This is a genomic window from Cupriavidus sp. FW306-1B-F12B (assembly GCF_058781795.1).
Window position 1 is genome coordinate 337,624 of the sequence record NZ_JBYSXC010000004.1, and the last position, 57,671, is coordinate 395,294.

The window sequence follows — 57,671 nt, forward strand, 5'->3', positions numbered from 1 at the left end:
CTGTCGAAGCCCAGGTCGCCTTCGAGCGTGCTGTCCAGCGCGGCCGTCACTTCGGACTCTGCCGGCGGGCGCATGGCCGAAGACATCTCCCGCACGATGCCGAGCAGGGCATCTTCGTAGTTCTGCCTCGGGGGAGAATCCGCTTTCATGCGCGTACGGCCTCTGTCCACGCGACACCGCGGCCGCCGCCGAGTGCTGGCTGGCACGGCGGCCCTTGCCGATGACGCCTGGACTGACACCCTAAAGATAGGCTGCGTGGGGAAATTGTCGAGGCAGGTGCCGAACCGGGCACAGGCGGGCAGGCCCCCGACTGCACGCCGATCCGGCAGCATCGTGCACATGACAATGAAATCCGCGCCCGCGTGCGGGCTGCCTTTCTATGCTGGAAGGTAGAGCGCGGACGCGCATTCCCGAGGATGGCAAAGCCATGAACGATGATGCAGCCCTGGCCGGCCGGATCCTGGAGGTTGCCCTGATGCTGGGCGAGCGCAGCGGCTGGGATGCCCTGCACCTGCATGACGTCGCCGACGACATGGGCATTGGCCTGGACCAGATCCATCGGCATTACCGGCAGAAAGACGACCTGGCCGAGGCCTGGTTCGAACGGGCCGACCTTGCGCTCGTGCGTGCTTCCACGCGTGAAGGCTGGGCCGCCCTGTCCCACCGCGAGCGCCTGGAGCAGGCCATCCTCGCCTGGCTCGAGGCGCTGGCCCCGCACCGGCAGCTCACCGCCCAGATGCTGCGCTACAAGCTGCAGCCGGAGCACGTGCATCTGCAGGTGCAGGGCCTGCAGCATATCAGCCGCACCGTGCAATGGCTGCGGGAATCGGCGCGCCTGCCCGAATCCGGCTGGCGCCGCGAATTGGGCGAGGTCGTGCTGACCGGAATCTTCCTTTCCACCTTTGGCTGTTGGCTGCGCGACCGTTCGCCGGATTCCGGCCGCACGCAGGCGTGGCTCGAACGCCAACTGCGCTGCGCCGAGCGCCTGGCCTGGCGCCGCCCTGTCGACAAGGAAGCCCGGTCCGGATGGACACGATCACCCATGCCTTGATGGGGGCGCAGGCAGCGTTTGCCATCCCCATGGCCGAGGTCCCCGGCCGGCGACTCAGCACGCGCGAACGCCTGCTGCTTGGCGCTGCCGCCGGTGCCTTTCCGGATATCGATTTCCTGGGCTTTTTGGTCCATCCGCTGCGTTTCCTGGCGCAGTGGCACCAGGGGCCGACCCATTCGCTGCTGCTGCTCCCTGCCTGGGGCGCGCTGCTTGCCGGCCTGTTCTGCCTGGCGGCGCGCCGGCGCGAGGCCTGGAGGGAAGCGTTCGCCGTCAGTTGCCTTGGCGTGGCCAGCCACATCGCGCTGGACCTGATCACCGTTTATGGCACCCGCATCTTCTATCCCGGCTCCGAACGGCGCTTCAGCCTTGGTACCAGCTTCCTGATCGATCCGCTGCTGAGCGGCATTGTCGTGTCCGGACTGGTCCTGACACTATTGCTAGCGCTGCAGTGGCGCGGTCGGGCGGCACTGGCGGGCATGGCGCTGCTGTGCGCCTATGTCGGCGTCCAGGCTGTGCTCAGGCAACGGGCGCTGGAACTGGGCAACGAATCCTTGCGTGCCGCCGGCATCCACGCGCAGCGCGTGGATGCGCTGCCCCAGCCGTTCTCTCCGTTCAACTGGAAACTGATTGCCCGCGCGGAGACGGACTACCGCGTCGCCCACGTCAACCTGGCCGGGCATCCGGCCTGGGTGCCGCAATGGCAGGTGCTGGGCCGCCTGCCGGCCATGGCCAGGGCCTACGAGCCGCCCGGGCGCATGGCCTGGACCCAGCGGCCGCGGCTGCCGGAGGCGCCGGCTGAGCAGGCGCTGGCATGGCAGCTCTGGGTGCGGCCGGACTTTGCCGATTTCAGGCAGTTCGCGGTCTATCCGGCCTTGTCCGCCATCACGTCGATGCGGGCATCACCATCCGTGCCGCCGGGCGCAGCGGTCGCCTGCGTCTGGTTCACCGACCTGCGCTACGACCTGCCCGCGCTGGAAGACACTTTCCGCTATGGCTTTTGCCGCGACAGTGCGCAGGCACCGTGGCGGCTGTACCGGCTTGCCTATTTCAGCCAGGACCAGCGCCAGCGCCTGGACTAGGGCAGCGCGGCGCTTGGCCACGCATCGATTTGCCTGTTCCGCGATAGACCTTTAAGGTGTCGGCTTTGGCCGGCGCATACCGGGATTCCGGGGCCCGGCCGGCCCGGAGCCCGCCACATGACCACACCCCAGCCCGACGACCGCACCCGCCGCATCATGCTGTGGGTGGTGGCGGTCGGCTTCTTCATGCAGACGCTGGACTCGACCATCGTCAACACCGCGCTGCCATCAATGGCGCACAGCCTGGGCGAGAGTCCGCTGCGGATGCAGTCGGTGGTGATTGCCTACTCGTTGACCATGGCGGTGGTCATCCCGGCCTCGGGCTGGCTGGCTGACCGCTTCGGCACCCGCACCATCTTCCAGACCGCCATCGGGCTGTTCGTGGTGGGTTCGCTGCTGTGCGCCTACGCGCCGACGCTGAACTTCCTGATCGGCGCGCGCGTGGTGCAGGGCGTGGGCGGGGCCATGCTGCTGCCGGTGGGGCGGCTCTCGGTGCTGCGCACCTTCCCGCGCGAGCAGTACCTGCAGGCGCTGAGCTTCGTCGCCATCCCCGGCATGATCGGCCCGCTGATCGGGCCGACGCTGGGCGGCTGGCTGACGCAGGTGCTGTCGTGGCACTGGATCTTCCTGATCAACGTGCCGGTCGGGCTGCTGGGCGCACTGGCCACGGTGCGCTATATGCCCAACGCGCGGCTGACCGGCATCGGGCCCTTCGACATCGCCGGCTACCTGCTGCTGGCCATCGCCATGCTGTCGCTGTCGTTCTCGCTCGACGGGCTGGCCGGGCTGGGCTTCCAGCACGCCACCGTGCTGATGCTGCTGATCGCCAGCATGGCCGCGCTGACCGCCTACGGGCTGCACGCCAACCGGCGCAAGCAGCCGCTGTTCCCGCTGCGGCTGTTCCGCATCCACAGCTTCAGCGTGGGGCTGCTGGGCAACCTGTTCGCACGGATCGGCAACGGCTCGATGCCGTTCCTGATCCCGCTGACGCTGCAGATCAGCCTGGGCTATTCGCCGTTCGATGCCGGCCTGATGATGTTGCCCGTCACCGCCGCAGGCATGGCCTCCAAGCGCCTGGCCACGCGCCTGATCCAGCGCCACGGCTACCGCCGCGTGCTGGTGGCCAATACCTTCGTGGTGGGGCTGGTGATGGCCGCCTTTGCGCTGATCACGCCGCAGTTGCCGCTGTGGCTGCTGGTCCCGCTGCTGGCGCTGTTCGGCATGGTCAATTCGATCCAGTTCACGGCCATGAACACGGTCACGCTGAAGGACCTGAGCGGGGCCGGCGCCAGCAGCGGCAACAGCATGTTGTCGATGGTGCAGATGCTGTCGATGAGCCTGGCGGTGACCGCGGCGGGCGCCTTGCTGGCGACCTTCCAGCACCGCTTCGGCGGCGATACCGCGGCGGTGCTGCCGGCGTTTCATGCCACCTTTGTCTGCATGGGGCTGATCACGTGCGCGTCGGCCTGGATCTTCATGCAGCTGGGGGTGCGCGAAGCTGCGCCGGCGATACCGGTGCAGCATGGCGAGAAGGAGGTGTGAACGCCTGCGCCCTGGCGCCTGCGTGACACATGGGCCGCTTTGCGGGGGGCGGCCGCGAACTTACCCGGCACTTCGCGGCTCCTATCCAAATGAGCCGGCAGCGCCCGGTGCAAGGAGGCGCCCATGCAGCCGACAGGCAAGCCCGAGACCGAACCCGCCATTCCTCCGTCGTCAGGTGCCACTGCCGGCGGCAGCACGGTGCCGCGCACGGCCCCGGCCACCCCTGACGGCGCCGGCGCGGTGCCGGGGCCATCGGCGGCGCCCGGCAAGGTCCATGCGGCGGCGCAGCCGGCGCTGGTCACGGACCGGGACTGCCCGCCGCCGCACACGCTGCCCGGCTGCGCCTGCGCCGATATGCTGTCGCCCGCGGCGCGCTACTGCGAGCTGTTCGTCGACGTCCAGCACAGCGGCCTGTTTGCCGACAGCAAGACCTTCCCTGACTGCATTCCCAACTGCGACCCGGACCTGATCGTGGCGCGCTACCGCGAAACGCGCGACACGCCGGGATTCTGTCTGGCTGATTTCGTGCAGGCGCATTTCACCCGCGCCACCGTGCCGGAGAGCCACTACGTGTCAGACCCGGCCAGCACCCTGCGCGAACATATCGATGGCCTGTGGCCGGTGCTGACGCGCGAGCCCGTGGCCCATCCGCCGCTGTCGTCGCTGTTGCCGCTGCCGCACCGCTATGTGGTGCCGGGTGGGCGCTTCGGCGAGCTGTATTACTGGGACTCCTACTTCACCATGGAGGGGCTGGCCGGCAGCGGGCGCGGCGACCTGATGGTGGAGATGGCGCGGAACTTCGCCTACCTGATCGACACCTATGGCCTGGTGCCGAACGGCACGCGCAACTACTACCTGAGCCGCTCGCAGCCGCCGGTGTTTGCGCTGATGGTGGACCTGCTCGAGCGCGAGCAGTTGGCCAGCGCCATCGACTTCCTGCCGCAGCTGCGCCGGGAATACGCCTTCTGGATGGACGGTGCCGACTGCGTGCGGCCGGGCCATGCGCACCGGCGGGTGGTGTGCCTGCCCGACGGCGCGGTGCTGAACCGCTACTGGGACGACCGCCCGTGGCCGCGCGAGGAAGCCTTCCTGGAAGACATGGAGACCGCGATGCGCAGCGGCCGGCCGCATCACCTGGTGTTCCGCGACCTGCGCGCCGCGGCGGAATCGGGATGGGACTTCAGCTCGCGCTGGCTCGATTCGCCATCCACGCCCACCGGCCAGCCCGCGGACCTTGCCACCATCCGGACCACGGCGATGCTGCCGGTCGACCTCAACGCACTGCTCTGGCACCTGGAAACGCGCCTCGCCGCGCTGTGCGAGCAGGCGGGCGATGCCGCGGCAGAGGCTTATCGCGTGGCGGCGCGGCGGCGCGAGGCAGCCATCCTGCAATACATGTGGAACGACCACGCCGGCGCCTTTGTCGACTACGACTGGTGCCGCGGCGCGCCGCGGCTGTGCCTGACCGCTGCAACGGTGATGCCGCTCTATCTCGGTCTTGCGCTGCCGCCGCAGGCGCAAGCCGTGGCACAGGCGGTGAAGGACCGGCTGCTGGTTGACGGCGGGCTGGCCACCACGGAATGTGCTTCGGGCCAGCAATGGGACCATCCCAATGGCTGGGCGCCGTTGCAATGGCTGGCCGTGCGCGGGCTGGTGCGCTATGGCCACGACGACCTGGCGCGCGAGATCGCGCAGCGCTGGCTGGCGACCGTGGCCAGTCTCTACACCCATGAATGCAAGCTGGTGGAGAAATATCGCATCCGGCATATCGAAGGGGCGGCCCGGGGCGGGGGTGGGGGCGAGTATCCGTTGCAGGATGGCTTTGGCTGGACCAATGCGGTTGCGGGGGCGTTGATGGCTCTCTATGGGGAAGTGCCGGCAACGTGCCGGGGGGATGATGTGGTGACCTGAGGTGGGCACACTGCGGTCGGATCGCGTTGGGGGATTTGGCATTGCTGCTCAATGCGGTCGGTTTTCGCTCTTGACTAGCGTGGGCTGTTTCGCCGGCGTAGCCGGCGAGTCACTTCTTGTCCGAGCGACAAGAAGTAACCAAGAAACGCGTCGCCTATGCGGCTGGCAATCAATTCCACGGCGTTGGTGGTTCGCACGGTGGTGCTTGCCGTTCGGCGTGGTTGGCCGTTCGACCCTGCTACGCCATGTGAGTCAGGGATAGTGCCTGCGTTAACCCGCTATTGAACGATCCCCATGCAGGGCGTAGGCCGCCTGCTGCCAGCCGCATCGCGGGGACGCCTACGGCTGCTGCGCAGGCTCAAATGCGTTGACGGTCATTGAGGGCTTGCGCGGAGCGCAGCCGAAGGCGTTGATGCAGCCACCATTCAAAACTTCACCGCCACACTCATCCAGTACCGCCGGCCATCCTCTACATGCCCATAGTCGGTGTAGTTCACCTGCTTGTCGAAGAGGTTGTAGATCCCGGCAAACACCGACACGTTCTTGGTAACCGCATAGGTCGCCCCCAGGTCGACAAAGGTGTACGACGGCGCCACCACGGTGCTGGAAGACGGCCCCGTGATCGGCTGGCTTTCCTTGCCGCGGTAGTTGACGCGCGCCCAGGCATTGACCTTCTCGCTCGGCCGCCAGTTCAGCGTGGCCACCAGCAGGTGCATCGGCAACTGGTTCAGCGGCTGACCCTGGTACTGGCCGCTCTTCTGTTCCGACTTGGTATAGGTATAGCTGCCGGTCAGCGACCACGCTTGCGCGATCGGCCAGCGCAGGCTGGCTTCCACCCCGCGCGAGTAGGCGCGGTCCACGTTCATGTAGGTGGTCGGGTTGGCGCCGAACCGGTTGGGTCCGTCGGTGCACTGCGTGGCCGGGCAGGCGACGCGCGTGATCTTGTCCTTGAAGTCGTTGTTGAACAGCGTCACGCCCGCCTGCAGGCCGTTGCCCTTGTCATAGAGCAGGCCCAGTTCCTGCGACAACATCGTCTCGGGCTTCAGGTCCGGGTTGCCGTACATATTGCCGCCGCGGCTGGTCTGGCCCCAGCCGGCCACGGTCTGGCGCAGGTCCGGCGCACGGAAGCCGGTCGACACCCCGCCCTTGACCGTCCAGCGCTCGGCCGCATGCCACACGCCGTACAAGCGCGGGCTGTAGTGCTGGCCGAAGTTCTGGTCATGGTCCATGCGCACGCCGCCGGTCAGGGCAAAGCTCTGCGCCAGGCGCCACTCGTCCTCGGCAAACAGCGCCCACTGGTAGCGCTCGACCTGGTTCGGGCCGCCGGCGATCTGGTTGCCGGTCTGGTCGTTCAGGCGCTGGTTCAGGTATTCGCCGCCGACCGACAGCATATGGTTGCCCAGCGGCATGGCCCAGCTGGTGCGCAGGTCCAGGTTCTTGATCTTCATCCGGCGGCTGCGGTTGTCGAATTCCTCCTGCTGGATATAGCTGTCGGAGACGCCAAAGCCCCAGCGGCCGGTATGCGACAGCGCGTATTTCTCGCTGCGGTAGTCGGTCTCGGAGGAGGTGGGGCAGCCGCTGCGCGGGCAGGCGGTGCCGGGCGGCAGCGGCGGCACGGTCTTGCCCACGGTCTCGCTGCGCAGCTGGCGCATGCCGGTGGCCTCGAACACGATGTCATGGTTGCGCGTGGGCGTTAGCGCCAGCTTGGCGGTCAGGCTCTCGGCGCGGCGGCCGCGGAAGCCGTAGTCGATATCGTCCTCGATGCGGTGCGTGCTCTGGCCGTACAGCTGCAGGCCCAGCAGGTCGCTCTTGAGCGGGCCGGCCAGGTAGAAGTTGCCCTGGTAGAGATTGCCGGAGTCGCTGTTCTCCTGCAGCGTGGCGTCGCCGCGCAGCTCGCCCGTCCATGTCCTCGGCACCTTGCGCGTGATGATGTTGACCACGCCGCCCATGGCATCGGAGCCGTACAGCGACGACATCGGGCCGCGCACCACCTCGATGCGCTCGATCGCGGACAGCGGTGGCGTCCAGCTGCTTTCCACGCCGGACGAGTCGGAGTTGGTGCGGGTCTCGCGCGAGCTCTGGCGCTTGCCGTCGATCAGGATCTGGGTGTATTTGGCGCCCATGCCGCGCAGGCTGATGTCGGTCCGGTCGCCGCCGCCGCTGACGATCACGCCCGGCACTTCCACCAGCGCATCGTTGATGTCGCGATAGGCCTTGTTCTCCAGGTCTTTGCGCGTGACCACGCTGATCGACGCGGGCGCGTCGCGGATGTCCTGCTCACTGCCGGCCGCCGTCACCACCACGGTGGCGAGGGTAGCTTCCGTCTTCGGCGCCTGCGCCTGCGCCTGGGCCCAGGCTCCCGTCATGCCGGAGGCGGCGCATACTGCCGCCAGCATCCGCATCCATTGACCCTGTTGTACGCCCGCCGGTGCTGCCAATCCTGCCGCCGCCGTTGTTGCCGACCCGATCCCGGCGACCTGCCTGAACTTCATCATTTTCCCTGTCTTCTGTAAATAACAATCATTCTCATATTAAAATTCGAAATGAAGGTGCCTACCAGTCACTTTGGATAGCTTTTGTTTTCTTGACGTTTCTTGACGGAACCGGGGACCGGCGGCCACGTCCACGCCCGCAAGGCTCCCGGCAAGCTGCATGCTGATGTACTTCCACACGCCGCTCGCGCGCGTGCTGCTGATCGACGACGACCTGGAACTGGCGCAGATGCTGCGCGAGTACCTGGAGCCCGATCACTGCACCGTCACGCTGGCGCACACCCGCCAGCAGGGCGAGACCCTGCTGGCCCGCAACGACTACGACGTCGCCCTGCTGGACCTGATGCTCCCTGACGGCAACGGCCTGGACCTGCTCCGGCTGCATCGCGCGCGCTCGCAGCGCCCGGTGATCATGTTCACCGCGCACGGCGATGAAACCGACCGCGTGCTGGGGCTGGAACTGGGCGCCGACGACTACCTGAGCAAGCCGTTCAGCCCGCGCGAGCTCAAGGCGCGCATGCATGCGGTGCTGCGCCGTTTCCACGGCGCCGCGCCTGCCGCGCCTGCACAGGCCTCGTGGCTGGAGGCTGGCGCGCTGCGCCTGAACCTGGCATCCGGCCTGGCCATCCACGGCAACGCCGAGGCGCCGCTGACCGGGGCCGAGCAGCGCGTGCTGGAAATCCTGATGCGGGCGCCGGGCCGGGTGGTCGCGCGCGCCGAGATCGGCCGGTTCGCGCTGGGCCGCGTGCCGGAACGCTACGACCGCAGCCTCGACACGCATATCAGCGCGCTGCGCCGCAAGCTGGCGCTGGACGGCATCACTTCGCCGCTGCTGATCCGCAACCTGCGCGGGCAGGGTTATATGCTGGTGCAGGCGCCGTGAACTGGCGCCGCCGCGTGCGCGCGCTGTTTCCGCTGCCGCTGTTCTGGCGCAACTTCCTGACCTTCTGGCTGGGCATGGCCGCGATCGTTGGCATCGGCATGGCGCTGACGGCCGCGGTGGCCTGGTACCGCTTCGACACGCTCGATGGCCTGAGCCCCGCGGCGCTGACCGAGGATGCGCTCGAGGTCGCCCAGACCCAGGGGCGCCCCGGACTCGAGCGCTGGCTGCGGGCGATGGATTCGCACGCCTCGGCGCTGGACATCTACATTGTCGACGACACGCTGCAGGAACTGCTGGGCCGCCCGTTGCCGGCGCGGCTGCGCAACCGCCTGGCCGACCGGCTGGTGCCGATGTGGCGCGCGGGGTTGATCGGCCATGCTGTCGCGCATGAGCCCAGGCCCGGCGCGCGCGTGTCATGGTGGGACCCGCAACCCATCGCGCTGCCGGAAGGCGGCGAGCTCCTGATGCTGTTCCTGCCGTTCGATTCGTCGCGCTGGGAGGTGCTGCACCTGTCGCCCGTGGTGCTCGCGCTCGGCCTGTGCGCGCTGGGCCTGTCGGCGCCCCTGTGCTGGGCGCTGACGCGGCATGTAACCGGCCCCGTGCGGCGCCTGCGCGAAGCCACGCATGCGCTTGCCGACGGCGAGCTGGCCACGCGCACGCCGCCCGTGCTGGCCCGCCGCGCCGACGAGCTGGGTCTGCTCGCGCGCGATTTCGATGCCATGGCCGATCGCCTGCAGCGCCTGATGGACTGGCGCGAGCAGCTATTGCGCAATATTGCGCATGAACTGCGGTCGCCGCTGGGGCGGCTGCGCCTGTCGCTGGAGCTGGCGCGGCGGCGCGACGCCACGCTCGACCTGCAGTTCGCGCGCATCGAGCGCGAGGCGGAGCGGCTCGATGCGCTGGTCGAACGCACGCTGCAGCTGGCGCGGCTGCATGCGAAGGCACCAGTGCGCGGCCCGATCGATCTGGCGGAACTGGTCGACGTCATCGTCACCGATGCCCGCTTCGAAGCCGCGGCCCGGGGCGTGGCGATCCGCTGGACTCCCCCGGATGCACTGATCGTCGAGGCCGATGCCGCGGGGCTGGGCAGCGCCATCGAGAACATCCTGCGCAATGCGATCCGGTACACCGATCCCGCTGCGCCCGTGACCGTGACGCTGCAGGCTGATGAGACGGCGATCCGGCTCGATATCGTCGACGGCGGGCCCGGCGTGCCGCAAGACGCGCTGGCGAGCCTGTTCGAGCCCTTCTACCGCGTGCGCAGCGGTCCGGGGCATCCGACCGGGGCGGGACTGGGGCTCAGCATTGCGCAAGCGGGCATTGCCGCGCATGGCGGCACGGTGTCGGCGCGCAATGTGGCGCCGCGCGGGCTGGCGCTGCAGGTCTGCCTGCCGCGCAGGACGTGTGGCGGCGCTGTTGGCGTGGCCGAGACCCAGACAAATTAGGGGCGACGGATGCTGCGGAGATGGCCTTTGCGCCATGCAGCCGCTGCAAGTGGCGTGTACCCTTTGGCCAGATGCTGCGCTTCAAGGCGGCTGCCATGATGCAGATCGATCCGGCGCCTGTCCCTTCACCGTCCAAGCTTTTCGCAGGCACATTTGCCCTGCGCCGGCAAGCCGGACATATGCGCCATGACGCATAAGAACCACGGCGACGCCTCTTCGCAGCAAGGGAAAAAATTCCGAGCACGATCTAAGGCTTGCCTGATTGGTGGCATTAAGTGCCATACATATAGTTCAGCTGTCCCCGGGGCAACCGGCAACTGCAGCGCAAATCTGGCGGTTCAATGGCGGCACGGGGCAGGGCGGGATCCGTTGGATCCGAAAGCCATCTACCTATCAACATATTTGAATCACCCCAACATGACCCATACCAAGCTCCTCGCTGCTCTGATCATCGCCGGTACCGCCATGGGCGCGCAGTTTGCACACGCTGCCGACGGCCAGATCACCTTCAACGGCCAGATCACCGCACAGACCTGCACGATCAACGGCAACGGCACGGGCAGCAAGAACTTTACCGTGACACTGCCGACCGTTTCGGCCTCCACCCTGGCCCAGGCTGGTGACACCGCTGGCCAGACGCCGTTCTATATCGCCCTGACCAACTGCACGCCAGACACAGGCAATGTGCATACCTTCTTCGAGGCAGGCCCGACCACCGACACCACCACCGGCAACCTGATCGTGGCCGCCGGCGGCGCCACCAACGTGCAGATCCGCCTGCTGAACGGCGGCACCAATAACAGCCCGATCAAGGCCGGCTTTACCGATGCGTCGCAGAATTCCGGCGTCGTCGCCATCAACAGCGGCTCGGCCACGCTGCCGTACTACGCACAGTACTACGCAACTGGCGCAGCAACGGCCGGTGCCGCCAACTCGACCGTGATGTACTCGATCGCTTACCAGTAAGCCCTGGCACCACGGGGCGCGGAGCGTGTTACCGGCGCGCTCCGCGCCTTCGGAACATGGAAGTGTGTGCCGCTTCACCCGGTCAAGTCCGCCGCAACCATCATGAAAACGTCCATCAAGTCCCTGATTTCCGCCGGCGTGATCGCGCTGGGGCTCATGAGCGCGCTGCACGCGCAAGCTTCCGTGGTCATAGCGGGGACGCGGGTCATCTACAACGCAAAAGACACCGAGACCACGATCAAGCTGACCAATGAAGGCCAGTCGCCGGCGTTGACGCAGGCGTGGATCGACAAGGGCGACCCGAGGGCTGCCCCATCATCCATCGAAGTCCCGTTCACCGTGACGCCGCCGGTTTCGCGCATCGACCCGAAGAAGGGCCAGACGCTGCGCATCCTCTACACCGGCGAGCCACTGCCGCAGGACCGCGAATCCGTGTTCTGGCTCAATGTGCTGGAGATCCCGCCAAAGCCCACCGCCGAAGAAGCTGATGTCAACAAGCTGCAGCTGGCTTTCCGCTCGCGCATCAAGCTGTTCTTCCGCCCCGCGGGCCTGAAGGGCAACGCCGACGACGCCCCTGGCAGCATCCGCTGGCGCGTTACCCAGGCAGGCGGCAAGCCGGCGCTTGAAGCGAGCAACCCCAGCAAGTATCACGTTTCTTTCGCCAAGCTCGAATTGGCTGGCGGCGGCAAGACCGCGAAGTTTGAAGAAGGCGGCATGATCGGCCCGGGCGAAACCAGGACGTTCCCGCTGACCGGCGATGTTGCGCAAGGCACCGAGGCCAAGGTTCGCTACAACGCCATCAATGACTACGGCGGCGCCGTAAGCGGCGAAGCCGCACTGGGCAGCAGCGCCGCCCAGGCCGCTTCGCGCTGACCACACGCCGGGCCGCGCCCGGCGTATTTCCAAGCTGATGTCTCCGATTGACGATGCCGCAACAAGCGGCAGGGGCAAGTCTTGCCCGCGCATGGCCAGAACTCCGGCATAAACCCATGAAAACCCAGAAGACCTCTTCCTTCCCGTCCCGGCTGCGTCCGGCCAGTGCGGTGGTGTTGTCCTTGTTCGCTGGCGTAGGCGCGTGGGCGGCGCCCACCGGCGCGCCGACGCTGGTGGCGGAAGTGGAATTCAACGACACCTTTCTGCAGCAGCCCGGCGGTGCCCGCATCGACGTGAGCCGCTTCAACAAGGGCAACGTGGCCTTGCCGGGCAACTATCGCGCAGAGCTGTACGTCAACGAAGTCTGGCTGGGCCGTGCCGAAGTGACGATGCGCCAGGTGGGCGAAGACAGCCGCAATGTGCAGCCGTGCTTTGACCGTGCCGCGATCCAGCGCGTGGGGGTGGACCTGACCAGGTTGGCACCGGAGACGTCGGCGCGGCTGGACACGGGCTGCGTATCGCTGCCCGACCTGATCCCCGATGCCACGGCCAGCTTCGACAACGGCGAGCAGCGCCTGGACGTCTCGGTGCCGCAGATTGCCATGTCGCGCTCGGCGCGCGGCTATGTCGATCCCAAGTACTGGGACGAAGGCGTGACCGCGGCGCGCCTGCAGTACAACGCCAACGTCTACCACTCCGATTCGAGCGGGATATCGACCACGCAGGGCTATGTCGGGGTGAACGCCGGACTCAACTTCGGTGGCTGGCGCTTCCGCCATCTGGGCAACCTGACGCACGGCGACGTCGAGGGCACGCGCTACCAGAGCGTGCAGACCAGCCTGCAGCGCTCGATTGCGCCGATCAGGAGCCAGCTGATCATCGGTGATGCCTTCACCGATGGCACCATGTTCGACAGTTTCGGCTTCCGTGGCGTGCAGATTGCCAGCGACGACCGGATGTACCCGGAATCTCAGCGCGGCTATGCGCCGGTGGTCCATGGCATTGCCAACAGCAACGCCCGCGTGCAGATCCGCCAGGGCGGCAACATCATCTACGAAACCACGGTGGCCCCCGGCGCATTCGAGATCAATGACCTGTATCCGACCGGCTACGGCGGCGATCTCGAGGTGGTGGTCACCGAGGCCGATGGCAGCGTGCATACCTCGCGCGTGCCCTACGCCGCAGCCGTCAATGCGCTGCGCCCGGGCGTCACGCGCTACAGCGTGACCGTCGGCCAGTACCGCAATACGTCGATCCAGAGCAAGCCGATGCTGATGCAGGCAACCGTGCAGCACGGCATCAGCAATATGGTGACCGGCTACGGCGGCGTCATCGCGGCGCAGGACTACACCGCGGTGATGGGCGGCGGGGCGCTGAACACGGACTTCGGTGCCTTCGGCGCCGACGTGACCCAGGCCTGGACCAACCTGCAGAATGCACCCAACCGGAGCGGCCAGAGCATGCGGCTGTCGTACAGCAAGCGGGTGGCACCGACCAATACGAACCTGACGGTGGCCGCCTACCGCTATTCCAGCAGCGGCTACCTGAGCATGACCGATGCCATGGCGCTGCGCGACCTGGACCAGCGCGGCCTGAGCCCTGGCATGTTCCTGGGCGGCATCCAGCGCGGACGCCTGCAGATGACCATCAACCAGATGCTGCCGCAAGGCTATGGTTCGTTCTACCTGTCCGGTTCCACCCAGAACTACTGGAACCGCGGCGGTTCCGATACCCAGTTCCAGGCGGGCTATAACAACAGCTACAAGCGCATCAACTATGGCGTCTCAGCGTCGCGCCAGTTCAACGTCGGCTCAGGCAAGTGGGACACCCGGGTGATGCTCAACGTGGGTATCCCGCTGGGCAAGGGCCAGCACGCGCCGTACTCGATGACCAGCCTGAGCCACGATTCCACCGGCGGCACGTCGCTGCAGGAAACAGTGACGGGCACCCTGGGCCAGGACAACGCCTTCACCTATGGCGTGAACGCCGGCTACACCGGTGGCCGCAACACCAGGGATGCTGCTTCTGTCGGCGCCAACGTCGGCTATGTGTCGCCGATGGCTACCATGACGGCCAGCGCCAGCACGGGCCGCAACTTCTCGCAGGCAGGCCTGGGCATCAGCGGCGGCATCGTGGCCTATGCGGGCGGCGTGGCGTTCACCCCGACGATGGGCGACACCATGGCCATCATCGAGGCCAAGGATGCCGCGGGCGCGCGCCTGGCCAACGGCAGCGGCCTGCGCGTGGACCCCTGGGGCCACGCCTTGGTGCCGACCCTGACGCCGTTCGCCACCAACCAGATCGAGATCGACCCGAAAGGGCTGCCGATGAGCGTGGAGCTGAAGACCACGCAGCAGAACGTGGCGCCGACCGCGGGTGCGATCGTGAAGATGAAGTTCGAGACGGACAACCCAGGGCGGGCGGCGATTCTGCGTGCCAATGGGCCGGATGGGAAGCCGCTGCCGTTTGGCGCGGAGGTGACGGGCGCGCAAGGGCAGAGCATTGGTACCGTCGCTCAGGGTGGTCGTGTCATTGCGCGCGGTCTCAAGGCAGATTCCGGCCAGTTGATGGTGAGCTGGGGCAAGGGCGCTGCACAGCGCTGCACTTTGGACTATGTCTTGCCGAAGGCTGGCAGCGAAGCGGGCACGACTTACCAGATCGTGGACGCGGGGTGCCGTTGATCGAGCCTGAAACAATCTTGTCCGACCGCCGGCTGCGTACCGACATTGCTCCCAATGACGTATTGACTCCCGGGCATGACAGCTTCGCATCAAATGGCGGGGACAGCGGCGATGACGTCCACCATGACCGGTCTGTGAAGCGGGGCGCCCGGAAAGACTCCGTCCGATCTTTTGCCGTGCGCAAGCACGCGCGGCAAGAAGCCTGGTGCTGCCGCCAGGCAGCACCAGCGTCACTCGCCATGTCCTGATTTGACATGCCCCGCTTATGCCGGGGCATATGCCCCCTGGCCAGCTTCGGCTCTGCCTCCCCGGCGCACGCCGGCCACCTGCATCCTGGGCATGGCGGCCCCGACGATCCGCAATGTTGATGCATAATCCGGAGGCATTGCCATATCCATCGTGGGCACTTGCTGATGCCCGGTGCCCGGACCGGCCTCAGGCAGGTTGCCGAGAAGGAGGGTCGCCAATGGTCAACTGGCTGTCTCGCGCGAACACGCAGGTGCACGGACGCCTGCTCACCGTTGTCGTTGCCCTGCTGATCGTCGTGATCAGCAGCTTCCTTGCCCTGTTCCTCGATAGCCTGTTTGAGCGCATCCTCTGGGAACAGGCGTCGGCCAACCGCCTGCATTTCGGCGCGGTTCTGGAGGTAAAGTCTACGCACGAGTATTTCATCCGGCGCATGGCAGAAATCTCCGGGCCGGAGTATCGGCTGGCGCGCAGCGACCGCCTGGCTGGCCAGCTCGAAGCCATGCTGACGGGCGTGCCTCCAGGCAGTGCCCGTACCGTCGAAGTGCCTGGCCTGACCAATCAGGCCACCATGCTGACGGGCGCGCCCGCGCCAGCGGCGGGGCGTCCCGACACGATTTCGCACATCGTTCGATTCGCCATCTTCGAGCGCGCATACTGGGGTAAGGCGCCGCAGGGGATGCGCTCGGTTTTCCTGTCTGCTGACGGGAGCCAGGCATTCGTGACACCGGCGCTTCCGGGTGCGCTGGCGTTGAGCGGGCCGCTGGTCGCTGATGTTGTCAGCAACTGGGCCAAAGCGCTGGCGAACCGGTCGCGCGAAGCGCAACCTGAGACGCCGGTCGCCTCACCGCTGTGGACCGGGCCATACCAGGGCACCATCGAGCGGGGCCCGATCCTGAGCTGCTTCCTGCCAGTCCGCGACGCCAGCGGAAATCTCGTGGCGTATGGCGCGACGGCCATTCCTGCACGCGCGCTGATGGACGACGTCAGCATCCCGGATGCCACGCACCCCGCGTCAGGCAGGCGGGCAATGTTCTTCGATGAGCAAGGGCGACTGCTGTACCAGGGCAGCGACGCCGGCTGGCTGCGCCCGCAAGCTCTGGGTGAGCGGGTGGCGCGTGAGTTGGGCAGCAGCCGGCAAAACGTCGCCTACTGGTTCGAGCAGGGCAGCCTGATGATTGGCCTCATGGCACGCGACCGTGGCTGGCGCGCGGCCTACGCTTATCCGCTGTCTCAGGCGCTGGCGGATCATGGCCCGGCGCTGGCGGCTGCGCTTCTGCTCTACGGCTTTGGTGTGCTCGCGGTGCTGACCGGTGCCGGCACGCTGCGGCGCCGGGTGTTGGTGCCGATGCAGCAAAACGCTGAACGGATCGAGGATAGCGAACGCTTCAACCGTACCGTGATGCAGGCCGCGCCGGTCGGCCTGCGGGTGGTGCGCACAGCCGATGCGCATGTACGGGTCGAGAACGCGCTGGCCGCGCAATGGCTGCCGCTCGACACGCGCACGGCGGGCCGGCCATGGCTGGACGAGATGCTGGCGCGGCGGGGTGACCAGCCCGCGCGGCTGGAGCTGCAGGTGCCATCCGACCACGGGGGGGCACGCGACTTGCTGGTTGTCGGCCGCCACACCCGCTTCGAGGGTGAAGACGTACTGCTGTGTGCGATCCATGATGTCACCGACGAACGCGAAGCGCACCGCGCGCTCTCGCGCGCACGCCAGCTGGCGGATGAGGCAAGCGCCGCCAAATCGCAGTTCCTGGCCGCCATGAGTCACGAAATCCGGACGCCGCTGTACGGGATGCTGGGCACGCTGGAGCTGCTGTCCCTGACAAAGCTGGCACACAGCCAGCGCGAGATGCTGTCGACCATCCAGTCCTCGTCGCAAGTCTTGCTGCAGATACTGGATGACCTGCTTGACTACTCCCGCGCGGAAGCCGGCCAGATCGAACTGGACGCCGTGCCGTTCGATCCGGTCGACCTGCTGGAATCGACGGTTCGCGCGCAGGCGCCGATCGCGCTGCAAAAAGGCATTGCGCTGCCGTTCTATCCACAGCCCGGCTTGCCTTGCCTGATCGGGGATCCGGTGCGGGTGCGCCAGATTATCGGCAACCTGCTCGCCAACGCGCTGAAATTCACGGCAGAGGGCCATGTCATCGTGCGCCTGCAGCGCGCGCCCCAGAGCGAAGCGCCCGATGCGGACGGCAGGATCGGCATCCGGCTTGAGGTGGCGGATACCGGGCCAGGCATTGCGCCAGAGGTCCAGGCGCGGCTGTTTGAGCCTTTCGTGCAGGCAGATGCTTCGACCGCAAGGCGCTTTGGCGGGTCGGGCCTGGGCTTGTCGATCTGCAGACGCCTGGCCGCCCTGATGGGCGGCAGTATTTCCGTGCAGAGCGAACCGGGCAAGGGCAGCGTCTTCCGAGTATTGCTGAGGTTGCCGGAAGCCGGGCCGCGCGAACAGGTGGAGCCGGTGTTGCCGCCGGTGGCCGTGCTGTCGGAAAATGACGAGATTCGCAACCATGCCATCGACAATCTGCGCGCCATGGGCTGCAGGGCGGTCGCTTGCCGTGGGCCGGCGCCGGAACCGGGGATGGTGTTGCTTGTTGCCACCCGCCACATCGAGGCCATTCCCGAAGGCTATGCCGGCTTGGTCTTTTTGCGCGCCGATGGCCCGGCGGAACCACAGCTGATCGCCGGCAGCTGGCTGGTCAATGCCTATCATCAGGCGGGCATCCTGCGGGCGTTTTGCAAGGCGGCCGGCATGACGCCGGTCAGTGCGCCGCCGCTGGCTGCGCCTGTCGACCCCACGCCGCAGCTTGGGCTGGAGATACTGGTGGTCGACGACCATCCCTACAACCGGCTGCTGATGCAGCAGCAGCTTGAGCGCCTTGGCTGCCGGCCGACGCTTGCGGCCAGTGGCGAAGAAGGGCTTGCCGTGTTGCGCCAGCACAAGTTTGACGTGATGCTGACGGATGTCCACATGCCCGGCATGGACGGCTACGAACTGAGCCGCAGGCTGCGCGCGCAGGGGGCAACGCTGCCCATCGTCGGGCTTACCGCGAGCATCGCGCAGGGTGAGGCCGAGCGCTGCCTGGAGGCCGGCATGAATCGCTACCTGTCCAAGCCGATCCTGCTGGGCGACCTGGCCGAGTGTCTGCGCGACGTGCTGCCGGCGCATGTGCCTGGCCTGGCACAAGGGGCCGCGGGCACGGCTGGCTCCGCCCGCGTGGAGGATAACGTTGCCAGCATGGCGTTGCTGGAGCGCACCATGCGCGAGGATTTCAAGCAACTATCCGCCGCGGCAGCCAGCGGGGAACTGAAGGCAATCCGCCATCATGCCCATCGTATGAGGGGGGCCATGGCGCATGCCGAAGATGGCGAGGAGATCGTCGAACTGTGCCGGGAACTGGAGCTGGATGCCGCCCAGGCGCTGGCAGCCGTGCAAGCCCATGTCGACAACCTGGCGTTGTATCTTGCCGCATACTTCGACGATCCTGAAAACCATGAGGGCAGCCAGCATGCGGCCCGACGCGATTGGCCGGATACTATTTAAGGAATGCCTTAATTTGGGTTTTTCGGAAGACTCCTAATATTCAGATCAGCGAAAATGACCGGCATTGAATGCCGGCACGGTTCGGCGGCGCACCGGTAGGCGGCCGCAGAGCCGATTAAAACAAGGGGGATCCTAAATGATCAAGGTAATCATCGCAGACGACCACCCCGTCGTGCTTGACGGGATGAGCCGGGTGCTGGCGAACGAAGTGGGCACGCAAATCGTCGGAAGTGCCGCAAATTCCACCCAATTGGTGGAGTTGCTTGAAAGCACGGATTGCGACGTTATCGTGACCGATTACTCCATGCCGGGCGGCCAGTTTGGCGACGGCCTGCCGATGCTGCAGATGCTGCGCCGCCGTTATCCCACCACCCGGATCGTGGTGATGACCATGCTGGATAATCCGGCGCTGATTCGCAATATCCAGAAGGTCGGCATTTCCGTGATCCTGAACAAGACCGATCCGGTCCAGGAGCTGGTGCCGGCGGTACGTGCCGCGTTCAGCGGGCTGAGCTACCAGCCGGCATCGGTGCGTGCGATCCTGGCCTCGGGTGGCCTGGATGAGCCGTCGCAGCGGCCGGTCCTGACGCGCCGCGAACTGGAAGTGATACGGCAGTGTGCAGCTGGTGTCCCGGTCATCGAGATTGCGCGCCAGGCCAACCGCAGCAGCAAGACCATCAGCGCGCAGAAGAGCATCGCCATGAAGAAGCTGGGCCTGACCAACGACTACGAACTCTACGAGTACGCCAGGACAAACGGCCTGCTGGGCGGCCCCTGATCCTGGCATCGTCCCCTCCCTTGCGGGCCGGTCCCCGGGCCGCGTCGCATTTCCCCTCCCTCCGCTGAACAGCACTCCTGACTGTGCCGATGCCGGCCGGCTCCTGCCGTGCGACGGCGAGTGCGCTATTCCTCCCCTCGGAAATATCCCCGCTTTTTTCAGGCTTGGCTGATTTCGAAAGCCAGGCGCATGGTTCATCCTGAACGCAGGAATGACAACGCTGGAGCCTAAGGCGCCATGGAAAAAATCCGGGTGATCATCGCGGACTCGCAACCTGTCATGCGTCGCTTGCTGGGCCGGCGGCTCGCGGCCAGCGCCTGCATCGAACTGGCCGGCGTGGTGGGCGACGAACCGAGCCTGGTGCAAGCGCTGCGGCAAGGCTCGTGTGATGTCGTGACACTGCGTTACCCGCTGTGGGACACCGAAGACCGCGAGCCTTCCGGCTATGCGCGAATTGGCACGCGGCTCGCCGAACTGGGCGGGCAGCGCGTGGTCGCGATCGCCAACGTCGCCGACCGCGCCACCGTACTGCAGTTGCTCAAGGACGGCTGCCGCAATGTCGTGACCGCCAGGGACGGCGTCGACGAGATCATGAAGGCGGTCTGGATGGCATACCTGGGGCTGGCTTCCGTATCGGAAATCGCTTGCACGCTGATCTGGGGCAGGTCCTGCAGCGGTCCGCCGGACGGCGATTGGGCGGAGTTGCTGACCAGGCGTGAAAGCGAAGTGCTGCGCCTCTACCTGTCGGGCATGTCCGTTACCGGGATCGCCTTGCGCACCGGCCGGACCGTCAAGACGATCAGTACGCAAAAGCAGAGCGTCATGCGCAAGATCGGCGCCGAGAACGACGTGGAGCTTGCCGCCTTTGCCATCCGGCGCGGCATGTTGTGAGGCCCGGCACGCCGCTTGCCGCAGCGTGCACTACGACCCATGCACTGGCCGGACGCTGCGGACAGTCTCGATGTTAAGACGAGGTATTCAATGAAACGGCTGATGTCGATCGACAGCAGCTCCGCGTTGCCGTTGAGCATTCGCCAGATCCGTTATCTGGTCTACCTGTTCTCGGCCTGCGTGCTGGGACTGACCGTACTGTCCTGGGGGGTGCTGCTGCGCTATCGCCTGCACGAGGCGGTCGAGCGTCAGGAGATGGTGCTGCAGTCGCAGTCCGAGCAATTGCAGGCAAAGCTGCATTGGGCCGAGGCGCTGACGGTGCGCGCGCAGGGATCGCTGACGCGGCTTTCCGATATCGGCCTGGCCGATGAACTGGCTGCCGTCAGCGATGAGCAATGGACCGACCGCCTGCGGCGCCGGGGCGACCGCCAGTACAGCCCGCTGCTGGTCCCGCCTGCCCCCGCCAGGGCGCCGGCCGCCAGGCTGAAAAGCCTGGCCGACATGATGACGTTCACTTTCCGCGTCAACAACCAGCAATACCGCGAGGTGCAGAACGCCTACCTGGTAGACCTGCAGGCCGACCAGCTCTATGTCATCCCGCGCCGGCTGGACCCGGCACGCGCGCTCATGCAGCGCGATGGCGTGCCCCGGACCTTCCTGCGCGAGACGCTCGCGCGCCTGCGCAATGACGCGCTGGTCGCACGCCTGCGCGCCCACCCGGGCCAGGCGGTGGTGCTGCCGCCGGCGCAGGACTGGGTCAGCGGCATGCGCACCGTGACCTTCGCCACCCTGGTGCAAGCCGGCGGCGAGCCGGCCGCGATCCTGGCCATGGAGTTCCCGCTGTCGCCGATGCTGCCGGACGGGCAGACCATCGATGGCGATTTCATGCTGGTGACCGATGGCGGCATGGTGCTGAGCGCGGACGGCATGCCGGCCGGCGCCCTCGGCCAGCCGGTCGCGGCATCGCTGGCAGCGCAGGGTGCGCACCCGGGCAGGGTGCGATCGGCGCTGGTATGGCAAGGGCTGCTGGATCATGTCGTCGTGCTGGAATACCAGCTTGACGCGTGGGGCTGGCGCACGGTCGGCGTGGTCGAACTGGGCCATGTATGGCACCAGTTCCGGAGGAACGCCTTGTGGATGCTGGGCCTGAGCGGCTCGCTGTCGATGCTGATCCTGGCGTGGATCTGGCTGATCGACCGCCGCATCATGCGCCCGGCGCAGCGCCAGTCCTTGCGCCTGCAGGAAAGCGATGCGCTCGGGCGCTTCGTGATTGAAGTGGCCGGGGTGGGCCTGATGATCGTCGAGCGCAGCACGCGGCAAGTGCTGCTGGCCAATACCGCCGCCAAGGCCATCATCGAGCAGGCCACTGCCGCCGGGCTGACGCAGCTGCAAGATGCCTGCGACGCGCGCCTGAGCGGCGGCCATGCCAATGCTGAAGGCCCGCCGCAGGTACTGCCCCGTTTCGAGGTGGACATGGCCGGACGCAACGGCGAGATGCGGTCCCTGGAGGTGCGGCTGGTAGAAATTACCTACGAAGGTCGTGCCGCCGTGCTGTACGCACTCAACGACGTCACCGAGGCGCGGCGCAGCGAAGCGCGCTTGCGCGAGGCGATCCGCGCGGCGGATACCGCCAACCATGCCAAATCGTCGTTCCTGGCCACCATGAGCCACGAAATCCGCACGCCGCTCAATGGCATGCTGGGCAGCATCGAGCTGCTCGGCATGACCCGGCTCGATTTGCGCCAGCGTGATCAGCTGGCGGTGATGCAGCACGCGTCGCAGTCGCTGATCTACATCATCAATGACGTGCTGGACTTCAGCAAGATCGAGGCCGGGCAGATGTCATTGCAGCTGCGACCGTGCCGCGTCGAGGAAGTCGTCGAGGAGGTGACCCGGCGCTTTGCCGCGGAAGCGGCGCGCAAGCAGCTGCGCCTGCTCTGCATCAATGATCCTTCGCTGGTAGAGCCGGTGATGGCTGACGTGGTCAAGCTCGAACAGATCCTGACCAACCTGGTCAGCAATGCGGTGAAATTCACCGAGCAAGGCAAGGTGATCGTCACGGCCATGCGCAAGGCGGGCGGCAGCGTGGAAATCCGCGTCATCGACACAGGCATCGGCATCGCCGGGCGAGACCAGATCCGGCTGTTCGAGCCTTTCGTCCAGGCCGAGCAGCCGGACACGCGCCACTACGGCGGCACTGGCCTTGGTTTGTCGATCTGCCGCCGGCTGGTCGAACTGATGTCTGGCGAGATACGGGTGGTCAGCGAGCCCGGCCTGGGCAGCTGCTTTACCGTCAGCCTGCCGCTGGCCAGCGCCGGTGCCGCGGCGTCGGCCGACGCCTGGCCGCGGACCGCGCTGCGTGGACTGACGGTCGGCCTCAATGTCACCTTGCGCGAGCTCTACCAGGGCGTGGAGCAGTTGCTGCAGTTCTATGGCGCACGGGCGGTCAAGTATGACCCCGCCGCGCCGCCGGCCACGCCGGTCGATGTCCTGGTGTGCGACGAGCAGGCCATGCCGCGCTGCAATGACGCCGATGTGGTGGTGTCGGCCATGGCGCCGGCAGTGCCGGACCTGACGCAGACGCCGGTGGTGGCATCGCCCTATGCATGGCGCGGCTTGCTCGCGGCGATCGCGGCAGCGGCAGGCGTGGAGGTGACGGAAACGCAGGCGCCGCTGTCGGCGCGCGAGCATGCGCCTGCCGCGCAGCTGGCGCTGCTGCTGGTGGAAGACCATCCGATCAACCAGGTGGTGATGCGGGAGCAGCTTGAAAATCTGGGGCATAAGGTCGATCTGGCCAGTGACGGGCCCGAGGCCCTGTTGATGGCATCGGGCCGGCACTACGACCTGGTCCTGACCGATCTGCAGATGCCTGGCATGGACGGCTTCACGCTGGCGCGGCGCCTGCGCGATGCCGGCCTGGCCACGCCGATCGTTGCCGTCACCGCCAGCGTGGGGCCCGATGTGGCCGAGCGATGCCAGCAGGCCGGCATCGACCGATGCCTGACCAAGCCGGTGGGGCTGGGCACGCTGCGCTTACTGCTGGAAGACCTGTCCGGCGCCCATATGGCCGCGCGGGCAACGCCGGGCCAGCATGCAGGCGGCGACACACTGCTGCATGCCGACGCGCTGCGGCGCGACCAGCGCGCACTGGCCGAGGCGCTGCTGGCGGGCGACGCCGAAGCGTTTGCCCAACGGTTGCACGGCTTGGCCGGGGCGCTGTCGGTAATGGGCCATGCGCTGCAGAGCCAGGCGTGCCGCTGGCTGGAGCAGGCGGTCCGGCGCTCGGGGCTGGTTGCCATTGGTCCGGACTGGCAGGTTTTCCATGCTGAACTGGAACAGCTGGCAGACGGGCTGGAGTCGCAAGGCGGCACGCAGGGTGCCAACTACACGGCCGATTTAAGGCATGCCTGATGGAGCGGTCACGCGCCGGGCGCGATACTGCATCCGTGGAGCGTCTTCCCGATCGCTCCGCATTCTCCCGGGTGCGTCCCGTCGCGAGAAACTTCCCTGCCGCCTGCTTGCCCAGCAGGCGTTTTTTTGCGCAGGGCAAACTGATCGAGGTGGCGAACCATGGCTAGCAAACTGCTGAAGACACTTCACGAGACGGCTCAGGATTTCGCGGAAGGCGGCCTCATCGATGCACATCACGCGCAGCGCATCATCGCCCATGCCTTCAGGGGCATGGGCGGAGACTCTGAATCTCCGCCCATTTGCTTTCTCAGGCCGTCACGGGCCGGGTCCCGGCGGATGCGCGCCCTGGGGTATGATCGGAGGTCAAGATCACACCCACATCCGATCCGTTGCCATCGCCGGCAATGATTCGCGTTCCCATGCATCGGCGTTGCGGCACTGCCCGGATACGTCTGCCAGGCTATGACGAAGTCACCGGCTCAGGACCCATCCAACGCAGCGCCGCTGCATGAGCAGATCTACGCTCGGATTCGTGCCTCGATCCAGCAAGGGCAACTGAAACCCGGGCAGCGGGTGCCATCCTTGCGTGCGTTTGCGGGCGAGCTCGGCGTGGCGCGCGGGACCGTTCAGGTCGCCTATGAGCGGCTCCTGGGTGAAGGTTACCTCATCGCCAGAGGCCCTGCGGGAACGTTCGTTTCCGAGCAAATTGCGCCATCGCTCCCCCACCGCGTGGCCGCCGCGGCTGGATCCAGCCGCACGCCACCGGACCAGGAACTTGCCGAGGTTTCACTCGAAACGGATGGTGGAATCCCCGCGCCGTTGCAACTGGGGCTTCCCGCGCTGGATGAGTTCCCGCGAAAACTATGGACGAGGTTGATGGCGCGGCAAATACGCAGCGCCGGCTCGCTGACCAGGCCGGCGTCAGCCGGATTTGGCCCGCTGCGAGAAGCGCTGGCCGCTTACCTGCAGCGCTCACGGGGCATCGACGCCCAGCCGCACCAGGTGTTCGTCGTGCCGGCTTATACGGCCAGCCTTGCGCTGATTGCGGATGCGCTCAGGCTGGCGGGCGAAAGCGCCTGGGTTGAGGATCCCAGCTACCCTCCGACTGCCCAGTCACTCAGGCGCCTGAACCTGCAGGTCCGGAATGTGCCAGTGGATGATCATGGCCTCGACGTCGAATTTGGGCGTCAGCATTTTCCAGAGGCGCGCCTGGCCGTAGTGACGCCATCGCACCAGAGCCCGACTGGCGTGGCACTGACACTGCAACGTCGCGTCGACCTGCTCGACTGGGCCGGTGAGCGGGGCGCATGGATCATCGAGGACGACTACGACGGCGAGTTTCGTTACCGCGGCCACCCGTTGCCGGCCTTGAAGAGCCTGGACACATGCGACCGGGTGATCTATTGCGGCACGCTTAGCAAGGTGCTGTACCCGGGGCTACGGCTCGCTTACGTGGTCGTGCCACAAAGTCTGGTGCCGACCATGGATCTGGCCTGCAGGCGCACGGTGCATGGCGGCTGCCCCGAACTCTTGCAAGCCGTGGTGGCGGAGTTTATTGCGCAGGGGCACTTCGCCCGGCATATCAAACGCATGCGCACGCTTTACGCGCGACGACGCGCAATGCTGGCCGAGGCGCTGGCGCCATACAAGACGGACGGCTTCACTGTTTGCCTGCAGGATGGCGGCATGCACCTTCTGATCGACGTCAGGGACGATCTTGACGATCTGGCGATGGCCCGTCGTGCGCGCAAGGCAGGATTCGCCGTCCATTCGCTGACCGCCTGGCGGTACGGTGCGCCAGGGCGGCGTGGCTTGATGATGGGGTTTACCAATCTGCGCACTCAGACTGAAGCCGATCGCCTGGTTGCCGAGCTGATGCGCGCGCTGAAAGCATAGACGATCGCCATCGGGCGCTTGACAAATAGTCAACCAGTCGTCTATTGTCCTTCCCATCTGCTCACTAACTATTGCGACGTGCCAAGACCCCCCAACCCCGAAATCCGTAGCCGGCTGCTTATCGACGGTGGTCGTGTGATTCACAGCGCCGGTTTCAACGGGTCCGGCGTGCAGGACATCGTCGCTGCCGCCGATGTTCCCAAGGGTTCCTTCTACAGCTATTTCGACAGCAAGGAAGCCTTTGCCGCCGAAGTGCTCGAAGCCTATTGGGATGCCATTGAGCAACGCCATGGCAAAGTGATGTATGACGCGCGCATCACGCCGTTGGCCAGGATCGAAAAGTTGTTCGAGTTGCTGGTGGCGGACCACGCGGCACAAGATTTCAGGCTCGGGTGCCTGGTGGGCAACCTTTCTCTCGAATTGTCCAATACCAGCGGTGAAGTCCGAACGGCTCTGGAGCGCATTCTGGCGCGCTGGGAAGGTATCATCACAGCCTGCCTTGATGAGGCCAGGCTGCGCCAGGAACTGCCAGCGGACGTTGATTCCGCGCAGCTCGCGTCCATCATTATCGAAGCCTGGGAAGGGGCGGTCCTGCGCAGCAAGGTCGAGCGCAATGGCGACGCCTGCCGACGATTTCTGCAAGTCACCCTCAAGCGCTTGTTGTACTGAGATTTTTTTGCGATTTTAAATAGACGACTGGTCATATATATTCAGGGCATGGCCTAGTTGAAAACGATAAACATGTGTCTATTGACTGTGTCATCGCCCAACTACATTGAAGCCTGCTCAAACCAGCACGCATCGGCACCATGACCAGGCACCTGACGCTCAGACCTATTCAAGGCAACGCGCGCACGCGCCAATAAAGGAGTCTCACCATGTCTTCAGATCGCAGCCTCGACCAAGGCCTATCGCGACGTAACCTGCTGTTGGGCAGCGCGGCCGCAGCCGGCGCGCTGGTGGCTTCCGGCTTGCCCGGACCTGCGGCGGCAGCACCGTCGGCAGAAAAGGCGAACACCGCAAAGGCAAGCGGCAAGGCTTCAGGCAGCTACATCACGGCAAAGGACGGCACCCAGCTCTATTTCAAGGACTGGGGCGCCGGTCGCCCCGTTGTATTCAGTCATGGCTGGCCACTGAGCTCGGACAGTTGGGAATCCCAGATGATCCTTGTTGCTTCGGAAGGGCACCGTGCCGTTGCACATGACCGTCGTGGCCACGGCCGTTCAAGTCAGCCATGGAATGGCAATGAGATGAACACCTATGCCGACGATCTGGCCACGGTGTTCGAGACGCTCGACCTGCGGGACGCTATCCTGGTGGGCTTCTCCACGGGTGGTGGCGAGGTGGCCCGATACATCGGCCGGCACGGTACGCGACGCGTTTCAAAGGTGGTGCTGGTTTCAGCCGTGCCGCCTTTGATGGTGAAGACCGCCGCCAATCCGCGCGGACTGCCAATCGAAGTATTCGACGGCCTGCGTGCCGCACAACTTGCCAATCGGTCCCAGTTCTACAAGGACGTGCCGGCGGGGCCGTTCTATGGCTTCAACCGACCCGGTGCAAAGCCGTCGCAGGGGTTGATCGACGCATGGTGGGCGCAGGGCATGCAGGGTGGACACAAGAGTACGTACGACTCGATCAAGGCATTCTCCGAGACCGATTTCACCGAGGATCTCAGGAAGATCGATGTGCCGACCCTGATCATCCACGGCGACGACGATCAGATCGTGCCGATCGACGCCGCTGGACGCGCATCGGCAAAGCTCGTCAGGAACGCGAAGCTGATCGTCTACCCCGGTGCGCCGCATGGGCTCACCGACACCCACAAAGATAGATTCAACGCCGACCTGTTGGCATTCATCCGTAGTTGAAACGACGCCGCATCTGCCGGACCCCACGAAGGCGCCGGCAGACCGGCTCACCATAAGAGGTACTTCCCATGTGCAACCACCACACCCTCTATGCAGATCCCGTTGATCCGGCTCTGCCGAAGTCCGGCATTACGCTGGACCTGCCACGCACCGCGCTCGTCGTGATTGACCCGCAGATCGACTTCATGAGCCCCGAAGGCCGCAGCTGGGGCGTGGTCGGAGAAAGCGTGACGGAGCAGAACCTCGTGGCCAACCTAGTCCGTCTGTTCGAGGCCGCAAAACAGGCGGGCATCACGGTCGCCATCTCTCCCCACTATTACTTTCCCCATGACCACACATGGAAAGTGCAGGGCCCCGCCGAAATGTTCCAGCATGCCATCGGCATGTTCGACCGTCCGGGCGCGCTGAACCTGGACGGATTCCGTGACTCGGGCGCGGACTTCATGCCGGAACTCAAGCCGTATATCGAGGATGGCAAGACCATCATCTGCTCCACGCACAAGCTGTACGGCCCGCAGGCCAACGACCTTGTCCTGCAATTGCGCAAGCAGCGCGTCGACCAGGTCATCCTTGCTGGCATGGCCGCCAATCTGTGCGTCGAATCCCATCTGCGGGATCTGCTGGAGCAAGGTTTCGAAGTTGCTGTCGTGCGCGACGCCGTTGCAGGGCCGAAGCTACCCGAAGGGGACGGATATCACGCGGCACTGGTCAACTTCCGCTTCATCGCAAACGCGCTGTGGGATACCAACGAAACCGTGCAGCGGTTGGCAGGAAAGGTTGGAGCAGCCGCGTAGCGCCTGTCGTGCGCCAGGGCGCCAGCCCCTGGCGCGGCAATGGCAGGGTGCATGACTGTCTAGTTCAAAGAATGCATAGAGGCGACTCACATGCCTAAGATTCCTTCGCGCTACAGCTATTTCGCCTATGGTGTTATCCAGGCCGGATTGACCTGCTCCATCGCTGCTGCCATCGCAAGCCTTCCATTTGCAGAAGAAGGCCTGTTCTTTCAGCACTGGCTAAGGTCCTGGAGCGTTTCCTGGCTGACCATGCTGCCGGTTGTCGTGTCGGCCACGCCCATCATTCGCTGCCTGGTCGATCGCATGACAAACCACTCTTAGGTCATACCGTCATATGTCGATGGTCGATGGCCTAGTTGAAATCGATAAACATGTGCCTGTTGACTGTGTCATCGCTCAACTACATTGAAGGCTGCACAAACCAGCACGCATCGGCACCATGACCAAGAACCTGACGCTCGGACATGCGGAAACGGAGGCCCAGATCCGCGCCTGCTTCCCTGTCATGCGGCAACTGCGCCCCAAGCTGCAAATGCCGGAAGACTTTCTCGACACCGTCATGGTGCAAAGTGGACAAGGGTACCGGCTGCTCGCGCTCTGGGACGACGGCAAACCTGTTGCGCTGGCCGGATATCGGCGTCTTGAAAACCTGATCCACGGGCGCTTTCTGTACGTCGACGACCTGATTACCGATGCCGAGGGCCGGGGGCAGGGTCACGGCGAGCGTCTGCTGCAAGCGCTTTGCGAGCTTGGACGCACAGAAGGCTGCCAGCGACTTGTCCTGGATACCGCACTCGCGAACGCGCTGGCCCAGCGCTTCTATTTCCGTTCCGGCCTGCTCGCCAAGGGCCTCCACTTCTGCATGGAGCTGCAATGAAGCTCCTCAACCTGCTGCTGCTCGATTGCTGCCCGCGCTGTGACTATTCCACGAGCCGGCGCTCCGAGTCGATCTGGCGCGGGGATGCCGCGCTCCCTAACATGGAATCGTTCCACCTTCCTCAGCACGGAGAAGCATCATGAAGATTGTCATCATTGGCGGGACTGGCCTGATCGGCTCGAAGACCGTCGCCATTCTGCGCCAGGGCGGCCACGAGGTCATGGCCGCCTCGCCCAGGAGCGGTGTCAACAGCATCACTGGCGAGGGGCTCCAGGAGGCCCTGACCGGCGCCCAGGTGGTGATCGACCTTGCCAATTCCCCATCGTTTGAAGACAAGGCGGTGCTGGCATTCTTCGAGACTTCCGGCCGCAACCTTCACGCGGCGGAGACCGCAGCGGGCGTTCAGCACCATGTCGCGCTGTCCATCGTCGGCACCGACCGGACGCCCGAAAACGGCTATTTCCGCGCCAAGGTCGCGCAAGAAAAACTGATAGAGGCCTCGGGCATCCCCTACACCATCATCCGCTCGACCCAGTTCATGGAATTCATCGGCGGCATCGCCGATTCCAGTGCGCAAGGAAATGTCGTCCGCCTTTCGCCTGGGCTGTTCCAGCCGATTGCTGCGGACGACGTCGCCGGACTCGCTGCCGATGTAGCGCTCGCACCACCGCGAAACGGCATCGTCGAGATCGCCGGCCCGGAACGAGCCCCGTTCAACGAGATCGTCGCCCGCTATCTCAAGGCGGTGGGCGACCCGCGTGAAGTCGTGCGCGACCCCGAGGCCCGCTACTTCGGCGGCCGGGTCGAGGAACATTCGCTGGTGCCGTTGGGCGAGGCGCGCCTCGGGCGCATCGGCTTAGAGGAATGGCTGCGTCAATCGCAGCAACGATAGTCCGCAGGGCGCATGCCCACGTAAGCAGCACCGGTTCGTCAGTCCCACATTGAGCAGATCACCAGGAGCAAACATGACCCAACGTACGAATTACTTCCAGCAATCCCCGGAACTTTCCAAGAAGCTCATGGAGTTCGGCGCGCTGTTCCAGAAGACCACGATCGAACAGCCCATTCGCGAGCTTGTCGAGATTCGCGCATCGCAGCTCAATGGCTGCGCGTTCTGCGTCGACATGCATATCAAGATGGCGAAGATCCACGGCGAGCGCGAATTGCGCCTGCATCATGTGGCGATCTGGCGCGAGTCGACGCTGTTCTCGCCGCGCGAACGCGCCGCGCTGGCCTGGACCGAGGTGCTGACCAGGCTTCCCGCCGAAGGCGTGCCCGACGATATCTATGAGCGCGTGCGCACCCAGTACAGCGAGAAGGAACTGTCTGACCTCACCTTCCTCGTGGGGGCGATCAATACCTGGAACCGCCTGAACGTGGCATTCCGCATGGTGCCTGGGTCGTCGGACAAGGCGTTCGGGCTCGACAAGGCCAACCTGGAGTGATGCCATGAAGACGGTCACTTCCGTTGCGGCAGCACTTGTGTTGTCGTGCCTGACGGTTGCAAAGCCGGCCGCCGCCGCGCCGGAGGCGAGTGTCACGCCCCTGGTCAAGGAAGCGTTGCCCGAATATCCGGGGAAGGAAGCCGAGATGATCATCGTGGAGTATCCGCCGGGCAGTGCCGATCCCGTGCATCGCCATGACGCCCACGCCTTCGTCTACGTGCTCGAGGGCAGCATCGTCATGGGCCTCAAGGGCGGAAAAGAGGTAACGCTCAAAGCGGGCGATACCTTCCACGAAGGTCCCAACGATATCCACACCGTCGGACGCAATGCCAGCAAGACGCAGCCAGCAAAGTTTGTCGTGTTCCTGATCAAGAACAAGGGCGCGCCGATCCTGACGCCGGTGAAGTAGTCGTCGTCCAATTTGGCACCGGCAATGCCGGTGCGCACTGTCCGGCCGGCAAGAGCGGCGCTACCGCATGCTCTTGCCGTGCCGCTGTTTTCCAGGGTGGCGTGAAGGGTTGTGGGACGGAAATTGATACTACGTCCGTTTCTTGGCAATATCACCATCACAAAATCAGGTCCCGGGCAGCGATCTGGTCGGTGGTGAGGGCGGTTGGCCGTGCTGCCTGCCGGCAGTTCGGACCTCGGACCCGCGACCTGCCGCCCCGCCGCGAGATGCGCACCATGCACCTGGGAAAATCGTACACAATATCCGAGTTCACGTTCTGGTCGAGACGGCAACTTTATGCCTCGCTAGCATGCGGTTCGCTGCCCGTAGTCCTTTATCAGTTCTTCGGGCTGAAATGGCTGTCAATCCCGGTCTCGGTTGTGGTGCTGCTGGGCACCGCCACGTCATTCATCGTGGGCTTCCGGAACGTGCAGACCTACAGCAGGGCCCTGGAGGCACAGCAGATCTGGACTGAGATCTTGAACGGCAGCCGGTGTCTGGGTGTGATGAGCCGGGACTTTCTGGCAGGGCAGGCGGCCGGGCGGGATCTGGTTCTCCGGCATTGCGCATGGCTGACGGCGCTCCGCTATCAACTGAGAACCCCAAGGATCTGGGAAAGCGCGGGCAAGGCATCCAACGTGGAGTACCGGAAGTACTACCGGGTTCCAGAGTGGGAGACTCCATTGGACGAGGCGCTTGCGCGTTATCTGCCACAGGCCGAACTCGACTCGCTTGCGCACGTCGAGAGCAAGACAAGCCGGTTGCTGGGAACGCAGTCAGCGACGATCAGGCGGTTCCTTGACGCTGGCGAGATCGGCAATACCTTCTATCTGGAGTTGGTAGGATCGATCAGAGGCTTCTTCGCGCAGCAAGGACGGGCGGAGCGTATCAAGGACTATCCGTATCCCAGGCAATATGCGGTCGTCAACAAGCTCTTTGTCCGTACGTTTTGTCTGCTACTGCCTTTTGGCATTCTTACAGAGTTCGAAAAGCTCAATGCCAGCGTTTCAGGCGTCATGCATGGCAACATGATCTGGCTGGTCATTCCATTTAGCACGATGATCTCCTGGATGTACCTCGCGCTGGAGCAAGTGGGCGAAAGCACGGAGAACCCGTTCGAAGGAAACGCCAATGATGTGCCCATGGCACAGATCTGCCGGAAGATCGAACACGAACTCATGGACATGCTTGGCGAGAAGTGCGATATCCCCGCGCCAACGGCCGGGCACGGTATTGTCCTCTGACCACTCAAGGTTATCGCTTTCCCACCTCCGACCACTTAGTCAGGCATCCTGTCATGTCTGCGGGCCGTGCGTCGTCTTATCGCTCAGTGCGCAGCCGCGATCGACAGCTTGCGAGTCGGCGTTTCGCGGTCGCGGTAGATCGCCCAGGTAACGGCGGCGGCGACCGGGCCGACCGGCACGTTGATGTAGAAGATCCACGACCACGCGTAGCCGTCGGTTAGCCAGCCGCCCAGCGCCGGGTTGGCGATGGGGCCGAAATTTCCATACGACCGACTTTATTTCTCGCGATCACAAGGCCATGACGCGGCTGACCGATCTGCCCCTATAATGCTTGATAATACAACGATTGATCGAGCAATAAAATGACCCCACAGCCAGATAAGTCTGAGGCCAACGGCCAGGTGCTGCCGTTTCGCGAGTCCCTGCTGGCCATGCTGGGCGTGGCCTTTGTGGTGATGCTGGTGGCGCTGGACCAGACCGTGGTCGGCACGGCGCTGCCGACCGTGGTGGCCGAGCTGCAAGGCTTCGAGTACTACGCCTGGGTAGCCACGGCCTACCTGCTGACATCGGTGATTACCGTGCCGGTGTTCGGGCGGCTGGGGGACTATTACGGGCGCAAGCCGTTCGTGCTGGCATCGATCGTGGTCTTCTCGGTGGCCTCGGCGCTGTGCGGCATGGCGCCGAGCATGCCGTTCCTGGTGCTGGCGCGCGCGCTGCAGGGGATTGGCGGCGGCATGCTGGTCGGCACCGCCTTTGCATGCATTGCCGACCTGTTTCCGGATACGCATGTGCGGCTGCGCTGGCAGGTGATGATGAGCGCGGCATTCGGCATTGCCAATGCGGTGGGGCCGTCGCTGGGCGGGCTGCTGACGGAGTGGTACGGCTGGCGCGCGGTGTTCTATGTCAACCTGCCGATTGGCGTGCTGGGGCTGTGGTTTGCGTGGCGCTACCTGCCGCACCTGCGCCAGCAGGCGCACAGCGGGCCGATCCGCGTGGACTGGCTCGGTGCCTTGCTGATCGCAGCCGGGCTGGGGTGCGTGCAGCTGAGCGTTGAACTGCTGCCGGCACGCGGCTTCGATGCCTATACGGGCGGCTTGCTGGTGCTGGCGGCGGTGGCACTGGTGGCGCTGTGGCAGTGGGAGCAGCGTTGTGCCAACCCGATCCTGCCGGTGGAGATGTTCCGCAACCCGGGGCTGGCGCCGTTGTTCCGGCTGGCGGTGTTCACGGGCTTCACCATGTTCGCGCTGCTGCTCTATGCGCCGCTGCTGTTCCAGGGCGGCTTTGGCTATTCGCCGAAGGAGGCGGGCATCCTGATCACGCCGCTGGTGGTCTGCATCACCGCTGGCAGCATTCTCAACGGGCGCATCGTTACGCGCATCCGTCGCCCGAATACCATGCTCTATGCCGGCTTTGGCATGCTGGCGGTGTCCTGCCTGGGCCTGTCGCAGGCGACGCGCAGCATGCCGCACGGCGTCTTGCTGACGATCATGCTGATCGGCGGGTTCGGGCTCGGCTTTATCATGCCGAACCTGACGGTGTTTGCGCAGCAGACGGCAGGGCGCGAACACCTTGGCATTGCCACAGCCATGCTGCAATCGCTGCGCATGGTAGGCGGCATGGTGGGCACCGCGATCGTGGGCACGCTGGTCACGCGCAGCTATACCGGCGGTGTGGAACATGCGCTGTCCGCCGCCAATGCCGGACAATGGACGGCGCGCATGGCGGATCCGCAGGTGCTGATCGACAAGGCGTCGCAAGTCGCGTTGCTCGGCCAGCTCGAGCAAGCCGGGCACAATGGCGCACTGTTGCTGGAACAGGCGCGCGTGTCGCTGGTCACTGCCATCCACCTTGGCCTGGTGGTGGCTGCGGTGGCCGCCGCGCTGGGCGTGTGGTGCGCCCGCCGGGTGCCGTCGATCAAGCTGACCCGGGCGCCGGCGCCCGCCATGGCCGCCGACTGAAGCGCCGGCCTGCAACGTAACCTGAGGAAAATGGATGGAACTGGAGCGACAAAGCGTGGCCGTACTGCAGCAGTTCGGCCGCACCTACCGCGCCTACGCGGCTGCGTTCGAACAGCGCCTGGGGCTGCCGCTGCCCCGCTGGCGCATCCTGCATGCGCTGCATCACCAGGAGGGCGCGATCGGCCAGAAGGCGCTGGCTGACCTGGTCGGCATGGACCCCGGCGCGCTGACGCGCCAGCTCAAGGCCATGCAGGAACTTGGCTGGGTGGAGCGCAGCACCTCGGAACGCGACAACCGCGTGACCCATGTCACGCTGTCACGGACCGGCGAGCAGGTGGTGGCGCACGCCATGCCGCTGCGCTCAGCCTTTCTGGAGGATGTGCTTGCCGAGGTGTCGCCGTCGACCATGCGCGAGCTGTCGCGCGGCCTGGCGCGGCTGGAGGCCGGCATCGCATACGCGCAGGCCCACGCGGCACAGGCAGCCGACGCCGCCTGATACGGCCGCGGCCGTGCCGCCGGCGCTCAGGCAGTCAGCAGCATGCCGTTAAGCGCCGCAAATTCAAACAGTTCCCGGTCGTTGGTGACGCCGAGCTTCTGCATGGCGCAGTTCTTCTGCCGGCTGATGGTCTTGACGCTGCGGCAGAGCAGGACGGCGATCTCGCTCACGGACCGTCCGGTCAGGTACAGCCGCAATACTTCCATTTCACGCCGGGACAGGCGCTCCGCGCCGGCCTGGCCTGGTGTGGCCGGGTTGCCGGGATCGGCCTGCGACAGCACTTCAAGCGCGGATTTGCCGATGTAGTGGAAGCCCCGCTGGATACGGCAAACCACGGTTACCAGTTCTGACAGGGGCGAGTCCTTGAGCAGCAGGCCGTGCACCTGGGTGTCGAGGATGGAGCGCAGCACCAGCGGATTGGTGATCATGGTCAGCACGATCACGGCCAGCGACGGATGCCGCCGCCGCAGGCTGGCAAGCAGGCGCAGGCCGTCGCTGTTGCCCTCGCCGTGCGCGGGCATGTGGTAGTCGGTGATCACGACATCGGGACGCAGGCTTTCCACGCTGTTCAGCAAGGCCGTCGCGCTGGTCACGCAGCCGCACACCTCCCACCCGGTCTGGGTATGCAGGCGGTCCGCGACGGCCGCGCTGACCAGGGGGTGGTCGTCGGCAAGCAGGATCCTCAATGTCATCTGGTTGCTCCTCGATTCTTGTTCGTGGCAGCGCCGGCATCAAGAAAACGCCGCACGTCAGCGAGACGTGCGGCGCAAAAACGACGCCAAACAATACGACGCCAGACAACTGCGTGCATTGCCCCGGGACCGGGCCAAACGGGAGACGGCCGGACCGCAGCAATGCCATTGCAGGATATCGGCCGCGCGGTCTGGCGAAACTAGGAGGATTCGCAAAGCGCCGCCGTGGCGCAGCGGCCTGCACCGGGCAAAGTGGCGCGAGTGTAGCGCAGGGTCAGCGCTCGGAAAAATGTCTCAAGACTGTAATAAGAACGCCGCCGCCGCTGCGCAGCCAAAGCAAAAGGCGCTGGCGCCATCGGGCTGCCAGCGCCTTGCGGGCGCCGGTGCTGCGGGCGTTGCGTCAGGCCAGCGCGGATTGCGCGTGGGCTGCGGCGCGCCCGTTGCGGCGGCTGTCGATGGCCTTGAGCGGGTCGCGCAGCACGGCGCTGCCGACATCCATGATGTCGCGCAGCACGCCCTTGTCGCCGCTGCGCTCCGGTGCCCAGAAATGCAGTGCCGCCCATTCCGGGAAGCTGCTCGGCGGTGCCAGCAGGCGCGTCTTGCGCTCGCGCGTGACCAGCGGCACGTTGAAGTCCAGCACCGGGCAGATGCCCCCGGCCGAATGCAGCAGCGTGATCTGGGTATGCCATGACGGGACCACGGTCTCGCGATGCCCCGGAGTGCTGGCCTGGCGGCTCAGGAAGGCTCGCAGCGGGCTGCCGGCCTCGCAGTCTTCCTGCAGCAGGATCCAGTCGCTTTCGCCTTCGTCATGGCTGCCGCCGCGCGTGGCGCTGACCAGCCGGCGCGGCGTGGCCATGATGTTGTGCTGGCGCACGCGTTCGGGGTCGTGGCCGCTGTCGACGATGAAGGCGCAGTCCAGTTCGCCGCTGCCGAGATGGCCGGCAAGGGTGGCGTCGGCGATCACCGGGCGCGTGATAAAGCTGTCTCGCGGAAACTGCTCGCACAGTGCGGTCAGGATCTCGGTGATGACCGGGTCGCCGATCGACGATGAAAAGCCGATCGAAACGCGCCTGCCGTCGGCACGGCGCTTGCTCAGGCCAGGCTCGCCGGGGCGCACCAGCTGGTTCCATTTGGCCAGGATCTGCCGCGCCGTCTGCTCCAGGCGCAGCGCATGCGGTGTGGGTTCGAGCATCCCGTTGCGCTTGACGAACAGCGGATCGCCGGTGATTTCGCGCAAGCGCGCGAGGCTATAGGCCACCGTCGGCACGCGTCCCTGCGTGCAGGCCGCAACGGCGCTGAGGTCCCGGTATTCCATGACCAGGACAAAGACATGCAACAACTTCGTGCTGACGTGACGCATTCCGACTTCTCCCGATCCATGACTTTGTTTTCTTTATTTTCTTGTTGGTCCGACACCTACAGCGCTGGGTCGGACAAAGGGCGCAAGCGCGGCCTGGTGTCAGGGCAATGATCCGGTCCCTGACAGTGACAGGCGCAAGCGACATGCACGGCGCGCGCTGCGGGCATGTCCGGATGAAAAAAAGGTGGGCAAAAGCCCGGGCAGGATGCTGCGAAAACGCATGGCACGACTCCTAAATGTCCGACTTGCGTCGACAAATGGCGCAGTGACGATTCGATCCTTCAGGCCCGGTACTGTTGGCAGCGTGAACGCGCACCAGTCTGGGTGGTGCGGGCTGCCTGGCCGCTCTTCTGCCGGCGCCGCCAGGGCGCCGCGCGAAGGCGTGCGAAATTTAGTTGTGCCGAGGAATCTTAATACATGCTCAGCAAAAGTCATAGAAACTTGAATTGATGACAGTCTTCTAATTTTGTTTAGTACCTCTTTGTCTGTACATCAATACATGGCTTGAAATCGGGGCCACCGGGCGATTCATGCACGATTACAGCCGTGCAGAAGGTCGTCATGCCCATGTGTTATGGCGGCCGGCATCTTCGTTTCCGCGATGCGCAGTGAGAATGATCTAACTGGATTCCAAATTGGCTTAACGAAATTTGGCAATGCGCGCCAGCGCCGGCGGCAGCTTGCGCAGAGATAATTTTCTTAACTCGCGCAGCGAAGACACTGAATTGCTTTTTGGCGCGGCCGTGGGCTAACGTAGGGCTAGAGTCGGCACAGTTGGCGGCGCGGCTGGCGCCGCTTGTCGCCCGCCGTTGTGATGCGGAGAGATTCGTGAACAGACGGTATTCGGAAGAGCAGATCCGCAGCTACCTGGCCGAGGCGGCCAGCGGCGTGCCAGTGCGTGAGCTGTGCGCGCGCTATGGTTTCAGCGATGCTTCGTTCTACGGATGGCGTGCCCGTTACGGCCAGCCCAGCCAGGGTGATGTACGTGACGGCCGCAAGCTGCGCGAGCTGCAGGAAGAGAATGCCCGGCTCAAGAGTATGCTTGCGGATGCGCTGCTCAAGCTTGAGCTGATGCGCAACCGTACCGGCCGCCGCAATGGCACTGGCAAGGATCGCTAGCGGCGGACGGTTCTTGCAATGCGCCGCGGTGTCGCTTCCACGTGCCGCGGAGGGTTCTGGAGTATTGGTTTGACGAAGTTTCTGATCAAGGCGGGCGTGCTGGCATGCGCCGCCATGGTGGTCGTCCCCGCGTGGGCGGCCAGTGCTGCATCGGCGGCCGCGGCCGCCGGCACTCCGATGGTGGCCCCGCCGCCGCCACGGATGCTGGACGAAGCCACGGCCGTGGTGGAAGGACCTGATGGCAAGGTGTCTGCGTCGCAGCGGCAGCACTGCCAGTCATTGCTGGACCAGATCAACGCGCTGCCCGGCGGGCCGCAGTGGTCCACCGGCAAGTCGTCGGTAACCACTGCCGACGGGCGCACATATCCGACACTGGAACGCCAGGCAGACCGCAAGCGCCTGGAAGAGGCGTATCGCCAGGAATGCACGCAGCAGCGCCGCTGAGGCGCCCCCCGGCAGCAGGCCGTCACCTGCGTATTTGTGGAGAGCCGACATGCACCGTTTCAAACACCTCTTCGCATGGTGCCTGGCGCTGATGCTGATGGCGCCGCTCGGGCCAGCGATGGCGCAGTCCAAGCTGAGCAATGCCCAGCTTGACCAGCTGACCGCGCCGATTGCCCTGTATCCCGATGCGCTGCTGTCGCAGGTGTTGATGGCTGCCACCTATCCCGCCGACGTCGCAGCTGCGGCGCAATGGTCCAAGGCCAATCCCAGCCTGTCTGGCGATGCCGCGACCAAGGCGGTCGCCAGCCAGGCCTGGGACCCCAGCGTGCAGTCGCTGGCCGCGTTCCCCTCCGTGCTCGACATGATGGGCCGCCAGCCGCAGTGGGTGCAGTCGGTCGGCGACGCGTTCCTGGCCCAGCCCAACGACGTGATGGATTCCGTGCAGCGGCTGCGGGTGCAGGCGCAGAAAGCTGGCACGCTGAAGACGACCGAGCAGCAGAAGGTCGTGACGCAGACCACCGGCGGCACCACGATCGTGCAGATCGAGCCGGCCAATCCGCAGGTGGTCTACGTGCCGACCTACAACCCGACCACGGTCTACGGCACCTGGGCGTACCCCGCGTATCCGCCGGCCTATTACCCGCCGCCGCCCGGCTCCGTGTTTGCCACGGCACTGGTAACGGGCATCGGCTTCGGGCTTGGCGTGGCGGCGGTCGATGCGATGTGGGGCGGGTTCAACTGGAATAGCCACGACGTCAACATCAATGTGAACCGCTACAACAACATCAACGTCAACCAGCGCCTGGACGTCAACCGTGCCAACGTGAACTGGCAGCACAACCCCGCCAACCGCGGCAACGTTCCCTACAACAATGCGGCGGTGCGCGGTCGCTATGACCAGCAGCGCCAGTCTGGCCTCGCCAGCCGCCAGCAGGGTGTTCAACCCGGCCAGCGCGTAGGGGCCGCCGGCGGCGGGGTGCAACGCCAGCCTTCCCAGCGCGACCAGGCGCGAGAGCGCGCCGCGCAGTCGTTCGAGGGCCGTACCGGACAATCCATACCGGGCCATGCGGGCGGGGTGGCAGACCGCTCGCGCCCGGGTGCCGCCGGCGCTGGCGTGCAGAATCCGCGGCCGGCCGGTGCTGACCGCCAGCGCGCAGACCAGGCCCAGGCCCGCGACCGTGCCCGCAATGCCAACCGGGACAGCGCGCTGCGCGATGCCGGCAACGGCGACCGCATGCGCCAGCAGACCCAGCGCGCGGCGATGCCGCACCGGGAAGCGCCGCAAGCGCGCCCGGCCGGGCTCCACCAGGGCGGCGTGCACCAGGGCGGTGGACTGGGCGGCGGCGGTGGAGGCCGGCTCGGCGGCGGCGAACATTTCGGCCATGGTCGGAGGTAAATCATGATGCACATGACCGCTAATCCCTTCTCTGCCGCAGCCGGAGCGCGCGCGCTGCGCACGCTGGCGGCGGCCGCGGCCCTGTCCCTGTCCCTGCCGGCGATGGCCCAGCAGGTCTTCCCCAGCCCTGACGCTGCCGCCGAGGCGCTGGGTGATGCCATCGCGCGCAGCGACGGCGACGCATTGCAGCGCGTGCTGGGCAAGCAATACCAGTCGCTGGTGCCGGAGGGCTCCATCAACCGCGACGACGTCTACGAATTCCTTGGCGCCTGGGCGCGCCACCATGCCGTGCAGCCCGATGGCGAGCGCCGCGCGCTGATCGCGGTCGGGCAGAGCGGATGGACCTTCCCCGTGCCGCTGGCGAAGCAGAAGGACGGCTGGCAGTTCGACTTGCGTGCCGGCCAGCAGGAAGTGCGCCGCCGCCGGCTCGGGCGCAATGAACTGGTGACGATGGAAACGCTGCTGCAGCTGGCCGATGCCCAGCAGCGCTACGCGGAGCAGGTGGGGCAGGGGCGCTACGCGACCCAGTTGATCAGCGCGCCGGGCAAGACCAACGGCCTGTACTGGCCCGCGGCCAGCGAGCAGGACGCGAGCCCGATCGGCCCCGATGCGCTTGCCATGGGCCCGGATACGCCCGCCGCGGATGCTTTCTACGGCTACCATTACCGGATCCTGCCGCCGGCCAAGGGCAGCGACGCCAAGTACGGCCTGATTGCCTGGCCGGCCCGCTATGGCGATACCGGCGTGCATACCTTCATGCTCGGCAGCGACCGCGTCTTCTATGAGCGCGACCTCGGGCCCGGCACGGCATCGCGCGCCAAGACCATCCGCAGTTTTTCGCCTGCCGGCTGGCAGCGCGTGGCGGACCGCTGAGCCCTTGGCCCCAGAGTCCCGGCCAGCCGCCTAGGCCAGCCGGGGTTCGCCGAACTCCCCGCCGTAGGCTTCTGATCTGGCCGCCGCCGGCCGCGGGACCGGATCCAGGTCGGCATAGACCGCGGCCAGCCCGTCGCGGTCGATGATGCGCAGGTGCCGCTGGCGCACCGAGATCAGCCCGACCGAGGCAAAGCGCGACAGCAGCCGCGACACCGTTTCCAGGGTCAGCCCAAGCAGGCTGGCGATGTCCGTGCGCGACATGGCCAGCGTCAGCGCGCCGTCGCGGTTGCCGTCGCGGCGCGCCTGCTCGCCGGCGAGGTCGAGCAGCAGCATGGCCAGGCGCTGTGGCGCCCTCATCGACCCCACCGCCACCAGCAGCACGCGTTCGCGCTCGGCGTTGCGGCGCATCGCTTCCAGCACCGTTTCACGGAATGGGGCGGACTGCATGAGGGTGCGCAGGGATTCGACCGAGACCGCACAAACCACTGCATCCTGCAGCGCGATTGCACCAGTCCCATGGACCGGACCTTCGTGCGGCTCAAGCCCCAGCACATCGCCGGGCAGCGAAAAACCCGTTACCTGCCGCCAGCCCAGCGGCGATTCATAGACCTGCTTGGCGCTGCCATGGCGCAGCGGGTAGACCGTCAGCGCAGGGCGGCCCTGGCGGAACACATGCTCGCCGGTGCGCACTTCTACCCGCTCCGGCTGCAGCGCCATCGGCACGTGCGGCAGGGGAGCTTGCGCCCCGGCATTGTGGCAAACGTGGCGAAAGAGGCAGAGCAGGCAGGCTGGGGCGCCGTTGTCCGGCATGGTGTCATTGTCCTCCGGTGACGATGGCCAAGTATAAAACGTCGGCAACGCAAGCCATCTCGCTGCGATCTGCATTCTTTCGTGTGGCTAGTTTAAAAATTTCGCATTGCGGGCGCGAGGCTCGTTGCGTTTGTGCCATAAGCGCGGGAGTACGCCGGCGGGCGTAATGCTGATTGTGATATGCTGCATTGCAACAATAAAGGCACAGGAGGAGATCGCGTCACACGATCAGGAGTCCTCATGACCAAAAGCTTTGCCGCTGACTGGCACGCGCAGATCCGGCGACTGAGCCGTGCGCAAGCCCGCACGGAAGCCCAGGTGAAGTCCTGGCTGGACCGCGTGGATTCGCTTAATCCGCTCACGCCGGCTCGGCCTGACCGCCCGCCGGGCAAGCTCCGGCCCGCCCGGCCAGCACCCGCGCCGGGTTCCCTGCCCGGTACCTGGCAGGCGCACAGGCTGCGCCTGGCGCCGCTGCCGGGCGAACTGGTGCCGCAACTCTCGTATCACCTCTACATACCGTCCAAGGCCCATCGCGGCCCGTTGCCGGTGGTGGTGGTGCTGCATGGCTGCCGCCAGACGCCGGATGACCTGTCGGCCGGCACCCGCATGAATGCGCTGGCCGAGCGCGAGGGATTTATCGTGGCCTACCCGCAACAGCCCTTGCGGCGCCAGGTACAGCGCTGCTGGCAGTGGTTTGACCTGGGCGCCGCCGAGGGCGGACGCGAGGCGCAGGCGGTAGCCGCGCTGATCGATGCGCTGGCTGCGCGCCACGACGTGCGCGAGCGCGAGATCTACCTGGCCGGCATGTCCGCCGGCGCGGCCATGGCCGCGGTGGTGGCGTTGCGCTACCCGGGCAAGGTGGCGGCCGCGGCGCTGCATTCCGGCGTGGTCATCGGCGCGGCCGACAACCCGCGCGCCGGCCTGCGGGCCATGCAGCAAGGCTCGGCGGCCGATCCGTCATGGCTGCTGGATGCCGCCGGCGTGACACCGGGCGGTCCCGAGATGCCCGCGCTGGTGATCCACGGCCTGGCCGACGACGCGGTCCATCCGGTCAATGGCCGTCTGCTGGCCCGGCAGTTCCTGGCTTACAACGGCCTGGAAGACCGGCTCGCCGGTACGCCCGCGCAGTCCGACCCGGAAGACGAAGCGCCGGGCCGGTCCCATGAATACCGCTTCGGGCGCTGGCGCCGCGACCTGGTCACGCTGGTGGAAGTGGAGGGCCTGGGCCACGCCTGGAGCGGCGGCGATGCCAGCTATGGCTACCACAGCGATATCGGCCCGGATGCCAGCACGCTGATGTGGCAGTTTTTCAGCCAGCACCGGCGTTGAAGTCGGGCAGCACCAATGCGCATCAAGCGCGCACAAAAAAGGGAGGGCGCCTGCCCTCCCTTTTTCGTTGCCGCAGCCGCGTCAGCCGCGCGAGCGGTCCTTGACGAACAGCGCAGTCACCATGCCCAGCACGCACAGCGCGACCACATAGTGGGCCGGCGCCAGCGAATCCTGCTTCAGCATCAGCGTGACGACCATCGGCGTCAGCCCGCCGAAGATCGCATACGACACGTTGTACGAGAATGACAGGCCCGAGAAGCGCACCTGCGCCGGGAACGCATTGACCAGCACGAACGGCACCGCGCCGATGGTGCCGACCAGGAAGCCGGTCAGCGCATAGAGCGGCAGCAGCAGGTCGGGGCGGGTGAAGAGCGTGGTGTAGAACATGTAGGCGCAGATGGCCAGCAGCAGGCCGCCGACGAACAGCGTGCGGCGCGCGCCGATGCGGTCGGCCAGTGCGCCGGAGACGACACAGCCGACCGTCAGGCACAGCGTGGCGACGCTGTTGGCGACCAGCGCCGTGCGCGCGTCAAAGCCGTACAGCTTCTGCAGGAAGGTGGGCGTCATCAGGATCACCACCACGATGCCGGCCGACAGCATCCAGGTCAGCAGCATCGACACCGCGACGCTGCCGCGGTGGTTGCGCACCACCGACTTCAGCGGCATTTCCGCGGCCAGCGCCTTGCGCTTCTGCAGTTCGGCGAAGACCGGTGTCTCATGCAGCCAGCGCCGCAGGTACATCGAGGCGATGCCGAACGCGCCGCCGATCAGGAACGGCACGCGCCAGCCGTGGTCGGCCAGCTCGGCCGGGGTGAAGACGCTGTTGATGCCGGTGGCGACCAGCGAACCCAGCAGGATGCCGGCAGTCAGCCCCGCGGTCAGTGTGCCGCAGGCATAGCCGACATGGCGCGCCGGCACGTGCTCCGATACGAACACCCAGGCGCCGGGCACTTCGCCGCCGACGGCCGCGCCTTGCAGGATGCGCAGCACCAGCAGCAGCACCGGCGCGGCCAGGCCGATCGACTGGTAGGTGGGCATCAGGCCCATCAGCAGCGTGGGCACCGACATCAGCAGGATCGACAGCGTGAACATCTTCTTGCGGCCGAGCAGGTCGCCGAAGTGAGCCATGATGATGCCGCCCAGCGGCCGGGCCAGGTAGCCGGCCGCGAAAATGCCGAAGGTTTGCAACTGGCGCAGCCAGTCCGGCACCGACGGCGGGAAGAACAGCTGCCCGATGACCGTCGCGAAAAAAACGAAGATGATGAAGTCGTAGAACTCAAGGGCGCCGCCGAGCGCGGCAAGGGCAAGGGTCTTGTAATCCTGGCCGGTCAGCGGGCGCGCGCTGGCTCGCGGCGCGCCGACACCTGCGGCGGTACTGCTGGTGGTAGACATGAATGGACTCGCATGGAAGAGATCGCATGCGAAGCGTGCAGCACGGAATACGTGATGGGTGTGGCCGGAGGGTACAGCGCAGGGGAGGCAGGCATGATGTGGCGGGTAAGCCGCAGGCTTGCGACGAAACGCTTCGCAAAGGACGTAAAGATTACCAGATCGGCCCATGCGGCGTTGAGAGGTCAATTCTGATTTCTTTGCTTTGTCCGAAACCGTTGCCATAATGTCGAAAAATGTGAAATCCGGGGCACAAACCATCGTGCAGCGCCGGAATGCGGGGTCAGATCTTCTGGAACGACATGGCTTTCAAGCAATCCATCCAGGCAGTGGCTGCCACGCCACGCGGGCGGCTGGCGACGCGCGTCGCCGGCGGCGTGGTCGCGGCGCTCGCGGTGTTTGGGCTGGCCGGGTATTTTGGCGGCCCGCCGCTGCTCAAGTACCTGGTTGAAAAGAACGCGACCGAGGCGCTGGGGCGCAAGGTCACGCTGGGCAAGGCCCACGTGCGCCCGTTCGAGCTGGCGGCCACGCTGACCGATCTCACTATCTATGAGCGCGATGGCAAGACCCCCGCGCTGACGCTGGGCGAGGCCGAGGCCAATACCTCGCTGGCCTCGGTCTGGCACCTGGCGCCGGTGGTGGACAACCTCCACGTCGACCGGCTGGCCGTGCACGTGGTGCGCGGCGCCGACGGCCGCATGAGCTTTGCCGATGTCCAGGAGAAGCTTGCGGCCCTGCCGCCCAAGCCGCCCGATGCCAAGCCGGCGCGCTTTTCGGTCAACAACATCGCGGTTACCGGCAGCAGCTTCGGCTATGACGACAAGCAGCTCGGTTCCAGCCTGCGCGTCGACAACCTGACGCTGACCCTGCCGTTCCTGTCGAACCTGCCGCATGACGTCGAGATCGTGACGCGGCCCACGCTGAGCGCACGGGTCAACGGCACGCCGCTGGCGCTGGACGGCGAAGTGCTGCCGTTTGCCGATTCGCGCCAGACCCGGCTCAAGGTCAACCTTGACGGCCTGGAGGTCGCGCGGCTGATGGCGTTCGCGCCGCCGCTGCGCGATGCCGAGGTCAGGTCCGGCAAGCTCGATACGCGCCTGACCGTGGCCTTCCGCCAGCAGAAGGACACGCAGGAGATGCTGGTGATGGGCACGGCCGCGTTGCGCGATGCCGAGGTCGTCACGCGCGCCGGCCAGCCGCTGGTCAAGAGCGGCCGCCTGGCGGTGGATATCGGCAAGCTCGAGCCGCTGGCCCACCGCGCGCAGCTGCGCAGCGTGGAGATCGAGGGGCTGGGCGTGGAAGCCGCGCGGCGCGCGGATGGCTCGCTGAACCTGGCCACGGCGTTCCTGCCGCAGGCGGTCAGCAAATCCACGGATGGCGTGGCGCCCGCGCCGGCGGCTGCCCCTGCCGCCGCACCGGCGCCTGCTTCGGCGCCCGCAGCGGCCGCCGCCTCGGGGGTGCAGGCGGCGCCGGCCAAGGCGGCGCCAAAAGACGTGCCGTGGCGCTATGCGGTCGACCGCATCGTCGTCAGGCAGGCCCGGCTGGGCTTTGAAGATGCACTGGCACCGTCGGGCCCGGGCAAGCTTGCACTCGGCCCGCTCGATGCCGAGGTCAAGGGCTTTGCCGGCACCGACGGCGACAAGCCGGCCAGGATCGAGGCCACGCTGACCGTGGCCGATGGCCAGACCCTGCACCATGCCGGCGACCTGCTGCTGCGCGACGGCTCGATGGCCGGCACGCTGGAAACCACCGGCCTGCGGCCGCAGGGGTTTGCCGCATGGTGGCCGCGCGAGCTGCGCAGCCAGTTCGGCACTACCGCGGTCAATGCCGAACTGAACTACCGCATGTCGTGGGGCACGCCGCAGTTCCAGTTCGTGCTGGAAAAATCGCGGCTGGAACTGGCGCCGCTCTACGTGGCCACGCGCGATCCGGTGACGATGCCGGCGGCCGCCGCACGCGATGCCGATGCCAGTGCAAGACCCGCCGGCAACGACAATGCCGCCCCGCGCGGCGCACGCCGCGCGCGTGAGCGCGCCGCCGACCGCGAGGGCGCCAACCTGCCGCTGCTGCAGGCTGAAAAACTGGTGCTGGACGATATCCAGTTCGACCTGGCCAAGCAGACCTTCGCCACCAGCCAGGTCACCCTGGCCAGGCCGCAGCTCGCTGCCACGCGCGACCACAGCGGCGAGCTGATCGAGATGGCGCGCCTGTGGGCTACCGAATCGGCGCAGCAGGTGCGCGCCACGCCGCGCCGGAATGGAGCGGCGGCCGCACCCGCCACCAACGGCAAGCCAGCGGGTGGCGGCTGGAAGGCAGACATCGGCAAGGTCACGGTGGAAGGCGGCAGCGCCCGCCTGGCCGACTACCAGCCGGCCGGGGCTAACCGCGGCCGCCCGGTGATCCACCAGTTCCGCAATATCGCGCTGAGCACCGGCGCGGTCGCCTGGCCGCTGACGCCGGCGGCGGTGCCGCTCAAGCTGCATGCCGAATCCGGTCGCCGCGGCGTGATCGGCGTCGATGGCACGGTGTTGCCGACCGTCCCCGCCAGCCGGCTGCAGCTGGACCTGCGCGAGGTCGAGGTGAGCCCGCTCCAGCCCTACATGGCTGACCGCTTCAACGCCGCCCTGCGCACCGGCACGCTGACGGCAAAGGGCAAGCTCAATGTCGATGCGCCAACCGGCAAGCCCATCGCCGCGCAGTTCAGCGGCAACGTGCAAACCGGCAACGTGCGCACGGTGGACCGCGTCAGCGGCGAAGACTTCCTGCGCTGGCGTTCACTGGCGGTGTCGGGCATCGACTTCGCCATGGACGAGAGCAAAGGCCCGATGCGCGTGAGCCTGGGCAATGTCGCGCTGTCTGACTTCTATGCCCGCGTGATCCTGAATGCCAACGGCCGCCTGAACCTGCAGGACGTGATGGCCGGCGGCGCCGAGAAGGGCGAGGCGGCGCCATCCACCAGCCTGACGCAGGCCAACCCGGCCTCGGCGCCGGCAACGCCGCCGGTGCAGAGCGGTGATACGCGCACGGCCCAGGTCGAGCAGAAGCCGGGCGGGCCCAAGCCGCAGGTGCGCATCGGCGGGGTCTCGGTCGAGAAGGGCAATATCAATTTCTCGGACTTCTTCGTCAAGCCCAACTACACGGCCAACCTGACCGGCATGAAGGGCAAGGTGTCCAAGGTGTCGTCGGGCGACCCCACGCCGGCCGACCTGGTGCTGGATGGCCGCATCGACGACGATGCGCCGGTCAATATCAGCGGCAAGCTCAATCCGCTGGGTGAGCAGCTGTTCCTGGACATTGCCGCCAAGGCCTCGGGCGTGGAACTGACGCGGCTCACGCCGTATGCGGCCAAGTACGCCGGCTACCCGATCACCAAGGGCAAGCTGACGGTGGACGTGGCCTACAAGATCGAGAACGGCAAGCTCGATGCGAGCAACCACCTGTTCCTGGACCAGCTCACCTTCGGCGAGCGCGTCGACAGCCCGGATGCGACCAAGCTGCCGGTGCTGCTGGCGGTGTCGCTGCTGAAGGACCGCAACGGCGTGATCGACGTGAACCTGCCGGTGTCGGGCTCGTTGTCGGATCCGGAGTTCAGCATCGGCGGCGTGATCGTGCGCGTGATCGTCAACCTGCTGACCAAGGCGATCACGTCGCCGTTCTCGCTGATCGCCTCGGCCTTTGGCGGCGGCGGGGGCGAGGAGCTGGGCTATGTCGAGTTCGCGCCCGGCACCGCGGCGCTGACGCCGGCGGCCAGGGACAAGATCACCAAGCTGGGCCAGGCGCTCAACGACAGGCCCGCGCTGCGGCTGGAAATCAGCGGCCGCATCGACCCGGCCACCGACGAGGCCGGCGCGCGCCGCGCGTGGCTGGATGCGCGCGTGGCCGAGCAGAAGCGGCGCGACCAGCGCGACAGCGCCCAGGCGGGCGGCGAGGCCGGCAACGACGAAGCCGGCGAGCAGGGCGCCGAGATCAAGGTCTCGAAACAGGAGTACCCGAAGTACCTGGAGCAGGTCTACAAGCGCACGTCCATGAAGAAGCCGCGCAACTTCGTCGGCTTCACCAAATCCCTGCCGCCCGAGGAAATGGAAAAGCTGCTGATGGCCAACGCCACGGTCACCGAGGCCGACCTGAAGCGCCTGGCCGAGCAACGCGCACTGGTGGTCAAGCAGTCGCTCGAACGCGAGGGCAAGGTGCCGGAGAGCCGGCTGTTCCTGACCGCGCCCAAGCTCAGCGCCGAGGGCATCAAGGACAAGGGCGCGCCCAGCCGCGTGGACTTCTCCATTCGCGGCTAGCCCGGGTGGCGGCGCCGCACGGCGCGGTGCCGCCACGGGCCCGGCCCGGAAAACCGGTATGATTCGGCCCGGACAATCCGTTCCATAGCCGATTCAGGAGTGTGTTTTGCAGCAGGATCAATTGGAAGCCGCCGTCGCCTACAAGACCTGGGTGTGCGTGATCTGCGGCTGGGTCTACGACGAAGAACAGGGCTGGCCGGAAGACGGCATCGCCCCCGGCACGCGCTGGGAAGACATCCCCGAGGACTGGCGCTGCCCGGAATGCGATGTCGGCAAGGCCGAATTCGCCATGATCGAGCTGTAACGCCGCACGCACTTTCCTGTCCGGCCGACCCATGCGGGCTCAGCCCCGGGCTTGCGCCAGCATGGCGGCAAGCAGCACATTGGCGCCCGCCTCGAGATGCTCGGGCCTGGCGTCCTCGATCTCGTTATGGCTGATGCCGTCCTTGCACGGCACGAAGATCATCGCCGTCGGCGCCACCCTGGCCAGGTAGACCGCGTCGTGGCCAGCGCCGGTGACGATGTCGCAATGCGCGTAGCCACGCGCCGCGGCCGCGTGCCGGACATGCGCCACAAGCTCGGGCGCGAAGGGCGTCGGCTCGAAGCGCTGGATCGCTTCGACTTCCACCGCCAGCGCGGCACCTGTGGTGCTGCCGCTGGCCAGCGCCGCGCACGCTGCGCGCAGCCTTGCTTCCATCCGGTCGAGCTGGCCGCCATCGAGATGGCGAAGGTCGACGCTGAACTGCACCCGCCCCGGGATGACGTTGCGTGAAGACGGGTGGACATTGACCACCCCGACCGTCCCCCGGCCATGGGGCGCAAAGTCGTTCGCGATCTTCGCCACTTCCTGGAACAGGAACGACGCGCCATGCAGGGCGTCCCGGCGCAGCGGCATGGGGGTGGGGCCGGCATGCGCCTCCATGCCCGTCACCGTGACGTCATACCAGCGCAGGCCAAGCGACCCCGTCACCACGCCGATGACCTTGTCCTCGGCCTCGAGGATCGGGCCTTGCTCGATATGCGCCTCGAAGTACGCGCCAACCTTGTTGCCGACCGGCGCGGTGCCCGCATAGCCGATCGCCGCGAGTTCGCCGGCAACGGACTTGCCGGCGTTGTCGGTTGCCGTCAAAGCGGTGGCTTCGGGGAAAACGCCGGCGAACACGCCCGATCCCATCATCACCGGCACGAAGCGCGCGCCTTCCTCATTGGTCCAGATCGCCAGCTCCAGCGGCGCCTCGGTGGTCACGCCGTGCTGGTTGAGCGTGCGCATGACTTCCAGCCCGGCCATCACGCCATAGCATCCGTCGAACTTGCCGCCGGTGGGCTGGGTGTCGATATGGCTGCCGGTCATGACCGGGGCAAGCGCGTCGTTGCGGCCCGCCCGGCGCCCGAAGATATTGCCCACGCGGTCGATGCGCACTGTCAGTCCGGCATCTCGCATCCAGCCGGTGACGAGGTCGCGCGCCTGCCCGTCCAGCGCGGTCAGGGCCAGGCGCGCATTGCCGCCCCTGGGCGTGGCGCCGATCCGCGCCAGGTCCATCAGCGCTTGCCACAGGCGTTCGCCATTGATCGTGATTGCGTTCATACGCCCGTCCCTGGCTGTTGGATGCCGCCGAAGAAGGCCGTTGCATTGGCGGCGAGCGAATCGAGGTGGTAGCCGCCTTCCTGCACGATCAGCGTGGGCAGGCCCAGTGCCGCAACGGCGCGGCCGAGGCGGCCGAAGCCGGCGGTGGACACGTCCACCAGCGACTGCGGATCCTCGCGGTAGATGTCGAAGCCGAGCGACAGCACCAGCGCGTCCGCCTGGAAGCGTTCGATGGCGCCGCGCGCCGTGTCCAGCTTGTCGAAGAAGACGGACTCGGGCGAACGGTGCGGCATCGGCAGGTTGAGGTTGTGGCCGGTGCCGGCGCCGCGGCCGTGCTCATCGTCGAAGCCCGCGACCACCGGATAGAAATTGGTCGGGTCGCCGTGGATCGACACGTAGAGCACATCGGCCCGGTCGTAGAAGATCTCCTGGATGCCCTGGCCGTGGTGCATGTCGGTATCGAGGATGGCCACGCGGCCAAAGCGCGCGCGCAGGGCCTGGGCGGCGATCGCGGCATTGTTCAGGTAGCAGAAGCCGCCCGCCGCGTCGCGTCGGGCATGATGGCCGGGCGGCCGGCACAAGGCGTAGGCGCGGCGTGCGCCGTCCAGCAGCGCGCGGGCGCCGGCCAGCGCGCTCTGCGCCGACCAGTAGGCCGAGCGCCAGGTGTTCAGGCCCACCGGGCAGCTGCCGTCGGCGAGATAGCGCGCGGCCTGCGCCAGCACGCCGCGCAGGGCGTTGGGCTCGCGCACGAAGATATTGGACATGACCTCGTCGCCCCAGTCCTCCGGCAGCTCGCGCCAGCTGGCATGGGCGTCCTGCAGGAACTGCAGGTAAGGCTGGTCGTGCACCGCGGCGAGCGGCGCGAGGCCGTGGTCGGCGGGGGCGTGCAGCGCGAAGCCAAGCGCCTCTGCCGCCTGCACCAGCCGCTGCGCCCGCGCGGGCAGCTCCTGCGGCGAGCGCATCCTGCCGCGCGAGTAGTAGCTCTGCGGATGGTGCAGCAATTGCTCGGGATGGAAAAACGTCAGCATGGGGTTTGCAATGTCCGTGGAAAGGCGTCAGGCCTGCGCGGCTTGCGCGGCCGGTTGTGGTTGCTGGCGCTGGCGTGCATCGATGCCGGCGATGCACAGCAGCGACACGCCGGCCAGCAAGGTGTAGAACACCGCCAGCGGCCACCATTGGCCCTGGAAGCGCTGCGCGAGGATGGTCCCCACCAGCGGTGTCAGCCCGCCCGCCACCGCGCCGCAGACCTGGTAGGACAACGAGATCGCCGAGTAGCGCACGCGCGTTTCGAAGACACCGCTGACAAAGCCCGCGATCACCGAATAGAAGCTCGCCATGCATACCACCGCCAGCGCGATGCCGAGCACGATGGCCGGCGCCTGGCGCGTCTGCACCAGCAGGAACATCGGATAGGGTGAAGCCATCGCCAGCAGCGCGGCCAGCTTGAGGAAGCGCGCGCCGCCAAGCTTCTCTGCCAGCCAGGCGGCCAGCGGCTGCGCCAGGAACTGGATGATGGCGACGGCGAACAGGCAGTCGAGGATCAGCGTCCTGGGCAGCGACAGGTATTGCGTGGTGTAGGCGATCATGAAGGTGTTGGTGAAGTACACCCCCGCAATGCCGATGGTATTGGCGCCGATGCACAGCAGCACCGGCACGCGGGCCGTGCGCCAGACCTCGGCAAGCGGCAGCCTGGCGGTCTTGCGCTGCGCCTGCACCTGCGCGAACTCGGGCGATTCATTCACGCCCAGCCGGATCGCCACGCCCACCAGCAGCAGCGCCGCGCTGGCCAGGAATGGCAGGCGCCAGCCCCAGTCCATGAACACGTCGTGCTCCATCGACGTGACCGCGCGGAAAGCCAGCAGCGACAGGATCAGGCCGGCCGGGCTGCCGAGCTGCGCGAACGAGGCGAAAAAGGTGCGGCGGCCCTTGGGGGCATGCTCGCCCGCCATCAGCACCGCGCCGCCCCATTCGCCGCCCACGGCGATGCCCTGCACCACGCGCAGCAGCACCAGCAACACCGGCGCGACCGCGCCCGCGGTGGCGTAGGTCGGCAGCAGGCCGATGCCGATGGTGGCCACGCCCATCATCATGAGCGTGATCATCAGCGCCTGCTTGCGGCCGATGCGGTCGCCCCAGTGGCCGAACACGATGCCGCCGAGCGGACGGGCAAAGAACCCGACCGCGAAGGTGCCGAATGACGCCAGCGTGCTCAGGAAGGGATCGCCGCCGGGAAAGAACAACGGGCCGAACACCAGCGCGGCCGCGGTGGCGTAGATGTAGAAGTCGTACCACTCGATCATGGTGCCGACAAAGGCGGCGGTGGCGGCGCGCACGGGCTGGCGCGTGCCGGAAGGGGACACTTGCATGGACTGGCTCCTCACTATGTTTGTGCCGCTGCATCAGGGGCAGCTGTGGGAGGAGTTATCGCGCGTTGACAAATATCAGTCAAATTTCTATTATTTATTTTTCATATAATTTTAATTTATACGGTGGCGTGATGGAGCGTTCTGCCCTGGACCGGGCCCTGCTGACCGACCGGCTCGACTGGAACCTGCTGCGCACCTTCCTGACCATCGTCCACGAGCGCAGCCTGAGCCGCGCCGCGGTGCGGCTGCATATCACCCAGCCGGCGGTGAGCCTGGCCTTGCGCCGGCTCGAAGAGCACCTGGGACACACGCTGATCGAGCGGCGCGGCAGCAATTTCCGCCTGACCCGGGCCGGCGAAGAAGTACTGCGCATCGCCACCGACGTCTATGGCAGCGTGGCGCGGCTGGGGGCTGAACTGGCGGAGCAGCAGGACGAAGTCAGCGGCCTGCTGCGGCTGCTGACCGTGAGCCGGATCCATTCCGGCGTCTATGACGAATGCCTGGCCGCGTTCCATCGGCAGCATCCGCGCGTCACGCTGCAGGTGGACGTGATGCGCAGCACCGAGATTGCGGACGCGCTCGCGCAGAAGGCTGGCGGCGTGGGCCTGAGCCTGTACCGGCAGCCGGGCCGGCAGTCGGGCGACGGGCTTGAGCACATGCTGTTCCTGCGCCAGCGCTATGCCATCTTCTGCGGGCGCCATCACCGGCTGTTCGGGCGCACCGGGCTGGCCATTGCCGACCTGCTGGCCGAGACCTTCGTCTCGTTCAGCAGCGACCAGCTTGGCGACGTGCTGGCGCCATTGGCCGTATTCCGCGACCAGCACGGCTTTTCCGGCCAGATCGTCGCGACCTCGCCCAGCCTCGATGAAATCCGGCGGCTGGTGTTCGCGGGCTATGGCATTGGCTGCCTGCCCGAACATATCGTTGCCGACGATGTCGCCCAGCAACGGCTGTGGCGCCTGCCGCCCGAAGAGGGCGTGGCCGATATCGACATGTACCTGCTGTGGAATCCGGAGCGGCGCCAGACGCCGGCCGAGGCCGCGTTCATCGAGCACTTCCGCCACTACGTGGCGCGCTATTCGCTGATGGAGCGGCTGGGAGAGTCAGTGAACGCGCCGCTGGCAGCGTTGCGCGCGCCGACGGCGTGACGGACTACTGCCCGGTTCGCGTACCGGGCAATGTGCAAGAGAAGGCTTGTTGGGGCTAGCCGTGCCGTCGCAGCGTATGCCGGCACAGCCCGGCGCGTTGCCGTTGTGCAGCGCAACGCCGGTAGCGCATCCGGTACGGATGGCTGCAGCGCCAGATGGCCCGCAAGACGGTAATGAACAGCAGCGCCGCCATGACGGCAGCAAGCAGGCCGATCGACATAACGGCCCTCCTCCCCAAAAACCGTCTGTCCGACCTCTGGGGGTCAGATCAGCAGCGGCAATGCCTCTAGCACCAACACCGCAACCAGTGCGCCGATCAGGGCGCCCATGGTCCGGCAACTGATGCGCAGGTATTTGGCGGTCACCGGGATCGAACCCATGGCGATCACGCCTACCAGCGCCATCGGAATCAGGAATACAAGATCATGCGCGGTGAAGTGCATGGCGGTCTCCTGTCTCTCTTTTGTGATTCCAGTATAGGCAGTGTGTGCCCGATGCATGGCTGCGCGCATCGGGATTGTCCCGAACCCGCGAGATGCGGATGCCACCCAGGTACCGATGCGCGCACTTATGACGGTTCAGGCGTTGCGCTGCGTACGCATGCCCCACGTTTTTCGCCATGCGAACCCCGAAGCGGGAAACACGTGTCCTATGCTGATCAGAGACGCGGGGCCCCGTTCCCATTCAAGTCCAATGCCCCGCGGACCGAGAGAGACGGAGGTGGCTATGGAACTTCACATGCAATCGCACCACTACGTGCGGCGGCAGCCGGACTGGACCGCGGCAGCGGTCTCGGGGCTGGCGGCCGGGGCGTTGCTGCTGGTGCTGGAGCTGTTCTGGTCGTCGATGGTGTCGGGCGTGAACCCGTGGATCGCCACGCGCATGATCGCCGGGATCCTGATGGGCCAGGACGTGCTGCAGAGCGCAACGTTTACCGTCGGCACGGTGGCCGCGGCGCTGGTGATCCATTTCGTGCTGGGCGCCGTGCTGGGCATGATCCTGGCGGCCATCATCGCGCCATTCACGCTGGATTCGAGCCTGGGCATGGCAATGCTGGCGGGTGCCGTGTTTGGCATGGTGGTGTACTTCTTCAATTTCTATGTGATGACGCTGGCCTTCCACTGGTTTGTCGAGGTGCGCGGGTGGCATACCTTCATCGGGCATCTGATCTTCGGGATGGCCGCGGCGGCATGCTACTGGAAGCTGGAGAGCAAGGACGTATCGCACTGACAGCGCTTCGGGGCAGGGCGCGGCGAGCGCCGGCTCATGACGGTTGCGTTGCGCGCGCCAGCCCTTGGGCGGGTACGCGCGCAAGGCCTGCGGCGGCCGGAACCAGGGGTTCCCGCCGCCGCTTTTTCTCGCACTGCGCGCTTGTGCAGTGCGACACCAATGCATTGGCATGTCGCCTTGCAGTGACCTGACGGCATGCACTAGTCTTATGTCTACCTGCGTGACTTGCGCATCCCTCGCCGCGCGCGAGGAGGAGGGTGGATATGGCGTTGGCCATCGCACTCGTAGTCATGGTCGTCGCTTCGGTGCTCTTCCATTTCATGAGCCCGTGGTGGGCGACCCCGCTGGCGTCCAACTGGCAGCAGATGGACGACACGCTGACCATTACCCTGGTCATCACCGGCATTTTCTTCATCGGCATCAACTTGTTTGTCGGCTACATCGTCTGGCGCTTCCGGCATGAGGCGCCGCATCCCAATGGCGGCACCGGCCACCGCGCGTCCTACCACCCGGAGAACAGCAAGCTCGAACTGTGGCTGATCGGCGGCACCACGCTGGGCGTGGTGCTGCTGCTGGCGCCGGGCCTGTTCGTCTATGCCGACTACGTGCGCCCGCCGCGCGAAGCGATGGTGATGGAAGTGGTGGGGCAGCAGTGGTCCTGGGCCTTCCGCTTTCCCGGCAAGAGCGGCCAGCTGGGTGCTTCCGATGCGCGCTTTGTCACCGGTGCGAATCCGCTCGGGCTGGACCCCGACGATCCGCGCGGCCTGGACAATATCGTGATCGTCGGACCGGAGGTGCACCTGCCGCTGAACAAGCCGGTCAAGGTGCTGTTGCGCTCCAAGGACGTGCTGCATGACTTCTACGTGCCGCCGTTCCGCGCGCGCATGAACATGGTGCCGGGCATGGTGACGTCGTTCTGGTTCACGCCGACGCAGGCGGGGCGCTTCGATATCCTGTGCGCGCAGCTGTGCGGCGTGGGGCACTACAACATGCGCGGCACGGTGGTGGTGGAAGAACCGGCTGCGTACGAGGCATGGCTGGCCAGGCAGCAGACCTTTGCCATGACGCTGGCGAAGGCCGCGGCACCGCCGGCGGCAATGGCCGCTGCCGCACCCGGCGCCGCGGGCGACGCCGGCACCGTCGAGAAGGGACGCGCGCTGGCGCAGAGCAAGGGCTGCGTCGGCTGCCACAGCATCGACGGCAATCCGGGCGTGGGGCCGACCTGGAAGGGCCTGTACGGCAAGACCGAGACCTTTGTCGATGGCAGCAGCGCCAAGGTGGACGATGCCTTCCTGCACAAGGAGATCACCGACCCCAATGCGCGGCTGGTCAAGGGCTTCGGCCCGGTGATGCCGAAGTTGCCGATGAGCGAGGATGAGGTCGCGGCGCTGACCGCCTATATCAAGTCGGCCGGCAGCGGCGCGGCGGAAGCCGGCACGGTGGCGCCGGTGGCGCCCGCGGACGTGCCCGCCGGCCCGGCTGCCGCGACCAGCGCCGCCACCACGGCAACCGCTGGCTCTGGGGCGCCCGCTGCCACGCCCGGGGCCGCGTCCGGCACCTATACGACTTCGACGGCCGTGGCCGTGCCGCCCTCGGCGGCACCCGCGCCCGCCAGGAAGTGAGGAGACCCGCATGGCTTATGCCGACGATGCCGCCCATCACGCGCCGCAGAGCTTCTGGACCCGCTATGTCTGGAGCCAGGACCACAAGGTGATCGCCGTGCAGTACACCATCGTGGCGATCGTGGTGGGCCTGGTGGGCGTGGCGCTGTCCAACCTGATGCGCATGCAGCTTGGCTTCCCGGGGCGCTTCGAGTTCATCGACGCCAACCGCTACTACCAGTTCGTCACCATGCACGGCATGATCATGGTGATCTACCTGCTGACCGCGCTGTTCCTGGGCGGCTTCGGCAACTACCTGATCCCGCTGATGGTGGGGGCGCGCGACATGGTGTTCCCCTTCCTCAACATGCTCAGCTTCTGGGTCTACCTGCTGTCGGTGATCGTGCTGCTGGCCAGCTTCTTCGTGCCCGGCGGGCCCACCGGCGCGGGCTGGACGCTATACCCGCCGCAGGCCATCCTGCCCGGCACCCCGGGCCATGACTGGGGCATCATCCTGATGCTGGTGTCGCTGGCGATCTTTATCGTCGCGGCCACCATGGGCGGCCTCAACTACGTCACCACCGTGCTGCAGGCGCGCACGGAAGGGATGACGCTGCTGCGCATGCCGCTGTCGGTATGGGGCATCTTCATGGCCACCATCCTGGCGCTGCTGGCGTTCCCGGCGCTGTTCGTGTCGGCGGTGATGATGCTGCTGGACAAGACCCTCGGCACCAGCTTCTTCATGCCGGCGATGGTGTCGATGGGGCAGCAGCTGCAGTACAAGGGCGGCAGCCCGCTGCTGTTCCAGCACCTGTTCTGGTTCTTCGGCCACCCCGAGGTGTATATCGTCGCGCTGCCGGCCTTCGGCATCGTCTCGGACCTGGTCAGCGTGCATTCGCGCAAGAGCATCTTCGGCTACCGCACCATGGTGTGGGCAATCCTGGCGATCGGGGTGCTGTCGGTGGTGGTGTGGGCCCACCACATGTTCGTCAGCGGCATGAACCCATACTTCGGCTTCTTCTTTGCCACCACCACGCTGATCATCGCCATCCCCACCGCGATCAAGGTCTACAACTGGGTCATCACGCTATGGCGCGGCGATATTCATTTCACCGTGCCGATGCTGTTCGCGATTGCTTTCATCAGCACCTTCGTCATCGGTGGCCTGACCGGGCTGTTCCTGGGCAATGTCAGCGTGGATATCCCGCTGTCCAA

The 57,671-nt window shown here is 66.2% G+C and carries 48 protein-coding genes and 1 pseudogene (2 of these 49 only partly in view); 37 read left to right on the top strand and 12 right to left on the bottom strand.

All coding sequences use genetic code 11. The features are described from left to right. A protein-coding gene (locus tag AC3WLE_RS09730; protein WP_492317265.1) for an AMP-binding protein crosses the window boundary here: on the bottom strand, window positions 1-149 show its start. It extends 2,698 nt beyond the left edge of the window; 149 of the gene's 2,847 nt are visible here — the first part of the coding sequence; it begins with the start codon at window positions 147-149; its stop codon lies beyond the left edge, outside the window. Between the two features lie 278 nt (window positions 150-427). On the opposite strand from AC3WLE_RS09730, the gene AC3WLE_RS09735 reads away from it, so the two are divergent. From AC3WLE_RS09735 to treF, 4 genes are all read left to right on the top strand, one after another. Continuing rightward, complete coding sequence (locus AC3WLE_RS09735; RefSeq protein WP_492317266.1) at window positions 428-1,051, top strand: hypothetical protein; 624 nt, start codon at window positions 428-430, stop codon at window positions 1,049-1,051. After that, window positions 1,027-2,130: a metal-dependent hydrolase gene (locus AC3WLE_RS09740; RefSeq protein WP_492317267.1), complete on the top strand. Its 1,104-nt coding sequence runs from the start codon at window positions 1,027-1,029 to the stop codon at window positions 2,128-2,130. The genes AC3WLE_RS09735 and AC3WLE_RS09740 overlap by 25 nt, the downstream gene beginning before the upstream one ends. Before the next feature lie 117 nt (window positions 2,131-2,247). Continuing rightward, window positions 2,248-3,672, top strand: a complete 1,425-nt coding sequence (gene mdtD, locus AC3WLE_RS09745) for a multidrug transporter subunit MdtD (protein ID WP_492317268.1) — start codon at window positions 2,248-2,250, stop codon at window positions 3,670-3,672. A 123-nt stretch (window positions 3,673-3,795) separates the two neighbouring features. Further along, window positions 3,796-5,583 carry an alpha,alpha-trehalase TreF gene (treF, locus tag AC3WLE_RS09750; protein ID WP_492363572.1) on the top strand — a complete coding sequence of 596 codons (1,788 nt, stop codon included), beginning with the start codon at window positions 3,796-3,798 and terminating at the stop codon, window positions 5,581-5,583. A 425-nt stretch (window positions 5,584-6,008) separates the two neighbouring features. Here the strand turns inward: treF and AC3WLE_RS09755 are convergent, their stop codons facing one another. Further along, entirely contained in the window at window positions 6,009-7,985 is a 1,977-nt protein-coding gene (locus tag AC3WLE_RS09755; RefSeq protein ID WP_492356073.1) for a ligand-gated channel protein, read from the bottom strand. Window positions 7,986-8,235: 250 nt separating this feature from the next. On the opposite strand from AC3WLE_RS09755, the gene AC3WLE_RS09760 reads away from it, so the two are divergent. The 20 genes from AC3WLE_RS09760 (at window position 8,236) to AC3WLE_RS09855 (ending at window position 32,371) form a co-directional block, all read left to right on the top strand. Beyond that, window positions 8,236-8,958, top strand: a complete 723-nt coding sequence (locus AC3WLE_RS09760) for a response regulator transcription factor (protein WP_492351607.1) — start codon at window positions 8,236-8,238, stop codon at window positions 8,956-8,958. Continuing rightward, entirely contained in the window at window positions 8,955-10,403 is a 1,449-nt protein-coding gene (locus tag AC3WLE_RS09765) for a sensor histidine kinase (RefSeq protein ID WP_492317271.1), read from the top strand. Before AC3WLE_RS09760 ends, AC3WLE_RS09765 begins: the two co-directional genes overlap by 4 nt. A gap of 417 nt (window positions 10,404-10,820) precedes the next feature. Further along, a complete protein-coding gene (locus AC3WLE_RS09770) occupies window positions 10,821-11,369 on the top strand; it encodes a fimbrial protein (RefSeq protein ID WP_492317272.1) in 549 nt (182 codons plus the stop codon). A 102-nt stretch (window positions 11,370-11,471) separates the two neighbouring features. After that, on the top strand, window positions 11,472-12,242 hold the full coding sequence (locus AC3WLE_RS09775) for a fimbrial chaperone (RefSeq protein ID WP_492317273.1): 771 nt from the start codon (window positions 11,472-11,474) through the stop codon (window positions 12,240-12,242). 116 nt (window positions 12,243-12,358) lie between these two features. After that, window positions 12,359-14,923, top strand: coding sequence for a fimbria/pilus outer membrane usher protein (locus AC3WLE_RS09780; RefSeq protein ID WP_492317274.1), 2,565 nt, complete (start codon window positions 12,359-12,361; stop codon window positions 14,921-14,923). Window positions 14,924-15,389: 466 nt separating this feature from the next. Beyond that, on the top strand, window positions 15,390-18,719 hold the full coding sequence (locus tag AC3WLE_RS09785) for a hybrid sensor histidine kinase/response regulator (protein ID WP_492356047.1): 3,330 nt from the start codon (window positions 15,390-15,392) through the stop codon (window positions 18,717-18,719). Window positions 18,720-18,855: 136 nt separating this feature from the next. Beyond that, entirely contained in the window at window positions 18,856-19,497 is a 642-nt protein-coding gene (locus AC3WLE_RS09790; RefSeq protein WP_492317276.1) for a response regulator, read from the top strand. Between the two features lie 279 nt (window positions 19,498-19,776). Then, complete coding sequence (locus tag AC3WLE_RS09795; RefSeq protein ID WP_492317277.1) at window positions 19,777-20,388, top strand: LuxR C-terminal-related transcriptional regulator; 612 nt, start codon at window positions 19,777-19,779, stop codon at window positions 20,386-20,388. 90 nt (window positions 20,389-20,478) lie between these two features. Beyond that, window positions 20,479-23,799 (top strand): hybrid sensor histidine kinase/response regulator, encoded by a 3,321-nt coding sequence (locus AC3WLE_RS09800; protein ID WP_492351603.1) that lies wholly within the window; start codon window positions 20,479-20,481, stop codon window positions 23,797-23,799. A 462-nt stretch (window positions 23,800-24,261) separates the two neighbouring features. After that, complete coding sequence (pdxR, locus tag AC3WLE_RS09805) at window positions 24,262-25,695, top strand: MocR-like pyridoxine biosynthesis transcription factor PdxR (protein WP_492356046.1); 1,434 nt, start codon at window positions 24,262-24,264, stop codon at window positions 25,693-25,695. Between the two features lie 135 nt (window positions 25,696-25,830). Beyond that, window positions 25,831-26,364, top strand: a complete 534-nt coding sequence (locus AC3WLE_RS09810; RefSeq protein WP_492363573.1) for a TetR/AcrR family transcriptional regulator — start codon at window positions 25,831-25,833, stop codon at window positions 26,362-26,364. Window positions 26,365-26,573: 209 nt separating this feature from the next. After that, complete coding sequence (locus AC3WLE_RS09815; protein ID WP_035824135.1) at window positions 26,574-27,563, top strand: alpha/beta fold hydrolase; 990 nt, start codon at window positions 26,574-26,576, stop codon at window positions 27,561-27,563. 68 nt (window positions 27,564-27,631) lie between these two features. Next, window positions 27,632-28,357, top strand: a complete 726-nt coding sequence (locus AC3WLE_RS09820) for a cysteine hydrolase family protein (protein WP_492317281.1) — start codon at window positions 27,632-27,634, stop codon at window positions 28,355-28,357. A 90-nt stretch (window positions 28,358-28,447) separates the two neighbouring features. After that, window positions 28,448-28,678: a DUF2798 domain-containing protein gene (locus AC3WLE_RS09825; protein ID WP_035824137.1), complete on the top strand. Its 231-nt coding sequence runs from the start codon at window positions 28,448-28,450 to the stop codon at window positions 28,676-28,678. A 118-nt stretch (window positions 28,679-28,796) separates the two neighbouring features. Next, a complete protein-coding gene (locus AC3WLE_RS09830; protein ID WP_492317282.1) occupies window positions 28,797-29,234 on the top strand; it encodes a GNAT family N-acetyltransferase in 438 nt (145 codons plus the stop codon). After that, a complete protein-coding gene (locus AC3WLE_RS09835; protein ID WP_492356044.1) occupies window positions 29,231-29,377 on the top strand; it encodes a hypothetical protein in 147 nt (48 codons plus the stop codon). Before AC3WLE_RS09830 ends, AC3WLE_RS09835 begins: the two co-directional genes overlap by 4 nt. Beyond that, a complete protein-coding gene (locus AC3WLE_RS09840) occupies window positions 29,374-30,126 on the top strand; it encodes an SDR family oxidoreductase (RefSeq protein WP_492317283.1) in 753 nt (250 codons plus the stop codon). Before AC3WLE_RS09835 ends, AC3WLE_RS09840 begins: the two co-directional genes overlap by 4 nt. Before the next feature lie 73 nt (window positions 30,127-30,199). Further along, window positions 30,200-30,679, top strand: a complete 480-nt coding sequence (locus AC3WLE_RS09845; RefSeq protein ID WP_035824143.1) for a carboxymuconolactone decarboxylase family protein — start codon at window positions 30,200-30,202, stop codon at window positions 30,677-30,679. Between the two features lie 4 nt (window positions 30,680-30,683). Beyond that, on the top strand, window positions 30,684-31,088 hold the full coding sequence (locus tag AC3WLE_RS09850; protein ID WP_035824145.1) for a cupin domain-containing protein: 405 nt from the start codon (window positions 30,684-30,686) through the stop codon (window positions 31,086-31,088). 275 nt (window positions 31,089-31,363) lie between these two features. Next, on the top strand, window positions 31,364-32,371 hold the full coding sequence (locus AC3WLE_RS09855; RefSeq protein WP_035824225.1) for a bestrophin family protein: 1,008 nt from the start codon (window positions 31,364-31,366) through the stop codon (window positions 32,369-32,371). 98 nt (window positions 32,372-32,469) lie between these two features. Here the strand turns inward: AC3WLE_RS09855 and AC3WLE_RS09860 are convergent. Beyond that, a pseudogene (locus AC3WLE_RS09860) lies at window positions 32,470-32,625 on the bottom strand (DHA2 family efflux MFS transporter permease subunit); the annotation flags it as partial. 108 nt (window positions 32,626-32,733) lie between these two features. On the opposite strand from AC3WLE_RS09860, the gene AC3WLE_RS09865 reads away from it, so the two are divergent. Both AC3WLE_RS09865 and AC3WLE_RS09870 read left to right on the top strand, forming a co-directional pair. Next, window positions 32,734-34,329, top strand: coding sequence for an MDR family MFS transporter (locus AC3WLE_RS09865; RefSeq protein ID WP_492317284.1), 1,596 nt, complete (start codon window positions 32,734-32,736; stop codon window positions 34,327-34,329). Between the two features lie 34 nt (window positions 34,330-34,363). Further along, window positions 34,364-34,825: a MarR family winged helix-turn-helix transcriptional regulator gene (locus tag AC3WLE_RS09870; RefSeq protein WP_492317285.1), complete on the top strand. Its 462-nt coding sequence runs from the start codon at window positions 34,364-34,366 to the stop codon at window positions 34,823-34,825. A 26-nt stretch (window positions 34,826-34,851) separates the two neighbouring features. Here AC3WLE_RS09870 and AC3WLE_RS09875 read toward each other — a convergent pair whose 3' ends face one another. Then, a complete protein-coding gene (locus AC3WLE_RS09875; RefSeq protein WP_010811055.1) occupies window positions 34,852-35,517 on the bottom strand; it encodes a response regulator in 666 nt (221 codons plus the stop codon). 400 nt (window positions 35,518-35,917) lie between these two features. Beyond that, entirely contained in the window at window positions 35,918-36,877 is a 960-nt protein-coding gene (locus tag AC3WLE_RS09880; RefSeq protein ID WP_492317286.1) for a LysR substrate-binding domain-containing protein, read from the bottom strand. 828 nt (window positions 36,878-37,705) lie between these two features. Between AC3WLE_RS09880 and AC3WLE_RS09885 the strand changes: the two genes are divergently transcribed. The 4 genes from AC3WLE_RS09885 to AC3WLE_RS09900 all read left to right on the top strand — a co-directional run bounded on the left by AC3WLE_RS09885 (window position 37,706) and on the right by AC3WLE_RS09900 (window position 40,709). Further along, a complete protein-coding gene (locus AC3WLE_RS09885) occupies window positions 37,706-37,996 on the top strand; it encodes a transposase (protein ID WP_492317287.1) in 291 nt (96 codons plus the stop codon). Window positions 37,997-38,065: 69 nt separating this feature from the next. Continuing rightward, window positions 38,066-38,440, top strand: a complete 375-nt coding sequence (locus AC3WLE_RS09890; RefSeq protein WP_492317288.1) for a hypothetical protein — start codon at window positions 38,066-38,068, stop codon at window positions 38,438-38,440. Between the two features lie 49 nt (window positions 38,441-38,489). Next, the gene (locus AC3WLE_RS09895; RefSeq protein WP_492317289.1) at window positions 38,490-39,836 is read left to right on the top strand and encodes a DUF3300 domain-containing protein; all 1,347 of its coding nucleotides are present in this window, start codon (window positions 38,490-38,492) and stop codon (window positions 39,834-39,836) included. Between the two features lie 3 nt (window positions 39,837-39,839). Then, the gene (locus AC3WLE_RS09900) at window positions 39,840-40,709 is read left to right on the top strand and encodes a DUF2950 domain-containing protein (RefSeq protein ID WP_492317290.1); all 870 of its coding nucleotides are present in this window, start codon (window positions 39,840-39,842) and stop codon (window positions 40,707-40,709) included. A gap of 30 nt (window positions 40,710-40,739) precedes the next feature. Here the strand turns inward: AC3WLE_RS09900 and AC3WLE_RS09905 are convergent, their stop codons facing one another. Next, window positions 40,740-41,519, bottom strand: a complete 780-nt coding sequence (locus tag AC3WLE_RS09905; RefSeq protein WP_492356043.1) for a Crp/Fnr family transcriptional regulator — start codon at window positions 41,517-41,519, stop codon at window positions 40,740-40,742. Between the two features lie 240 nt (window positions 41,520-41,759). Here AC3WLE_RS09905 and AC3WLE_RS09910 point away from each other — a divergent pair, with 240 nt between their 5' ends. Beyond that, window positions 41,760-42,848 (top strand): extracellular catalytic domain type 1 short-chain-length polyhydroxyalkanoate depolymerase, encoded by a 1,089-nt coding sequence (locus tag AC3WLE_RS09910; RefSeq protein ID WP_492351594.1) that lies wholly within the window; start codon window positions 41,760-41,762, stop codon window positions 42,846-42,848. Window positions 42,849-42,929: 81 nt separating this feature from the next. Here AC3WLE_RS09910 and AC3WLE_RS09915 read toward each other — a convergent pair whose 3' ends face one another. Further along, window positions 42,930-44,240 (bottom strand): MFS transporter, encoded by a 1,311-nt coding sequence (locus tag AC3WLE_RS09915; protein ID WP_492351593.1) that lies wholly within the window; start codon window positions 44,238-44,240, stop codon window positions 42,930-42,932. Window positions 44,241-44,512: 272 nt separating this feature from the next. Here AC3WLE_RS09915 and AC3WLE_RS09920 point away from each other — a divergent pair, with 272 nt between their 5' ends. Together AC3WLE_RS09920 and AC3WLE_RS09925 are read left to right on the top strand one after the other, a co-directional pair. Beyond that, complete coding sequence (locus AC3WLE_RS09920) at window positions 44,513-48,526, top strand: DUF748 domain-containing protein (protein ID WP_492356042.1); 4,014 nt, start codon at window positions 44,513-44,515, stop codon at window positions 48,524-48,526. Between the two features lie 121 nt (window positions 48,527-48,647). Then, window positions 48,648-48,830 (top strand): rubredoxin, encoded by a 183-nt coding sequence (locus AC3WLE_RS09925; protein ID WP_010811065.1) that lies wholly within the window; start codon window positions 48,648-48,650, stop codon window positions 48,828-48,830. Window positions 48,831-48,869: 39 nt separating this feature from the next. Here AC3WLE_RS09925 and AC3WLE_RS09930 read toward each other — a convergent pair whose 3' ends face one another. From AC3WLE_RS09930 to AC3WLE_RS09940, 3 genes are read right to left on the bottom strand one after another with little or no spacing between them, the layout of a single operon-like run. Beyond that, window positions 48,870-50,111, bottom strand: coding sequence for a Zn-dependent hydrolase (locus tag AC3WLE_RS09930; RefSeq protein WP_492356041.1), 1,242 nt, complete (start codon window positions 50,109-50,111; stop codon window positions 48,870-48,872). Continuing rightward, entirely contained in the window at window positions 50,108-51,139 is a 1,032-nt protein-coding gene (locus tag AC3WLE_RS09935) for a histone deacetylase family protein (RefSeq protein ID WP_492351590.1), read from the bottom strand. The genes AC3WLE_RS09930 and AC3WLE_RS09935 overlap by 4 nt, the downstream gene beginning before the upstream one ends. Window positions 51,140-51,166: 27 nt before the next feature. Continuing rightward, complete coding sequence (locus AC3WLE_RS09940) at window positions 51,167-52,477, bottom strand: MFS transporter (protein WP_492317297.1); 1,311 nt, start codon at window positions 52,475-52,477, stop codon at window positions 51,167-51,169. Between the two features lie 131 nt (window positions 52,478-52,608). Here AC3WLE_RS09940 and AC3WLE_RS09945 point away from each other — a divergent pair, with 131 nt between their 5' ends. Continuing rightward, window positions 52,609-53,625, top strand: coding sequence for a LysR family transcriptional regulator (locus AC3WLE_RS09945; RefSeq protein ID WP_492356040.1), 1,017 nt, complete (start codon window positions 52,609-52,611; stop codon window positions 53,623-53,625). A 55-nt stretch (window positions 53,626-53,680) separates the two neighbouring features. Here the strand turns inward: AC3WLE_RS09945 and AC3WLE_RS09950 are convergent, their stop codons facing one another. Then, window positions 53,681-53,845 (bottom strand): hypothetical protein, encoded by a 165-nt coding sequence (locus tag AC3WLE_RS09950; protein WP_010811070.1) that lies wholly within the window; start codon window positions 53,843-53,845, stop codon window positions 53,681-53,683. A gap of 43 nt (window positions 53,846-53,888) precedes the next feature. Further along, the gene (locus AC3WLE_RS09955) at window positions 53,889-54,068 is read right to left on the bottom strand and encodes a hypothetical protein (protein ID WP_010811071.1); all 180 of its coding nucleotides are present in this window, start codon (window positions 54,066-54,068) and stop codon (window positions 53,889-53,891) included. Window positions 54,069-54,351: 283 nt separating this feature from the next. On the opposite strand from AC3WLE_RS09955, the gene AC3WLE_RS09960 reads away from it, so the two are divergent. The 3 genes from AC3WLE_RS09960 to ctaD all read left to right on the top strand — a co-directional run. Further along, a complete protein-coding gene (locus AC3WLE_RS09960) occupies window positions 54,352-54,855 on the top strand; it encodes a membrane protein (RefSeq protein WP_011617622.1) in 504 nt (167 codons plus the stop codon). Window positions 54,856-55,118: 263 nt separating this feature from the next. Then, a complete protein-coding gene (locus tag AC3WLE_RS09965) occupies window positions 55,119-56,477 on the top strand; it encodes a cytochrome c oxidase subunit II (protein ID WP_492317299.1) in 1,359 nt (452 codons plus the stop codon). A gap of 10 nt (window positions 56,478-56,487) precedes the next feature. Continuing rightward, on the top strand, window positions 56,488-57,671 hold the 5' portion of the coding sequence (gene ctaD, locus AC3WLE_RS09970; RefSeq protein ID WP_010811074.1) for a cytochrome c oxidase subunit I. The gene runs 574 nt beyond the window's last position; the window shows 1,184 of its 1,758 coding nt (coding positions 1-1,184); the start codon lies at window positions 56,488-56,490; its stop codon lies beyond the right edge, outside the window.

Excerpts from the sequence above, each read along its gene's own strand:
- AC3WLE_RS09735 (WP_492317266.1), top strand. The coding sequence starts at position 428 with ATGAACGATGATGCAGCCCTGGCCGGCCGGATCCTGGAGGTTGCCCTG.
- AC3WLE_RS09740 (WP_492317267.1), top strand. The coding sequence starts at position 1,027 with ATGGACACGATCACCCATGCCTTGATGGGGGCGCAGGCAGCGTTTGCC.
- mdtD (WP_492317268.1), top strand. The coding sequence starts at position 2,248 with ATGACCACACCCCAGCCCGACGACCGCACCCGCCGCATCATGCTGTGG.
- treF (WP_492363572.1), top strand. The coding sequence starts at position 3,796 with ATGCAGCCGACAGGCAAGCCCGAGACCGAACCCGCCATTCCTCCGTCG.
- AC3WLE_RS09755 (WP_492356073.1), bottom strand. The coding sequence starts at position 7,985 with ATGCGGATGCTGGCGGCAGTATGCGCCGCCTCCGGCATGACGGGAGCC.
- AC3WLE_RS09760 (WP_492351607.1), top strand. The coding sequence starts at position 8,236 with ATGCTGATGTACTTCCACACGCCGCTCGCGCGCGTGCTGCTGATCGAC.
- AC3WLE_RS09770 (WP_492317272.1), top strand. The coding sequence starts at position 10,821 with ATGACCCATACCAAGCTCCTCGCTGCTCTGATCATCGCCGGTACCGCC.
- AC3WLE_RS09775 (WP_492317273.1), top strand. The coding sequence starts at position 11,472 with ATGAAAACGTCCATCAAGTCCCTGATTTCCGCCGGCGTGATCGCGCTG.
- AC3WLE_RS09780 (WP_492317274.1), top strand. The coding sequence starts at position 12,359 with ATGAAAACCCAGAAGACCTCTTCCTTCCCGTCCCGGCTGCGTCCGGCC.
- AC3WLE_RS09785 (WP_492356047.1), top strand. The coding sequence starts at position 15,390 with ATGGTCAACTGGCTGTCTCGCGCGAACACGCAGGTGCACGGACGCCTG.
- AC3WLE_RS09790 (WP_492317276.1), top strand. The coding sequence starts at position 18,856 with ATGATCAAGGTAATCATCGCAGACGACCACCCCGTCGTGCTTGACGGG.
- AC3WLE_RS09795 (WP_492317277.1), top strand. The coding sequence starts at position 19,777 with ATGCGTCGCTTGCTGGGCCGGCGGCTCGCGGCCAGCGCCTGCATCGAA.
- AC3WLE_RS09800 (WP_492351603.1), top strand. The coding sequence starts at position 20,479 with ATGAAACGGCTGATGTCGATCGACAGCAGCTCCGCGTTGCCGTTGAGC.
- pdxR (WP_492356046.1), top strand. The coding sequence starts at position 24,262 with ATGACGAAGTCACCGGCTCAGGACCCATCCAACGCAGCGCCGCTGCAT.
- AC3WLE_RS09815 (WP_035824135.1), top strand. The coding sequence starts at position 26,574 with ATGTCTTCAGATCGCAGCCTCGACCAAGGCCTATCGCGACGTAACCTG.
- AC3WLE_RS09820 (WP_492317281.1), top strand. The coding sequence starts at position 27,632 with ATGTGCAACCACCACACCCTCTATGCAGATCCCGTTGATCCGGCTCTG.
- AC3WLE_RS09825 (WP_035824137.1), top strand. The coding sequence starts at position 28,448 with ATGCCTAAGATTCCTTCGCGCTACAGCTATTTCGCCTATGGTGTTATC.
- AC3WLE_RS09830 (WP_492317282.1), top strand. The coding sequence starts at position 28,797 with ATGACCAAGAACCTGACGCTCGGACATGCGGAAACGGAGGCCCAGATC.
- AC3WLE_RS09835 (WP_492356044.1), top strand. The coding sequence starts at position 29,231 with ATGAAGCTCCTCAACCTGCTGCTGCTCGATTGCTGCCCGCGCTGTGAC.
- AC3WLE_RS09840 (WP_492317283.1), top strand. The coding sequence starts at position 29,374 with ATGAAGATTGTCATCATTGGCGGGACTGGCCTGATCGGCTCGAAGACC.
- AC3WLE_RS09845 (WP_035824143.1), top strand. The coding sequence starts at position 30,200 with ATGACCCAACGTACGAATTACTTCCAGCAATCCCCGGAACTTTCCAAG.
- AC3WLE_RS09850 (WP_035824145.1), top strand. The coding sequence starts at position 30,684 with ATGAAGACGGTCACTTCCGTTGCGGCAGCACTTGTGTTGTCGTGCCTG.
- AC3WLE_RS09855 (WP_035824225.1), top strand. The coding sequence starts at position 31,364 with ATGCACCTGGGAAAATCGTACACAATATCCGAGTTCACGTTCTGGTCG.
- AC3WLE_RS09865 (WP_492317284.1), top strand. The coding sequence starts at position 32,734 with ATGACCCCACAGCCAGATAAGTCTGAGGCCAACGGCCAGGTGCTGCCG.
- AC3WLE_RS09870 (WP_492317285.1), top strand. The coding sequence starts at position 34,364 with ATGGAACTGGAGCGACAAAGCGTGGCCGTACTGCAGCAGTTCGGCCGC.
- AC3WLE_RS09875 (WP_010811055.1), bottom strand. The coding sequence starts at position 35,517 with ATGACATTGAGGATCCTGCTTGCCGACGACCACCCCCTGGTCAGCGCG.
- AC3WLE_RS09880 (WP_492317286.1), bottom strand. The coding sequence starts at position 36,877 with ATGCGTCACGTCAGCACGAAGTTGTTGCATGTCTTTGTCCTGGTCATG.
- AC3WLE_RS09895 (WP_492317289.1), top strand. The coding sequence starts at position 38,490 with ATGCACCGTTTCAAACACCTCTTCGCATGGTGCCTGGCGCTGATGCTG.
- AC3WLE_RS09900 (WP_492317290.1), top strand. The coding sequence starts at position 39,840 with ATGATGCACATGACCGCTAATCCCTTCTCTGCCGCAGCCGGAGCGCGC.
- AC3WLE_RS09905 (WP_492356043.1), bottom strand. The coding sequence starts at position 41,519 with ATGCCGGACAACGGCGCCCCAGCCTGCCTGCTCTGCCTCTTTCGCCAC.
- AC3WLE_RS09910 (WP_492351594.1), top strand. The coding sequence starts at position 41,760 with ATGACCAAAAGCTTTGCCGCTGACTGGCACGCGCAGATCCGGCGACTG.
- AC3WLE_RS09915 (WP_492351593.1), bottom strand. The coding sequence starts at position 44,240 with ATGTCTACCACCAGCAGTACCGCCGCAGGTGTCGGCGCGCCGCGAGCC.
- AC3WLE_RS09920 (WP_492356042.1), top strand. The coding sequence starts at position 44,513 with ATGCGGGGTCAGATCTTCTGGAACGACATGGCTTTCAAGCAATCCATC.
- AC3WLE_RS09930 (WP_492356041.1), bottom strand. The coding sequence starts at position 50,111 with ATGAACGCAATCACGATCAATGGCGAACGCCTGTGGCAAGCGCTGATG.
- AC3WLE_RS09935 (WP_492351590.1), bottom strand. The coding sequence starts at position 51,139 with ATGCTGACGTTTTTCCATCCCGAGCAATTGCTGCACCATCCGCAGAGC.
- AC3WLE_RS09940 (WP_492317297.1), bottom strand. The coding sequence starts at position 52,477 with ATGCAAGTGTCCCCTTCCGGCACGCGCCAGCCCGTGCGCGCCGCCACC.
- AC3WLE_RS09945 (WP_492356040.1), top strand. The coding sequence starts at position 52,609 with ATGGAGCGTTCTGCCCTGGACCGGGCCCTGCTGACCGACCGGCTCGAC.
- AC3WLE_RS09950 (WP_010811070.1), bottom strand. The coding sequence starts at position 53,845 with ATGTCGATCGGCCTGCTTGCTGCCGTCATGGCGGCGCTGCTGTTCATT.
- AC3WLE_RS09955 (WP_010811071.1), bottom strand. The coding sequence starts at position 54,068 with ATGCACTTCACCGCGCATGATCTTGTATTCCTGATTCCGATGGCGCTG.
- AC3WLE_RS09960 (WP_011617622.1), top strand. The coding sequence starts at position 54,352 with ATGGAACTTCACATGCAATCGCACCACTACGTGCGGCGGCAGCCGGAC.
- AC3WLE_RS09965 (WP_492317299.1), top strand. The coding sequence starts at position 55,119 with ATGGCGTTGGCCATCGCACTCGTAGTCATGGTCGTCGCTTCGGTGCTC.